Source organism: Oribacterium sp. oral taxon 078 str. F0263, assembly GCF_000469565.1.
GTDB lineage: Bacteria > Bacillota > Clostridia > Lachnospirales > Lachnospiraceae > Oribacterium.
In genome coordinates, this window is the sequence record NZ_KI273077.1 from 57,672 (window position 1) to 114,214 (window position 56,543).

General features: G+C 56.7%; 51 protein-coding genes and 1 riboswitch (2 of these 52 cut by a window edge). Of the genes, 43 read left to right on the forward strand and 8 right to left on the reverse strand.

The window, feature by feature from the left end:
• From HMPREF1986_RS00365 to HMPREF1986_RS00390, 8 genes are all read left to right on the forward strand, one after another.
• Positions 1-886: the 3' portion of a DUF2264 domain-containing protein gene (locus HMPREF1986_RS00365; RefSeq protein ID WP_242837336.1), read on the forward strand. It extends 1,241 nt beyond the left edge of the window; the window shows 886 of its 2,127 coding nt (coding positions 1,242-2,127); its start codon lies beyond the left edge, outside the window; the stop codon is at positions 884-886.
• Between the two features lie 35 nt (positions 887-921).
• Positions 922-1,056: a hypothetical protein gene (locus HMPREF1986_RS13625; protein WP_021772722.1), complete on the forward strand. Its 135-nt coding sequence runs from the start codon at positions 922-924 to the stop codon at positions 1,054-1,056.
• Entirely contained in the window at positions 1,053-1,157 is a 105-nt protein-coding gene (locus HMPREF1986_RS13440; RefSeq protein ID WP_242651625.1) for a DUF6219 family protein, read from the forward strand. Before HMPREF1986_RS13625 ends, HMPREF1986_RS13440 begins: the two co-directional genes overlap by 4 nt.
• A 42-nt stretch (positions 1,158-1,199) precedes the next feature.
• Positions 1,200-2,525, forward strand: a complete 1,326-nt coding sequence (locus HMPREF1986_RS00370) for an ABC transporter substrate-binding protein (protein WP_242837337.1) — start codon at positions 1,200-1,202, stop codon at positions 2,523-2,525.
• On the forward strand, positions 2,522-3,391 hold the full coding sequence (locus HMPREF1986_RS00375) for a carbohydrate ABC transporter permease (RefSeq protein WP_021772724.1): 870 nt from the start codon (positions 2,522-2,524) through the stop codon (positions 3,389-3,391). The genes HMPREF1986_RS00370 and HMPREF1986_RS00375 overlap by 4 nt, the downstream gene beginning before the upstream one ends.
• Positions 3,388-4,233 (forward strand): carbohydrate ABC transporter permease, encoded by an 846-nt coding sequence (locus HMPREF1986_RS00380; protein ID WP_021772725.1) that lies wholly within the window; start codon positions 3,388-3,390, stop codon positions 4,231-4,233. Before HMPREF1986_RS00375 ends, HMPREF1986_RS00380 begins: the two co-directional genes overlap by 4 nt.
• Positions 4,234-4,268: 35 nt before the next feature.
• Entirely contained in the window at positions 4,269-7,613 is a 3,345-nt protein-coding gene (locus tag HMPREF1986_RS00385; protein WP_021772726.1) for a glycoside hydrolase family 2 TIM barrel-domain containing protein, read from the forward strand.
• A 444-nt stretch (positions 7,614-8,057) separates the two neighbouring features.
• On the forward strand, positions 8,058-8,948 hold the full coding sequence (locus HMPREF1986_RS00390) for a hypothetical protein (protein WP_155978738.1): 891 nt from the start codon (positions 8,058-8,060) through the stop codon (positions 8,946-8,948).
• A 489-nt stretch (positions 8,949-9,437) separates the two neighbouring features.
• Here HMPREF1986_RS00390 and HMPREF1986_RS00400 read toward each other — a convergent pair whose 3' ends face one another.
• A complete protein-coding gene (locus HMPREF1986_RS00400; RefSeq protein WP_009214546.1) occupies positions 9,438-9,623 on the reverse strand; it encodes a hypothetical protein in 186 nt (61 codons plus the stop codon).
• A 220-nt stretch (positions 9,624-9,843) separates the two neighbouring features.
• Between HMPREF1986_RS00400 and HMPREF1986_RS00405 the strand changes: the two genes are divergently transcribed.
• Entirely contained in the window at positions 9,844-12,066 is a 2,223-nt protein-coding gene (locus tag HMPREF1986_RS00405) for a Y-family DNA polymerase (RefSeq protein ID WP_021772731.1), read from the forward strand.
• Positions 12,067-12,087: 21 nt separating this feature from the next.
• Here HMPREF1986_RS00405 and HMPREF1986_RS00410 read toward each other — a convergent pair whose 3' ends face one another.
• The gene (locus HMPREF1986_RS00410) at positions 12,088-13,422 is read right to left on the reverse strand and encodes an ATP-binding protein (protein WP_009214549.1); all 1,335 of its coding nucleotides are present in this window, start codon (positions 13,420-13,422) and stop codon (positions 12,088-12,090) included.
• A gap of 485 nt (positions 13,423-13,907) precedes the next feature.
• Here HMPREF1986_RS00410 and ilvB (HMPREF1986_RS00415) point away from each other — a divergent pair, with 485 nt between their 5' ends.
• The 17 genes from ilvB (HMPREF1986_RS00415) (at position 13,908) to HMPREF1986_RS00500 (ending at position 34,190) form a co-directional block, all read left to right on the forward strand.
• Positions 13,908-15,620: a biosynthetic-type acetolactate synthase large subunit gene (gene ilvB / locus HMPREF1986_RS00415; protein WP_051273828.1), complete on the forward strand. Its 1,713-nt coding sequence runs from the start codon at positions 13,908-13,910 to the stop codon at positions 15,618-15,620.
• Positions 15,617-15,868: an acetolactate synthase small subunit gene (ilvN, locus tag HMPREF1986_RS00420; protein ID WP_021772734.1), complete on the forward strand. Its 252-nt coding sequence runs from the start codon at positions 15,617-15,619 to the stop codon at positions 15,866-15,868. Before ilvB (HMPREF1986_RS00415) ends, ilvN (HMPREF1986_RS00420) begins: the two co-directional genes overlap by 4 nt.
• A gap of 335 nt (positions 15,869-16,203) precedes the next feature.
• On the forward strand, positions 16,204-17,217 hold the full coding sequence (gene ilvC / locus HMPREF1986_RS00425; RefSeq protein WP_021772736.1) for a ketol-acid reductoisomerase: 1,014 nt from the start codon (positions 16,204-16,206) through the stop codon (positions 17,215-17,217).
• Positions 17,218-17,236: 19 nt separating this feature from the next.
• The gene (gene ilvA, locus HMPREF1986_RS00430; RefSeq protein WP_021772737.1) at positions 17,237-18,463 is read left to right on the forward strand and encodes a threonine ammonia-lyase; all 1,227 of its coding nucleotides are present in this window, start codon (positions 17,237-17,239) and stop codon (positions 18,461-18,463) included.
• Between the two features lie 19 nt (positions 18,464-18,482).
• The gene (ilvB, locus tag HMPREF1986_RS00435; protein WP_021772738.1) at positions 18,483-20,120 is read left to right on the forward strand and encodes a biosynthetic-type acetolactate synthase large subunit; all 1,638 of its coding nucleotides are present in this window, start codon (positions 18,483-18,485) and stop codon (positions 20,118-20,120) included.
• Complete coding sequence (gene ilvN / locus HMPREF1986_RS00440; protein WP_009214557.1) at positions 20,117-20,605, forward strand: acetolactate synthase small subunit; 489 nt, start codon at positions 20,117-20,119, stop codon at positions 20,603-20,605. Before ilvB (HMPREF1986_RS00435) ends, ilvN (HMPREF1986_RS00440) begins: the two co-directional genes overlap by 4 nt.
• Before the next feature lie 123 nt (positions 20,606-20,728).
• Entirely contained in the window at positions 20,729-21,100 is a 372-nt protein-coding gene (locus HMPREF1986_RS00445; RefSeq protein ID WP_036598536.1) for a RidA family protein, read from the forward strand.
• A 29-nt stretch (positions 21,101-21,129) separates the two neighbouring features.
• A complete protein-coding gene (locus HMPREF1986_RS00450) occupies positions 21,130-21,573 on the forward strand; it encodes a DUF3290 family protein (RefSeq protein WP_021772740.1) in 444 nt (147 codons plus the stop codon).
• Positions 21,574-21,585: 12 nt separating this feature from the next.
• Entirely contained in the window at positions 21,586-22,218 is a 633-nt protein-coding gene (locus HMPREF1986_RS00455) for a DUF421 domain-containing protein (RefSeq protein WP_021772741.1), read from the forward strand.
• 171 nt (positions 22,219-22,389) lie between these two features.
• Positions 22,390-25,182, forward strand: coding sequence for a tetratricopeptide repeat protein (locus HMPREF1986_RS12425; protein ID WP_021772743.1), 2,793 nt, complete (start codon positions 22,390-22,392; stop codon positions 25,180-25,182).
• The gene (locus tag HMPREF1986_RS00465) at positions 25,182-25,406 is read left to right on the forward strand and encodes a hypothetical protein (RefSeq protein WP_021772744.1); all 225 of its coding nucleotides are present in this window, start codon (positions 25,182-25,184) and stop codon (positions 25,404-25,406) included. Before HMPREF1986_RS12425 ends, HMPREF1986_RS00465 begins: the two co-directional genes overlap by 1 nt.
• A gap of 89 nt (positions 25,407-25,495) precedes the next feature.
• The gene (locus HMPREF1986_RS00470; RefSeq protein ID WP_009214564.1) at positions 25,496-26,356 is read left to right on the forward strand and encodes a YitT family protein; all 861 of its coding nucleotides are present in this window, start codon (positions 25,496-25,498) and stop codon (positions 26,354-26,356) included.
• A 54-nt stretch (positions 26,357-26,410) separates the two neighbouring features.
• Positions 26,411-27,073 carry an HAD hydrolase-like protein gene (locus tag HMPREF1986_RS00475; protein ID WP_036598596.1) on the forward strand — a complete coding sequence of 221 codons (663 nt, stop codon included), beginning with the start codon at positions 26,411-26,413 and terminating at the stop codon, positions 27,071-27,073.
• A 45-nt stretch (positions 27,074-27,118) separates the two neighbouring features.
• A complete protein-coding gene (gene pheS, locus HMPREF1986_RS00480) occupies positions 27,119-28,141 on the forward strand; it encodes a phenylalanine--tRNA ligase subunit alpha (RefSeq protein ID WP_021772746.1) in 1,023 nt (340 codons plus the stop codon).
• 15 nt (positions 28,142-28,156) lie between these two features.
• The gene (pheT, locus tag HMPREF1986_RS00485) at positions 28,157-30,583 is read left to right on the forward strand and encodes a phenylalanine--tRNA ligase subunit beta (protein WP_021772747.1); all 2,427 of its coding nucleotides are present in this window, start codon (positions 28,157-28,159) and stop codon (positions 30,581-30,583) included.
• A 480-nt stretch (positions 30,584-31,063) separates the two neighbouring features.
• The gene (locus tag HMPREF1986_RS00495) at positions 31,064-31,975 is read left to right on the forward strand and encodes an ABC transporter ATP-binding protein (protein WP_021772750.1); all 912 of its coding nucleotides are present in this window, start codon (positions 31,064-31,066) and stop codon (positions 31,973-31,975) included.
• Complete coding sequence (locus HMPREF1986_RS00500; protein ID WP_036598539.1) at positions 31,941-34,190, forward strand: DUF6449 domain-containing protein; 2,250 nt, start codon at positions 31,941-31,943, stop codon at positions 34,188-34,190. The genes HMPREF1986_RS00495 and HMPREF1986_RS00500 overlap by 35 nt, the downstream gene beginning before the upstream one ends.
• A 13-nt stretch (positions 34,191-34,203) precedes the next feature.
• Here HMPREF1986_RS00500 and HMPREF1986_RS00505 read toward each other — a convergent pair whose 3' ends face one another.
• Both HMPREF1986_RS00505 and HMPREF1986_RS13050 read right to left on the reverse strand, forming a co-directional pair.
• Positions 34,204-34,785, reverse strand: coding sequence for a xanthine phosphoribosyltransferase (locus HMPREF1986_RS00505; protein WP_021772752.1), 582 nt, complete (start codon positions 34,783-34,785; stop codon positions 34,204-34,206).
• Positions 34,782-34,934, reverse strand: a complete 153-nt coding sequence (locus HMPREF1986_RS13050; protein ID WP_155978739.1) for a hypothetical protein — start codon at positions 34,932-34,934, stop codon at positions 34,782-34,784. The genes HMPREF1986_RS00505 and HMPREF1986_RS13050 overlap by 4 nt, the downstream gene beginning before the upstream one ends.
• Before the next feature lie 216 nt (positions 34,935-35,150).
• On the opposite strand from HMPREF1986_RS13050, the gene HMPREF1986_RS00510 reads away from it, so the two are divergent.
• Positions 35,151-35,708: a hypothetical protein gene (locus HMPREF1986_RS00510; protein ID WP_021772753.1), complete on the forward strand. Its 558-nt coding sequence runs from the start codon at positions 35,151-35,153 to the stop codon at positions 35,706-35,708.
• A gap of 28 nt (positions 35,709-35,736) precedes the next feature.
• On the opposite strand, the gene HMPREF1986_RS00515 is transcribed toward HMPREF1986_RS00510, so the two are convergent.
• Together HMPREF1986_RS00515 and HMPREF1986_RS00520 are read right to left on the reverse strand one after the other, a co-directional pair.
• Positions 35,737-37,092 (reverse strand): bifunctional folylpolyglutamate synthase/dihydrofolate synthase, encoded by a 1,356-nt coding sequence (locus HMPREF1986_RS00515; protein WP_021772754.1) that lies wholly within the window; start codon positions 37,090-37,092, stop codon positions 35,737-35,739.
• On the reverse strand, positions 37,089-37,619 hold the full coding sequence (locus tag HMPREF1986_RS00520) for a folate family ECF transporter S component (RefSeq protein WP_021772755.1): 531 nt from the start codon (positions 37,617-37,619) through the stop codon (positions 37,089-37,091). The genes HMPREF1986_RS00515 and HMPREF1986_RS00520 overlap by 4 nt, the downstream gene beginning before the upstream one ends.
• 66 nt (positions 37,620-37,685) lie before the next feature.
• A riboswitch (THF riboswitch) is annotated at positions 37,686-37,785 on the reverse strand.
• A gap of 150 nt (positions 37,786-37,935) precedes the next feature.
• Here HMPREF1986_RS00520 and HMPREF1986_RS13665 point away from each other — a divergent pair.
• The 7 genes from HMPREF1986_RS13665 (at position 37,936) to HMPREF1986_RS00555 (ending at position 45,080) form a co-directional block, all read left to right on the forward strand.
• Positions 37,936-38,550, forward strand: coding sequence for a CidA/LrgA family protein (locus HMPREF1986_RS13665; protein WP_081688401.1), 615 nt, complete (start codon positions 37,936-37,938; stop codon positions 38,548-38,550).
• The gene (locus HMPREF1986_RS00530) at positions 38,547-39,242 is read left to right on the forward strand and encodes an LrgB family protein (RefSeq protein WP_009214579.1); all 696 of its coding nucleotides are present in this window, start codon (positions 38,547-38,549) and stop codon (positions 39,240-39,242) included. The genes HMPREF1986_RS13665 and HMPREF1986_RS00530 overlap by 4 nt, the downstream gene beginning before the upstream one ends.
• 88 nt (positions 39,243-39,330) lie before the next feature.
• Entirely contained in the window at positions 39,331-40,485 is a 1,155-nt protein-coding gene (locus HMPREF1986_RS00535; protein WP_021772757.1) for a M14 family zinc carboxypeptidase, read from the forward strand.
• Positions 40,486-40,779: 294 nt separating this feature from the next.
• Positions 40,780-42,537: a glutamine--tRNA ligase/YqeY domain fusion protein gene (locus HMPREF1986_RS00540; RefSeq protein ID WP_051273827.1), complete on the forward strand. Its 1,758-nt coding sequence runs from the start codon at positions 40,780-40,782 to the stop codon at positions 42,535-42,537.
• Between the two features lie 102 nt (positions 42,538-42,639).
• Positions 42,640-43,401, forward strand: a complete 762-nt coding sequence (locus HMPREF1986_RS13235; protein WP_021772760.1) for a hypothetical protein — start codon at positions 42,640-42,642, stop codon at positions 43,399-43,401.
• A complete protein-coding gene (locus HMPREF1986_RS00550) occupies positions 43,401-43,880 on the forward strand; it encodes an S-ribosylhomocysteine lyase (RefSeq protein WP_021772761.1) in 480 nt (159 codons plus the stop codon). Before HMPREF1986_RS13235 ends, HMPREF1986_RS00550 begins: the two co-directional genes overlap by 1 nt.
• Before the next feature lie 9 nt (positions 43,881-43,889).
• Positions 43,890-45,080: an LL-diaminopimelate aminotransferase gene (locus HMPREF1986_RS00555; protein ID WP_021772762.1), complete on the forward strand. Its 1,191-nt coding sequence runs from the start codon at positions 43,890-43,892 to the stop codon at positions 45,078-45,080.
• A gap of 414 nt (positions 45,081-45,494) precedes the next feature.
• Here HMPREF1986_RS00555 and HMPREF1986_RS00560 read toward each other — a convergent pair whose 3' ends face one another.
• Both HMPREF1986_RS00560 and HMPREF1986_RS00565 read right to left on the reverse strand, forming a co-directional pair.
• A complete protein-coding gene (locus HMPREF1986_RS00560) occupies positions 45,495-46,016 on the reverse strand; it encodes a hypothetical protein (RefSeq protein WP_036598605.1) in 522 nt (173 codons plus the stop codon).
• Between the two features lie 301 nt (positions 46,017-46,317).
• Complete coding sequence (locus HMPREF1986_RS00565; protein ID WP_036598546.1) at positions 46,318-46,719, reverse strand: choline-binding protein; 402 nt, start codon at positions 46,717-46,719, stop codon at positions 46,318-46,320.
• 292 nt (positions 46,720-47,011) lie between these two features.
• Between HMPREF1986_RS00565 and HMPREF1986_RS00570 the strand changes: the two genes are divergently transcribed.
• From HMPREF1986_RS00570 to rpoD, 9 genes are all read left to right on the forward strand, one after another.
• Positions 47,012-47,299: a co-chaperone GroES gene (locus tag HMPREF1986_RS00570; protein WP_036598549.1), complete on the forward strand. Its 288-nt coding sequence runs from the start codon at positions 47,012-47,014 to the stop codon at positions 47,297-47,299.
• A gap of 140 nt (positions 47,300-47,439) precedes the next feature.
• On the forward strand, positions 47,440-49,065 hold the full coding sequence (gene groL, locus HMPREF1986_RS00575) for a chaperonin GroEL (RefSeq protein WP_021772765.1): 1,626 nt from the start codon (positions 47,440-47,442) through the stop codon (positions 49,063-49,065).
• A gap of 464 nt (positions 49,066-49,529) precedes the next feature.
• Positions 49,530-50,024, forward strand: a complete 495-nt coding sequence (locus tag HMPREF1986_RS00580) for a DUF6106 family protein (RefSeq protein ID WP_021772766.1) — start codon at positions 49,530-49,532, stop codon at positions 50,022-50,024.
• Between the two features lie 48 nt (positions 50,025-50,072).
• Positions 50,073-51,536: an IMP dehydrogenase gene (gene guaB, locus HMPREF1986_RS00585; RefSeq protein WP_009214592.1), complete on the forward strand. Its 1,464-nt coding sequence runs from the start codon at positions 50,073-50,075 to the stop codon at positions 51,534-51,536.
• A 213-nt stretch (positions 51,537-51,749) separates the two neighbouring features.
• Positions 51,750-53,750 carry an NAD(+) synthase gene (locus tag HMPREF1986_RS00595; RefSeq protein ID WP_021772768.1) on the forward strand — a complete coding sequence of 667 codons (2,001 nt, stop codon included), beginning with the start codon at positions 51,750-51,752 and terminating at the stop codon, positions 53,748-53,750.
• A 328-nt stretch (positions 53,751-54,078) separates the two neighbouring features.
• Positions 54,079-54,852 carry a TrmH family RNA methyltransferase gene (locus tag HMPREF1986_RS00600; RefSeq protein WP_036598553.1) on the forward strand — a complete coding sequence of 258 codons (774 nt, stop codon included), beginning with the start codon at positions 54,079-54,081 and terminating at the stop codon, positions 54,850-54,852.
• A gap of 18 nt (positions 54,853-54,870) precedes the next feature.
• Positions 54,871-55,884 (forward strand): ornithine carbamoyltransferase, encoded by a 1,014-nt coding sequence (argF, locus tag HMPREF1986_RS00605; RefSeq protein WP_009214597.1) that lies wholly within the window; start codon positions 54,871-54,873, stop codon positions 55,882-55,884.
• Positions 55,884-56,183 (forward strand): DUF6637 family protein, encoded by a 300-nt coding sequence (locus HMPREF1986_RS00610; protein ID WP_021772770.1) that lies wholly within the window; start codon positions 55,884-55,886, stop codon positions 56,181-56,183. Before argF ends, HMPREF1986_RS00610 begins: the two co-directional genes overlap by 1 nt.
• Before the next feature lie 317 nt (positions 56,184-56,500).
• A protein-coding gene (gene rpoD, locus HMPREF1986_RS00615) for an RNA polymerase sigma factor RpoD (RefSeq protein WP_036598608.1) crosses the window boundary here: on the forward strand, positions 56,501-56,543 show its 5' portion. 1,112 nt of this gene lie beyond the right edge of the window; the window shows 43 of its 1,155 coding nt (coding positions 1-43); its start codon is at positions 56,501-56,503; its stop codon lies off the right edge, out of view.

Below are 56,543 nucleotides of genomic sequence, written 5' to 3' on the forward strand. Positions count from 1 at the left end.
TGGAGGCTGGGAGAAGCTGAAAAGGGGAGAGAACCGGGAGTACTGCCTTTATGGTCCCGGACTTTGCTGTGTGAATCACGGCAGCAACGGCATGACAGAGCTTCGGACGGGGAAGGTCCTGAAGAAGGCAGGGGACCGGAGCGGGATCTGGAACTACGGGAAGCTTGCCTATAATACGAAGTATCCCTGGGAGGCCGGAAGCGATCCGAGGATCGAAAGCCAGCAGTACACACTGGAGGATCTCAGCTTTTCTTCGGTTTCCACGGCCAACGCCTGCTTCTTTTCGGGGCAGAGGGATGGCGTACTGTACCGGCGGCAGTTTTTTGATTTCTCATCGGAAAAGGAATATCACTGGCTTCAGGGGATCAATCTCGCGGATTTTCCGGTGGCAGAGGGGCTCTTTCGCGCGGATAAGCTCCGGCTTTTCCAAAGGCCGCTTCGGATCCGCCTTGGGGCCTATGGCTTTCCGGATAACGGAACAGAAATCCTGCGAAAGAAAGAGGGGGACTGGCAGGCCCTTATTCTTAAGGGAAGGGACAGCCGGGGAAGAGCAAAGCAGCTTGCCATGAGCATCTTTTTCGGATTTTCCCGACTGGACTATCTTCGGCAGAGGGATTGCAATCCGGATTCCGAGAACTCGATCCTCGTCTACGCGGAAGCGGACTGCCTGAAGCAGTACGGCTATGAGGACTACTTTTGTATTTCCCAGGTACTATGCCGGGACGCTCCGGAGGACTTCAGACCGGAGGAGCTTTTCCCGCTGGAGAGCATCCGCTTCTTTGACCCGGAGAAAAAGGGAGGTTATGGGCCGCTGCTTTTGTCCTTTAAGGACGGGAGGGAAAGGGAAATTGACTTTCTCGGAATAGAGGGACAGATGATGCTCTGAGACCTTATCCCTCCCCTTTTCCCGGAAAATGTTGTATGATAGGCGCGTTGGACCGCTCCGCTTTTCTCCGGGAGAAAGCGCCCGGGGGAGGGGAGCGGAAGGAAAAGGAAGCGCGGAGGACCGGCGTATTGATCTGCGGGGCCTTCGCCGGAAAGGCGGATGAGAGATGAAGAAGATGGAAAGTCACAAATTCTGGGCCATCGCGGCCACGTTTTGTATGCTGATGGCCATGCTGAGCGGCTATCGGCTGATCGGCGGCGGAAAGAAGTAAAGCGGCAGCATGGAACGGAAGCGGAGAAGAACGGAGGATAGGATGAAGACAATACGAAGGGCGGCTCTTTGCCTCTGTCTCGCCTCTTCGCTGCTTTATGCCTGCGGAGGAAAGACGCAGGAGGGAAGCGCGAAGGATGCGGAGCAGAAGAAGGGGAGCAGCGCGGCAGCGGAGGAAAAGGCGGAGTCTGAGAGCGAAAAGCAGGGAAAGGCCGCTTCCGAGATCTCCTTTATGATCCCGGACTGGGGAGTCCCGACGGAGGAGATGCTGAAGGACTTTGAGGAGCAGTCCGGCGTAAAGGTCAATGTGCTCACGACCGGCTGGGACGATATCCGAAACAAGATCTCCACCGCCGCGGCCGGGAAGACAGCGGCGGCGGATGTCTTCGAGGTGGACTGGTCCTGGGTCGGGGAGTTTCAGAAGGCGGGATGGATCGCCCCGATCTCCCTCTCCCAGGAGGATATGGACGATATGGTGAGCGCGAAGACCTTTTCCGTGGACGGGACGCTCTACGCCGTTCCCTATTCCAATGACTACCGGATCGCCTATTATAATAAAAGCATGTTCGACCAGGCAGGGATCAGCGAGCCCCCGAAGACCTGGAAGGAGGTCATCTCCGATGCGAAGCTTTTAAAGGAGAAGGGGATCTGTGAATACCCCGTCTCGAACCCCATGAGCGCGGATGAGAAGTCGACGACGACCTTCCTCTGGCTGGCCTATACCCTGGACGGGAAGGTCTTCAATGAGGACAATACCCTAAACCGCGAGGCGGCGCTGGATGCCCTTAGCATTCTGGATGAGATCAACCGGGAGGGACTGTCCGACCCGGCAAACCGCGCGGTGTCGGAGGCCTTCCCGCGGCTTCGGAACGGAGAGGCGGCATTTATGGTGGGCCCCTCCTCGAATGTGATGGCGGTCAATGATCCCAGAAAATCCAAGGTGGTGGGACAGGTGATCCCCATCCTTCTCCCCGGAAAGGAGGCCCAGGCGGAAGTCACGACGCCCTTTGCGGAGGCTGTGGGAATCTCCCCCTACAGCAAGAATCCGGAGGGGGCCAAAAAGTTCGTGGAATGGTACAGCTCGCCGGAGGTGCAGTATCAGCTCTATGAGGAGATCTCCAATCTGCCCACCAGAACCTCTGTCTTGGAGAAGCTCTTAAAGGATGGAAAGATTCAGAATCCGGGGGCAATGCTGGAGCTCGCGAAGAGGATAGAGAGCCCCTTCCCGAATGGCGTCCCGATCTACTATACGAGGATGAGCACGGAGATCTTCAATACCATAAACCAGATGGCAAATGAAAAGCTGAGCGCGGAGGAAGCTGCGGATCAGCTGGTGGAAAAGGTCAATAAAATTGTAAAAGAAGGATGAAAAAAGAGAATCTGACGCCCTGGCTTCTGCTTTCCCCCTGCCTCCTCATCATGGGAAGCACCGTATTCTACCCGGCGGTCCGCACCTTTCTCTTCAGTATGCAGAGGTACCGGCTGACGGAAAGCTATGACATTCATTTCATCGGACTCGATAATTACCGGAGCATCCTGAGCTCCTCGGAGTTCTGGACCGCGCTTTCAAACAGCGTGTTCGTGCTTTTCTTCGTGCTCCTGATCGCCTTCCCCGTCAGCATGCTGACGGGGCTTCTCCTGAACCGGAAATCTCCTCTGAATTCCGTCCTGACGGCAGCGGCAATCATCCCGTGGGCTCTGCCGCCGCTCGTGAACGGAATTCTTTGGAGATTCATCTTTTACCCCGGCTATGGTCTTGCGAACCGGATCCTCCTCGGGCTTGGCCTGATCTCAGCCCCCTTTCCATGGACGGAGAATCGTTTCTCGGCGCTCCTTCTCGCGGCCCTGGTCGTGGCCTGGCGGGTGATTCCCTTTGGCAGTATCCTGGTTCTTTCTTCTCTTCAGGCGATTCCGACAGAGCTCTATGAGGCGGCCAGGGTGGACGGCAGCAGCCGCTTTCAGGAGTACTGGGCGATCAGCTTTCCCCTGCTCCTCCCGACCTTCCCCATCCTTTTTCTTCAGATCAGCATGGCGGGCATCAATGTCTTCGACGAGCTCCTGGCGCTCTCCGGAGACCGCTATGAGCTCTCGACCCTTCTGGTCTACCATTACCGGATGAGCTTTCGCTTTCTGGATCTGGGGCTTGGCTCCGCCATCAGCTATCTCATCCTGCTTTCCTCCGGGCTTCTCGGCTATTTCTATATCAAAAGGATCGGAAAGGAGCGAAGCCGATGAAGGAGAAATGGAGTGAGCGGCTCTTCTATTATGTCTTTTCCCTTCTCTTCCTCCTCTTTTCGCTGGGCCCCATTCTCTGGTGCTTCCTTTTAAGCCTGACAGAGGAGTATGAGCTTTTTCACAGGGGAGGCGGACTGCTTCCGCCGTCCCTCTATCTCGGAAACTACCGAGAGCTTCTGGACCATTCTCAAAGGGCGGGACAAATCCTCCTTCAGGGCATCGGAAATTCGGTTTTTTTGTCCCTTCTTTGCATTTTTATCGGGATTTTCGCGGCTCTTCCCGCCTCCTATGCCTTCTCCCGCTATGAGTTTCGGGGCAGGATTTTCGTCCTGAGGCTTCTCGTGCTCACGACGGTCATCCCGGCCTTCGCCACATTGATCCCGCTCTATGCTGTCTTCTCCAAGCTGGGGCTTTTGGATAAAAGGATCTGGGCGGCCATCGTCTATGTCTCCTCCTTCCTGCCTTTGATCACCTGGATCATGATGAACTACTTCAGCGCGATACCGGATGAGCTCTACGACGCGGCGAGGGTGGACGGCTGTACGGAGAGGCAGCTCTTTTTCCGCGTGATTCTGCCTCTTTCCGGACCGATCCTTCTTACGGTGTCCCTTATGCTCTTTCTCATGAGCTGGGGCCAGTTTCAGATCCCCCTGATTCTCATATCCTCTCCGGAGAAGCGGGTGCTGACGCTTGTGCTGTCGGATTTCATGGGGAGGAATGATGTGAGCTACGGCCTGATCTGCGCCTCCGGAATCCTCTCTCTTCTGATCCCCGCGCTGCTCGCCGTTCTCTTTCGGAATTTCCTGCTCTCCGGTCTCATGCAGGGCTCGGTGAAGGGCTGAATGAGAGGGAGAGGGCAGAAAGGAGTGCACTTCCTATGAATGAGTTTGACTATTCCATCGTCCGGGACCCGGAGATCTTTGCAGAAAATCGCCTCCCGGCGCATTCGGATCACCTCTGTTTTTCCAATGCCGCGGAGAGGGAGAGCGGGATTTCCTCCTTTCGGGAGTCCCTGAACGGAATCTGGTATTTTCACTATGCGAGAAATTACGGGGAGACGGTGCCCGGCTTCTTTCGGATGGATTATGACGCAAGGCGCTGGGAGGAGATCCGGGTCCCGGGGCATATCCAGCTGGAGGGCTATGGCAGGCCCGGCTATGTGAATACGCAGTACCCCTGGGACGGGAGGGAGGAGATCGATCCGGGGATGATCCCGGAGGACTTTAATCCGGTGGGAAGCTATGTGAAATACTTTTCGGTCCCGGAGAGGATGCGGGGGAAGCGCCTCTATCTCTCCTTTCAAGGCGTGGAATCCGCCTTCTCGCTCTGGCTGAACGGGAGCTTTGTCGGCTATTCCGAGGACAGCTTTACGCCCTCTGAGTTCGAGCTCACGCCCTTCCTCCTTCCGGATCGGGAGAACAAGCTCTCCGTGCAGGTCTTTCAGTGGAGCGCGGGGAGCTGGCTGGAGGATCAGGACTTCTTCCGCTTCTCCGGGATCTTTCGAGATGTCTACCTCTTCATAGAGCCAAAGCTCCATGTCCGGGATCTTTCGATCACGGCGGAGCCGGAGGAAGACTTAGAGAGCGCTTCCTTAAAGGTCCGCCTTCTTCTGAACGAAAAGAAAGGGAGGATTCGCTGGGGGCTCCGCTTCCTGGGGGAGGAAATCCTAGGAGGAGAGCTCTGCCTCCCATTGGATTCTGCGGAGGAGAGCTTTGGAAACGGGAGCTCCTTTCCCCTTTCCTTTTCCGGGAGGATCGAGAAGCCGCATTTATGGAGCGCGGAGAAGCCGAATCTCTATGAGCTTCAGCTGGAGCTCTTTGATGAGGAGGGAGCGCTCTCCGAGCTGATTTCCGAGCATGTGGGGGTGAGGAGATTCAAGCTAAAGGACGGCCTTATGTGTCTTAACGGGAGGCGCATCGTCTTTTTCGGAGTAAACCGGCACGAGTTCTCCTCGGACAGGGGAAGGGCCGTGCGGGAGGAGGATGTGAGGAGGGATCTCCTTCTCATGAAGCGAAACAATATCAATGCGGTCCGGACCAGTCATTATCCGAATGCCTCCCTTCTCTACCGGCTCTGCGATGAGCTCGGACTCTATCTCATCGCGGAAAACAATATGGAGAGCCACGGGGTCTGGCTCATGGTGCAAAAGGGGCAGAAGAGGGCGGAGGATGCCATACCGGGGGACCGGATGGAGTACCTTCCGATGATGCTGGACCGGGTGAATTCCTGCTATCAGCGGGACAAGAATCATAGCTCCATCCTGATCTGGTCGATCGGAAATGAATCCTACGGAGGAGAGATCCCGAAGAGGATGACGGACTTTTTTCATGAAAAGGACAGGACTCGCCTCGTGCATTACGAGGGAGTTGCGCACGACCGGCGCTATCCGGATACGACGGACATGGAGTCGCAGATGTATATCCCGGTCTCAAGGATCGAGGACTTTCTGAAAGAGCACAGGGAGAAGCCGTTTTTGCTCTGTGAATATACGCATTCCATGGGAAATTCCAACGGGGGGATGCAGAAGTACACGGAGCTTTCGGACCGGGAGATGCGCTTTCAGGGGGGCTTTATCTGGGATTTCATCGACCAGTCTCTCCGCTCGAAAAACCGCTACGGGGAGGAGTACCAGGCCTATGGCGGGGACTTTCTGGAGCGCCCCACGGACTTTGACTTCAGCGGAAACGGAATTCTCGACGGAAACCGAAGGCCCTACGAAAAGATGCAGGAGGTGAAATTCTGCTATCAGGGCCTCTCGATCCGGATATGCCAAAGGGAGCGGAGCGTTTGGATCAAAAACCGCTTCCTCTTTACGGATGCCTCGGAATTTGACTGCCTTCTTATTCTGGAGCGAGAGGGGAGGAGAATCCGGGAGGAGAGTCTTTCTCTTTTTCTCCCCCCGCTCTCTGAGCGGAAGTATGCGCTCCCGGATCTCCCCGAGCTTCCGGCGGGAGAATATGCGATTACGCTCTCCTTTCGCCTCCGGGAGGACAGGTCCTATGCGAAAAGAGGATATGAGATTGCCTTCGGACAGACGGTCTTCCGGATAGAAAAAGCCAGCGCTCTTCCCCCGGCGGGAGGAGCGGGAGGGAGAGAAAAAAGCGGCGGGGAAGCATTCGATGCGGCAGCTGACCTTTCCTCCGGCTTCGGCCTTCGGTCCCGGCGGCTTTTTACGAGAGACGGGGAGGAAAGCCCGGGAGAAGCGGACTTTTGCGGGAGCTTTTCCTTTCCGGACAACTACAGCGCGGCAAAGAGCGGAGGACTCGGAAGGAGAGGGATTCGGCTGATCCGGGGCTCCTGCAATATCGGGATCCGGGGGGAGCACTTCGACCTCCTTTTCTCCCTCCTTAAGGGAGGACTTGTATCCTACCGCTATGCGGGGAGGGAGCTTCTGGAGCGCCTTCCCAGACCGAATTTCTGGAGAGCCCCGATCAGCAACGATCTCGGCAATCAGATGCCGCTTCGCTGCGGGATCTGGAAGCTCGCAAGCCTCTACCAGACGGCAAGACCCCTGGAGACGGATCCTCATTCCCCGGGATCAGAGGACTTTCTCCGCTACCCGATCCTCTCAGAGACCGAGGACTGTATCGAGCTGAAATGGAAGCATTACCTGCCCGGGACGCTGGGGACGCCGCTCTATCTTTCCTACCGGGTCTTTCCGGACGGGAGAGTCCGCGTCATCCTGGATTATCCGGGAAACGCGCTGCTCCCGCCCATGCCGGAGTTCGGCTACCTCCTTATCCTGAATGCGGACTTTAAGCGGCTCCGCTATTATGGGATGGGCCCCGGGGAAAACTACTGCGACAGGAGGAGCGGAGCGCGGCTTGGCATCTATGAGAGGGAAATCGCGCAGCTCAGGGAGCCCTACCTCGTTCCGCAGGAGAGCGGGAACCGATGCGCGGTCCGCTGGGCGGAGATCACGGATGAGAGAGGGAGAGGGCTCCGGCTCTCCGGGGCGGATTTCCGTCCCTGCGTGCCGGAGGATCCCTATATGGCGGAGCCGGGCAGCATGGAGCTCTCTGCATCGAACTATACGCCGGAGCAGCTGGAGGAGGCTCTTCACGCGCACGAGCTCCCGCGCCCTCAGTTCACGGTTCTCCGCGCGAATCTAAAGCAAATGGGAGTGGGAGGAGATGACAGCTGGGGGGCCCGCACCCACGAGGAGTATCTCCTTCCAAACGACCGGGCGCTTCAGTTCGCCTTTGACTTTAAGGGGATTTAAGCTTTCTTCCTCTTGGGGAAAGACGGATGGATTCATGACGCCTGTGCCATAGGCGTGTGCCTCAAAAGACACTCTCGTTCGGGGCTCCACGCAGCGGTACTAAATTCACACTTCGTTGCACTCGTGTTCATTAAGTGCCGGCGTTCCGCACGCTTTTGCGGCATCACGCCCGTTGGCACGGAATTGTCCCGATGGAATCCGCGTTTCCTTAGTTCACAGCACGCTGCTCCCTGTCGCCCTATATTCATATTCACACAGGGACTCCTGCTCCTTCCGGCAGAAGCTGTATTCGAATAAAATTGCTTGATCCGGAGGCGGGAAAAGGATAAAGTGACAGCAGATTTCATCGGGGCCGTAAATGAAAGAGCAGAGCAGTCGAAATTTGTCTGCCGTAAGATGGATTTAGACAGGAATACGGCAGACCTTCCGGAAGGAGAAAAGCAAATGAGGGGGAGAAAAAGCATCCTGTCCGTTGTCTTGTTCTCTGCACTGGCGGTACTTTTGTTTCCGATTTTTTCTATTTCGATTAACGACGCGGATGAACTCGACTTTTTATTATCGGAATGGGATAAGGTCTGTATGGGAGAGGCAGATGCAAAGGATTGGAAAGATTATGTCCATGTTGTCTTGGAAGAAACGACTGCTTCGGAGAAGAGAAGCGGAAAAACGGGGAAGAAGGCCGGGCTGAAATCTCGTTACTCCTGGGAAAAGCCTCTGATGAAGCAAAATGTAGAGAGGTTGTCCGAGAAAAATTACAAGAAGACAGGGGATGTGATAAATGATCTAAGTGAGCGGACTGTGACGATCCCGGAGGGAGAAAATCAGCTGATTGACCGGTTTACAAAGACCTGCCTGGACAGCTATCTGACCAAGGAAATGCCGGATCTGGGAGTATACTATGATCTCTCCAATGAAGTCCGGAAAGAGAACCGGCTTTTAATCGAAGCATTCGTCTATGATTATGCTCTGACCGAATCCCATGCTGTAAGTTCCTATGATCGAGACTTTTTTATCGGAAAGGTCACGCCGCGCGCCGAGGGAGTTGACGAAGTTATTTTTTATCTGGTGGATGTTCTTCACACAGATAACGGAGACGAGGACAGCGGAACATGGTTTGTGGCGGATATAGGGCTGACAGAGGAGGGCTATAAATTCCTGAATCTTTGGAGGGATGGCGGCGAATTTGAAATGATGCAGACCTGGCTGAAGGATGATTTCCTGAATAGGAAGATTCCATTAGAGCGGGAATCACTGAAAATCTATCTGCAAAATCGTGTTATGGAAGCAGAGAAGTCCTATCGGTCGACCCAGCCCTATGTTGATTCAGACAGATGAGCCTTCGGATAAGGCGGCCAATGATGGTTCTCTCAGTGCGGCAGAAAGCAGATAATACCGGGGATTCCAAAAAATTTGTGGTGTTTATACTTGGCATGATCCGAGATGCTTCGAAGGAATTGCGTGAAAACCAGAATAAAACTGACGGCCTAAATGTCGTAGTAAATGTCGTGATAAATGTCGCAATAAATGAGAATAAAGTGTTGTCAAGCAGCAGAAAAACATTGTGCACATCGTTTCTGCCTTTTTTCCAGAAGGCAATTCGGCAGCTGCGGCTTTCGAATTAGAGCTTCCGTCGAACGCAGCGCTTTTGCTTTCAGAAAAACGGCAGCCAACAGCTGCCGTTTTTCTCATGGATGTTCAAGGACGAGTATTTTCCGGATTTCATCAGTGTCCCGGACGGGGCACGGAAAATATAAGTTTTCTCGGGAAAGGATAAAAAAGTCCCTGCCGGGCCGCAGCTGGCGCAGGATAAAAATCAGAAAAAGCTCAGTCCTCGCGGGAGGAGGCGTTTCTTCTCTGCCGCTCTCTTCGATAGCCCTGGACCGCTCTTGGCATGGTGTCCATCAGTGTCAGGGCGGTGGCGTAGAGCATGATCAATGTGGCCAGAAGGCCCTTCTTCGAAAAAAGATAACAAAATAAAATCACAAAGAAAAAACTGTCGTCGTCTCTCACTTGAGCTGTCCTCCATTCTAATCTGAGCCGGAGCTTGTCATCGCTTTCTCAGGCGTTTCTCCATGGGCTTTAATGTCGTAATCATAGCATTATTCCTTTTTTCTGTCAAAAATCAAGAAATAACAGAAAATATGTTTACAGAATACATGTTCTGTGATACAGTGATTTCAGGAAGGAAAGGCGGAAAACATCCGGCGGTGGAGCCTGGGAGGTCAGGAGTATGGGGGAATCCTTTTGCCCGTGGGAGCGCTGCTATCTCGCGATCGATCTGAAATCTTTTTTTGCGTCGGTGGAGTGCGTGAGCCGGGGACTGGACCCGCTCAGGACCAATCTCGTCGTCGCGGATCGTTCCCGGACGGAGAAGACGATCTGCCTTGCGGTGACACCGGCCCTTAAGCAGCTGGGAATCCCCGGAAGGCCCCGTCTTTTCGAGGTGGCCGCCCGCGTGAAGGAGAAGAATTATGAGAGAAGGCGGAGGGCGCCGGGGGCAAAGCTTTGCGGCTCCTCCTGCTTTTTGGAGGAGCTTTCCGAAGATCCCGCGCTCTCTATCGATTATATCGTCGCAAGGCCCCGGATGTCTCTTTACATGAAGTACAGCACGGAGATCTACAAAATTTATCTTCGCTTTGTCTCGGAAAAGGATATCCATGTCTACTCGATCGATGAGGTTTTCATCGATATCACGGATTATCTTCCGACCTATCGGGTCGGAGCGCATGCGCTTGCGATCCGGATGATCCGGGAGGTGCTCAGAGAGAGCGGAATCACGGCGACCTGCGGCATCGGGCCGAATCTGTATCTTGCGAAGATTGCGATGGATATCGTCGCAAAGCACGCGGCAGCGGATCAGGACGGTGTGCGGATCGCGGAACTGGACCTTCGCTCCTATCGGGAAAAGCTCTGGAACCACCGCCCGCTCACGGATTTTTGGAGGCTTGGGAGGGGGATGCAGAGGCAGCTGGAGAAGCAGAACCTCCTCACGATGGGGGACATCGCCCGCTGCGCTCTCAGAGAGGAGGGCTGCCAGAGCGCGGAGCTTCTCTACCGCCTTTTCGGGGTCAATGCGGAGCTTCTCATCGATCATGCCTTCGGGGAGGAGAGCTGCACGATTTCGGAGATTCAGTCCTATCGTCCGGAAAAAAACAGCCTCGGAAACGGCCAGGTGCTGCATACGCCCTATCCCTTCGAAAAGGCGAGGCTTATCGTGCGGGAGATGACGGACCTTCTGGCCTTGGAGCTCCTGGAAAAGAGGCTGGTCACGGGCCTGATCTCTCTGAATATCGGCTTTGACATCGAAAACCTCCCAAGGGGGGTATCCGGAGGGAGCTACTGCGGGAGCGTCGAGCGGGATCACTATGGGAGAGCCGTCCCGAAGCCTGTGCACGGGAGCAGAAGGCTCCCCTTCCGGACCTCCTCAGCACGGCTGATCACGGAGGCCATGATGGAGCTCTACGACAGCATCGCGGATCCCCGCCTCCTTGTGCGGAGGATCTATCTCTGCGCTGAAGAGGCGGTGCCGGAGCAGGAGGCGGGAGGAGAGTGTGAGAGCTACGGGCAGCTTGACCTTTTCACGGACTATGAAAAGCTGGAGAAGGAGAAAAGAGAGCGGGAGGAAAGGCTCGGGAAGGAGAGAAGAGCGCAGGAGGCCATCCTTTCTCTGAAAAGGCGCTTTGGGAAGAACGCGGTTCTCCGCGGCATGAATCTCGAGGAGGGCGGAACCGCCAGAGAGAGAAATGCCGAAATCGGCGGACACAGGAGCGGAGAGGAGGAGATGAAGCAGCGCCCGGAGCTCGGCACTCTCGTGGGGAAAGACAGCATGCAAAGTGCGGCAGAGGGGAGGAGCATTTCTTCTCTCCGAAGAGGAGGGAAGGGGATTTTTCCGGACTTTCCTTTAGACAGGGGGGAAGAGAGAGAGGAGGATAAAGAGAATAGAAGGAATAGGGGAAATTCGGGGAATGCAGAGAATACAGAAGGAGCAGAGAATACAGAAGGAAGAGAGAAAAAAGCGGAAGGAGAGAGAAGAGAATGTATCGAAAAATACGGAGAAATCCTGGATGCAGATCGTCCTCTTCTTCCGGCTTATCCCAGGATGAGCCTCCATAAGCGCGCCTCTCAGTTCTCTCCCTTCGCTGCCCTCACGGGCTATGCCGCCGCGGTCTCGGAGAGCGCGAGGCGGACCGAGCAAAGGCCGGAGCTCTCCGAGGATCAGAAGGAGGAGCTCGATCGGGAATTTAGAAAGCTTTCGGCGGAGCTGGACAGGGGAGAAAGTCCGAGGATCGCGCTCCGCTTCTTCCTGCCGGATGAGCGGAAGGACGGGGGCAGCACGCAGTTTTACCGGGGGAGTCTTTCTAAGATCGACCGGCATAAGCGGCTTCTCCGCTTTTCGGACGGAATGGAGATTTCGATCCCGGAGATCACGGCACTCGGACTGGAGCAAGCTTGAATCGCCCCGTTGGAGTTAAACTCAGCCCAGAGAATGGATGAACTGTCTCGCTGTCCTCCCCGTGCGCCCGCCCCTTTGCACCGACCAGGCCCTCGCCTTTTGGAGAAGCTCCTCTCTTTCCATCTTAAGCCCCTCCCTCCCCGCGAGAAGGAGCACAATCCTCTGATAGTCTTCGAAGCTCGGCTCCTGAAAGAGGATATTCAGGCCGAAGCGGTCCGAGAGGGAGAGCTTTTCCTCCATGGTATCGGAGTGGTGCAGCTCCTCCTGATCCACCATATCCTTCCGGTCCGAGAGAAACTCCCGCACGAGATGTCTCCTGTTGGAGGTCGCATAGATCAGGATATTGTCGGGTCTCGCCTCGATTCCGCCCTCGATCAAAGACTTCAGGTACTTATATTCTGTCTCTGACTCCTCGAAGGAGAGATCATCCAGAAAGAGAAGGAAGCGGTAATTCCGATTCCGCAGGATTTCGTTCAGCCAGAGGAGCTCCCGGAGCTGCTGCTTATAGATCTCAATCAGCCGAAGCCCCTTTTCCTGAAAATGATGGAGCAGCGCCCGGATCATGGTGGATTTCCCGGTTCCGGCATCCCCGTAGAGGAGGACATTGTTGCAGGGCCTTCCCTGAAGGAAGGCCTCCGTGTTCTCACAGAGCAGCTTCTTCTGCGCCTCATAGCCCAGGAGTGAATCGAAATCCACCGGGTCCAGCGCCTTGATCGGGACGAGCTCCCTCTCCTTTTCCGTGCCCTCGATGCGGAAAGCTCGGTGGAGCGCGAAGCTCCCGCTTCCAAAGCGGCGGTAGAATTCCGAGATCGCACGCTGTATGCCCAGGGGATTTCCCGCTCTCATCAGGGAGCGCTCGAGCGCCGAGATCGTGAGGGATGCCTCCCGGAGGCTGTGAACAGTCCTTTTTCCCGCTGCCTGATAGTTTCGGAGGAGGGAGAAGGAGGTAGAGCCCAGAAACTGATCCAGCGGGGAGAGATCGTAATGCAGAAGCTCATAGAGCGCGGAGCAGTCCTGGAGCGAGAGAAGGGAGGCGGAGCCCTCCGGAATCCCGAGACCTTCGCTGAGGAGTGAGAGGGGATTTTCATCCGCTGCGATCAAATAGGCGATATAGGAGGCGTAAAGATCCCCCTCAAAGCCGTAGTCCGCCGAAAGACGGAGGATTTCGTGGAGAGTGACGTGAAGATCCTGCCGGATATCATCGTGGTCATAGCGGTCCACCGTTCCGTCCTCATTTTCCATCTCATAATCATAGCCCGGCTCCGAGAGCGCTTCTAAGGCTGCGGAAAGTCCCATGAGCACCGGATCGACGGAAAGTCTGCTGAAAAAGATCAGTCTGGATAAAAGAGCCTTCATAGTAATATAGTAATTCAGGGCGAAGCCCTGTCCTTTCTTTTTTGTCCTTTCTTTTTATTGAATTTTAGCGCGGGAGAGGCGGCTGTGTCAAAGGCTTCCATTTATAAAGCGGCTATGGCTTCCATAGCGGGAAGATATGGGAGAGCCGCCTTGACAAGGGCTTTTTGCTGTGGGATAATGCAGAAATCACGGAGGGAGAGTATGCGGGATATGAGGGATTCGACATATTTTTGGAGCGTCACGATGATTCTTTCCGGCATTATTGTAGCTTGCAATGATGCTGTTTCGCGTGACGCTATCCGGGGGAATTAAGATAAAGGGATCTTCGGCCCCGCAGCGAAACGCTGCGGGGCCGTTTTAGTGTTCAGACTGCTGAGACCTGCAAAGCAAGGGAAGTATTGCAAAGCGAAAAACCGCCCGCCTTGCGGGGAATGCAAATTGAAATTTTCAGAGTGTTCAGGGAGAAGTTTTCGGGAGAGGATAAGATGAGATTGAGCGGAGCCGGGATTTTGATTGAGGAGCTGATTTCACAGGGGGTCGATACGATTTTCGGATATCCGGGAGGCGCGGTCCTGACTATTTACGATGAGCTGTATCGCTCCAGGGATCGGATCCGCCATGTCATCACCGCCCACGAGCAGGGTGCCTGCCATGCGGCGGACGGCTATGCGAGAGCCAGCGGGAAGACGGGGGTTGTGCTCGCAACAAGCGGGCCGGGGGCGACGAATCTCGTGACAGGGATCGCAAATGCCTATCTGGATTCGGTTCCCCTTCTGGCGATCACGGGAAATGTCTCTGTGGATGCGCTCGGGCGGGACAGCTTCCAGGAGGTCGACATCGTGGGCATCACACAGCCGGTCGTGAAGCACAGCTTCATGGTGAGGGATGTGACAGAGCTGGAGCAGACGATCAAGGAAGCCTTTCTGATCGCGAATTCGGGGAGGAAGGGTCCGGTTCTGATCGACATCCCGAAGGATGTTCAGACGGGAAGCTGCGAGTATGGCATCGCGGTCGTCCCCAGAATGCCGGAAAAGCCGAAGCTTCCCTATGATAAAGAGGCGGTCCTCGCGGCGCTCTCCGGGGCGGAGAGGCCTTTCCTCTACTGCGGAGGCGGCGTGATCTCCTCCGGGGCAGAGGAGGAGATCCTCTCCCTCTCAAAGCGGATCGACGCTCCGATCGGCTTAAGCATGATGGGGCGAAGCGCGGTGCCGGACTCCTACAGCTATAATCTCGGCATGTGCGGCATGCATGGAAATTTCGCGGCCTCCAAGGCACAATCCGAGTGCGATCTCCTGCTCGCGGCCGGTGTTCGCTTCTCCGATCGGGCCACCGGAGATATCTCGGAATATACGAAGAACCGAACGATCATCCACATTGACATCGACAAGGCGGAGATCGGGAAGAATGTGCGCCCCGGTCTCTCCCTCCAGGGAGATGTGAAGGAGATCCTTCAGGACCTTCTCCGGGATCTCCCGGAGAAAAAGCATCCGGATTGGAGGAGGAGGGTCGAGGGCTTCCGGGAGTGGCATCCGCGGGAGAGGAAGGGGGAGTTCTGCCCGGAAAATATCATCCGGGCGCTTCGGAGGCACACAGAGGATGAGACCATCATCGCGACCGATGTGGGACAGCATCAGATCTGGACGATGCAGTACTATGCCTTCGAAAGGCCGAGGACACTGCTCAGCTCCGGGGGACTCGGGACGATGGGCTACGGACTCGGCGCGGCGGTCGGAGGCTGCATCGCCTCCGGGGGAAGGAGAACCGTTCTCATCACCTCGGAGGGGTCCTTTGGCATGAATCTGAACGAGCTGTGCACCGTCGTCTCCCAGAAGCTTCCGATCACGGTCCTCATCTTGGACAATCAGGTGCTCGGCATGGTGCGGCAGTGGCAGGGGATGTTCTACGGGAAGCGCTATTCCGAGACCACGCTGGATCAGAGGCGGACGGATTTCGCGGCTCTGGCCCGGGCCTTCGGAGCGAAGGGATACTCCGTATCCGATCTGGAGGGTCTGGAGGAGGCGCTTAAGGAGATGGACGGAAATGAGGAGGATGCGATCCTGATCGACTGCCATATCGACAGGGATGAGCAGGTCCTTCCCATGATTCCGCCGGGGAAGTCGATCCGGGATATCATCCTGCCTCTGCCCGCCGGGGAGGAGGAGCCCTTGGAAGAAGCTCTTTCGGAGGAGGAAAAATGAACCGTTTCACCATCGATCTCTGGGTCAACAACCGCTTTGGCGTCCTGAACCGGATCACCGGGCTCTATGCAAAGCGCGGCTACAATATCGAATCGATCCACGCGGGCCCCACCGAGGTGAGTGGAGTTACGAAGATCGAGATCGTATCCACGGGGGACGATTATATGAGGACGCAGGTCCTCTCTCAGCTGGAAAAGCTCTATGATGTCAGAAAGGTGGAGCTTTCCTTCGAGGAAGCGATCGGATAAGGCCCTGCCGCCGCGTTATCCCTGCCCGCTCCGGGGAGGAGCGGCCGGGAACGGCCCTTGTCCCGGCCTCGGATAGCAAGGAAGGCATGCGGATCGATGAAGGCATGCGGATCAAAGCATGCGGATCGCTTTCTGTGATGCGTAATTTTGCGGGCGCGGGAACACATTGCTGCCCGGGACAGCGGGAGAGCGGAGCGTTTCAGCCTGAGGAACGCCGCTCCCATAGAGGATAGATCGACGCTTTCCCGGACAGGTATCGGCTTTATGCCAAGAGCTCTGCCCCATGAAGGGGCAGAGGAATCCGCGATTTGGTTCGCGGGAGAAAGGAGAAGGAAATGGCTGTGATGTACTATGAGAAGGACTGTGATCTCAATCTTCTGAAGGGGAAGAAGGTGGCCGTTATCGGCTACGGCTCCCAGGGGCATGCGCATGCCCTGAATCTCAGAGACAGCGGCGTGGATGTTGTGATCGGACTTTATGAGGGCTCAAAAAGCGCGGTGAAGGCGAAGGAGGACGGCTTTTCCGTTCTCCCCGTGGCCGAGGCGGTCCGGCAGTCCGACATCATCATGATCCTTGTAAACGATGAGAAGCAGGCGGCCCTTTACCGCTCCGAGATTGCGCCGAATCTTTCGGCGGGGAAGACTCTGGCCTTTGCGCACGGCTTTAATATCCACTTTCACTGCATTCTTCCCCCGGAGGATGTCAATGTCATCATGATCGCGCCGAAGGGGCCGGGACATACGGTTCGGTCTCAATACGTGGACGGAAAGGGCGTTCCCTGCCTGGTTGCGGCGGAGCAGGACCCCTCCGGAAATTCCATGGATCTCGCGAAGGCCTATGCCGCGGCGATCGGCGGAGCGAGGGGAGGGCTTCTGGAGACCAGCTTCCGGGAGGAGACGGAGACGGATCTCTTCGGGGAGCAGGCGGTTCTTTGCGGCGGCGTCTGCGCTTTGATGGAGGCGGGCTTCCAGACTCTGGTGGAGGCGGGATATAAGCCGGAGAATGCCTACTTCGAATGCATCCATGAGATGAAGCTGATCGTGGACCTGATCTTCAACGCGGGCTTTGAGGGGATGCGCTATTCCATCTCCGATACGGCGGAGTACGGGGATTATACGGCGGGCCCGAAGATCATCGGGGAGGAGAGCAGGGCGGCTATGAAAAAGATCCTCTCCGATATCCAGGACGGCAGCTTCGCGAAGGACTGGATCCTGGAGAATCAGGCCGGGAGGCCGCATTTCTTTGCGATGCGGGAGGCCCATGCGGAGAGTCCCGCGTCAAAGACCGGGAGAGAGCTCCGCGCGAAGATGGGCTGGAAGCAGGTCCGGGATCTTGACAACGCAAGATAGGATTAGGAGAGAGGGCAGAATGGAGACGGGAGCCGGAGGGGAGAAGATGGAGCTGACACTGGACAGGGTATATCAGGCGGCGCATGTGCTGAAGCCGCTCGTAAAGAGGACAGAGCTGGTACGGGCGGCCGGGATCGAAACAGACTGCGAGCTCTATCTGAAGACGGAGAATCTGCAAAACACCGGCTCCTTTAAAATCCGCGGCGCCTGCTACCGGATCTCGACTCTGACGGAAGAGGAGAGAAGGAGGGGCGTCGTAGCCTGCTCGGCCGGAAATCACGCGCAGGGCGTCGCCCTCGCCGCTTCCCGCTCCGGCACGAAGTCGACCATCTTCCTCCCGGCGGTCGCCCCAATATCCAAGGTGGAGGCGACGAGAGCCTACGGGGCGGAGGTGAGGATGATCGACGGCGTCTACGATGACGCCTATGAGGCGGCGCTCCGCTATCAGAAGGAGAGCGGAGCCGTCTTTATTCACCCCTTCAACGATATCGATGTGATCGCGGGGCAGGGGACGATCGGGATGGAGATCTGTGAGCAGCTCATGGATGCGGAGGCCGTCGTCGTCCCGGTCGGTGGAGGCGGCCTCATCTCCGGTGTCTCCTTCGTCGTAAAGAAGCTGAATCCCGCCTGCAAAGTCTATGGAGTACAGGCCTCCGGTGCGGCCTCCATGCTGAAATCCCGGAGGGATCACGCGCTGGAGAGCCTCAGCGAGGTCCACACCTTTGCGGATGGGATCGCGGTGAAGAAGCCGGGCTCCGTGACCTTCGACATGGTGGAAGAATACGTGGATGAGCTGGTCACGGTGACGGATGATGAGACAGCGGCGGCGATCCTCACGCTCATGGAGCGGCAGAAGGTGGTCTCCGAGGGCGCGGGCGCGGTCTCCGTCGCGGCGGTGCTCTTTCATAAGGTCCCGGTGGAGGGGAAGAAGACGGTCTGCATCATCTCCGGCGGGAATATCGATGTGAATATCCTCTCCCGCGTCATCACAAGGGGACTGATGAAGACCGGGCGGAAGGCGAGCCTCACGCTGGAGCTTCTGGATAAGCCGGGGCAGCTCGAGGAGGTTTCCCGCATCATCGCGGAGAAGGGCGCCAATGTGACGAGGGTGGACCACAACAGCACGGCGGAGGACAGCGATATCAACGGCTGCTATCTGACCATGCAGATGGAGACGAGGGATTTCCGCCATGTGGAGGAGATCCGGAGAGAATTTTCGGAGAGGGGCTTTCGCCTCGTGCAGTAGGCAGCGGAGAGGAGAGTTTATGACGGGCGCTGATGCGATGGTGAAATGCCTGGAGCTCGAGAGAGTGGAATATGTCTTCGGCTATCCGGGGGTGGCGATCTGTCCCTTCTACGACAGTATCCTGAAGACAGAGATCCGGACGGTGCTGGTCCGAACGGAGCAGAGCGCGGCGCATGCGGCGAACGGCTATGCCAGAATCAGCGGGAGGGCCGGGGTCGCGGCGGTGACGAGCGGGCCGGGTGCGACCAATGTCATAACGGGGATCGCCACGGCATTTGCGGACAGCATCCCGATCGTCGTGATCACGGGACAGGTGGACAGCCAGCTCCTGGGCTCCGATGTCTTTCAGGAGGCCGACATCTCCGGGGCCTGCGAGTCCTTTGTGAAGTACAGCTATATCGTCCGGAATGCGGAGGAGATTCCGAGGATCATGAGGGAGGCCTTCTACCTCGCAAATTCCGGGCGGAAGGGGCCGGTCCTCATCGATGTCCCGGTCGATGTCCAGAAGGCGGAGCTAAAGAGCTTCTCCTATCCGAGAGAGCATAGGATGCGGACCTACCGCCCGACCGTCGAGGGAAACATGGTCCAGATCAAAAAGGTCTTCCATCGCCTCCGGGAGGCGAAGCGCCCGATCCTCTGTGTCGGCGGCGGGATCTTCCTCGCCGGGGCAGCTCAGAAGCTCCGGGCCTTTGCGAAGAAGCAGGGCTTGCCGGTGGTCTCTACGATGATGGGGATCGGCGCGATGGAGAGCTCGGATCCGCTCTATTTCGGCATGGTCGGGAACAATGGAAAAAGCTGCGGGAACCGCGCCATGAACGAGGCGGATATGATCATCATGGCAGGCGCCAGGGCGGCGGACCGCTCGATCAGCCAGCCGGACCTCATCACGGAGAATAAGACCTTCGTCCACATCGACGTGGATCCCGCGGAGATCGGGAAGAATGCCGGGCCGGAGATCCCTCTCGTCGGGGATCTCTCCAGTGTCTTCGATAAATTCCTGGAGCAGGAGGGAGGGGAGGGCTATGGAGACTGGCTCAGCCTGCTCTCGGATTACCGGAGGGAGGAAGAGGAGAGGGAGGAGGAGCGCCTTCAGGAAAGGCTCCGCCTCTCCGATCTCCCCTCTCCGGAGCTTCTTCTCCGGGAGCTCTCTCTGAAAATGCGGGAGGACGGGATCTATATCGCAGATGTCGGGCAGAACCAGCTTTGGTCCTGCGGAAGCTATAGGATGAGAGGGGGGAGGTTTCTGACCTCCGGCGGCATGGGGACGATGGGCTATTCCATCCCGGCCTCTATCGGCGCAAAGCTCGCAGCCCCGAAAAGACAGGTCGTCTCGGTGATCGGGGACGGGGGCTTTCAGATGTGCATGATGGAGCTTGCGACACTTCGACAGTACGGCATCGCGGTGAAGATTTTGGTCTTAAAGAATCAGACACTCGGACTTGTGCGGCAGTACCAGCATTTCGTCCTGGGAGACCGCTATTCCATGACGGAGCTCGGATCGGATCCGGAGCTTTCGAAGCTCTCGGAGGCCTATCATCTCCGCTACCTTTCTATTCGAAAAAACGAAGAGATTTCCGAGAAGCTCTCGGACTTTCTCAGGGGAGAGGACTCCGCTCTCCTGGAATGTGTGATTGATCCGGATGAGGTGGTCCGATGAAAAGGATATATTCTGTACTGGTGGAGAACCGCGCCGGAGTGCTCTCCAGAGTCGCGGGGCTCTTCTGGAGGCGCTGTTTCAACATTGATTCCCTCGCGGTCGGAGAGACGGAGGACCGCACGGTCTCCAACATGGTCATCGTCTCGAGCGGGGAGGAGCGGACGCTCGAGCAGATCGAGAAGCAGCTGAACAAAAAGATCGATATCATCAAGGTCCGGACCTTCTCGGAGAGCGAGGGGATCTGCCGGGAACTTCTCCTGGTAAAGATCCGATACAATCGGGAAAACCGGAAGGATATCATGGAAAACTGCGAGATCATGGGAGCCCGGATCGTGGATCTCGGGAAGCAGGCGATGACGATCCAGATCTGCGACACACCGGAGCGGATCGAGATGTTTCTCGACACTTTAAAGACCGTGAGCATCGTGGAGATCGCCCGCACCGGGACACTGGCCATGCTGAAGATCCGGGAGCAGCGCCGCTAGGGAGGATGCATCCGGCCTCCCCTGCGGTCTGCCGCGGTTTTTATGGGGGTCTTGCTTTCTCGCGGAATAGCTGTCATAATGGAAGGCGGCTCAGTGACATTTCAAGCAGTAAAGGAGAACAAGATGAAGCAAGTATCGACAGAGAAGGCGCCGGCGGCGATCGGCCCCTATTCCCAGGGCTTTGTGAGCGGAAATCTGGTTTTTTGTTCCGGACAGATTCCGGTCGTCCCGGAGAGCGGTGAAGTGGCGGGCCCCGACATCGCTTCTCAGGCGGAGCAGAGCTGCAAGAATGTGAAGGCTGTCATCGAGGCCGCGGGCTCCGATATCGGAAGGGTTTTAAAGACCACCTGCTTCCTCGCGGACATGAACGACTTCGCTGTCTTCAACGGAGTCTATGAGAAGTACTTCAGCTCGAAGCCTGCCCGTTCCTGCGTGGCGGTAAAGGCCCTCCCGAAGGGAGTGCTCTGCGAGATCGAGGCCATTGCCGAGCTCTAGGCCCGATTTGGCGGGTATGAAAGGGATAAATGAAGTTTTATTCTTATGAGTACCTCACCAGCAGGATCGCTGTCACCAACCGGCTGCAACTTATCCTTGCGGCAGCGGCAGCGGTCCTTTTGGTGTTCGCGCTATTTAAATACTACCGGGAGAGACGGGATACAAAGTATCGGGAGCTCTCCCTCATTGCCCTCTTCAGCGTGCTCGCTCTGATCTGCGCAAGGATCAGCAGCGAGCAGAGTCTCCATCGGATCGACGATCAGTACTCCTCTGCGGCGCATGCTGTGGAGACGGTCGCGGAGGAGCTGAAGCTGGACAAGGCAAAAATCTATATCAATACCCAGGCGGCGAGGGATGGCGCCGTCGTGAAGGCCGGGGACGATTTCTACCGCATTATCTCGGTGGACGGAGGCTATCTTCTGGAGAAGATGGAGGTCGTTGACCCGGAGATTCAGCTGGTGGATGCCGACTAGGATGAGGAAAATATGCAGCTGTCTTATTTAAATGTCGCGATTAAACTCGCAATCGGCCTTCTCTCCCTCGTCATGGTGATCAATCTGACGGGAAAGGGAAATCTGGCCCCTTCTTCCGCCGTGGATCAGATCCAGAACTTTGTCCTCGGAGGAATCATTGGAGGCATGATCTACAACGAATCGATCAGCATCCTGCAGTACATCACCATTCTGATGATCTGGTTCTGCCTGGTGCTTTCCCTCCGCTGGCTGAAGACGAATTTGCGTTTTTTTAAAAAATATGTGGACGGGGAGCCGGTGACGATCATCCGGAGAGGAGAGATCGATGTCGAGGCCTGCCGGAAGGCGGGGCTCACGGCACACGACATCATGTTCAAGCTTCGGAACAACAATATCTTCAGCATACGGGAGGTGAAGCAGGCGGTGCTCGAGCAAAACGGGCAGCTTCTCGTCGTGCAGTCCGGAGAGGAAAATCCGCGCTATCCGCTCATCACGGACGGGATGGTGCAGGAGAATACGCTGGAGGCAATCGGGAAAACGCAGGACTGGCTGGAAGGGCGTCTTCGGGAAATGGGCTTCGGGGAGATCTCGAATATATTCCTTGCGGAGTATGTGAGCGGTGAGATCCATGTCGTGAGCTATTGAGAGGGCCGTGAGCGCTTTAAAAGCCCAAATCAAACCAAATCAAAAGAGAAGTGATTCCCAAAGAGAGCTCGGGAAAGGCCGCCCGGACGAAGCGGGGAATCAGAAAGAGGAAGCGGAGCAGCGCGGGGAGACGGCGCGGAGCTTTGGCGGGAAAGGAGGATCTGAGAGACGATGAAGTGTAAGAGCTGCGGAACGGAAATCCCGGAGAATACCAGATTCTGTCCTAACTGCGGGCTTCTCGTGAGCGCGCAGATTTCCTTTGATGGGATTCGAAAGGCACTGAAGCCGGTGGAGTACAAAATGCCGGAGAAAAAGAAGCGGGAGGATGCTTCCCCTGCTTTTTCTCCGGGAGGGAAAGAGGAAGAGGTAGAAAAGACTGTGTCCTCCGCCTCCGCGGAGGAGAGAGCCGAAGAGGATCAGAAATTCTCTGAGGAGATGGACCAGCTGCACTTTGACTTCTCACTGGACCGCTCCCAGCTTGGACCGGTCCGGGAGGGAGAAGAGAGAGAATGGGAGCCGCCGGAGCTCTTTACCCGCCTTTCGGAGGATGGGGAGCCGGAGGAGAGCGCCTTCTCTTATGAAGAGCCCCGTGCGGAGGACTCCTTAGAAGGCGCAGAAAAATCGCCGGATACGGCTTTCTCGGACGAGGAGAGAGAGCCCGAAGGATCAGAAGAGAATGCTTCGGATACGGATAGGTACGCGGCTTCCCCGGACAAGGAGGGGGAGGCGCTTTCTTCCCGCGGAGAGACAGAACGAGAAGAAGCAGAGACGGAACGAGAAGAAGCGGAAACGGAACAGGCTGAAGCGGAAGCAGAGCGGGAAAGGATCCGAAGAGCGGAGGCGGAGCGCTCCGAGGAGGAAGCGCGTCTTCAGAGGATGGAGGCGGAGAGAGAAAAGATCCGAAGGGCGGAAGCCGAGCGAAGGGCGGAGGAGGCGGAGAGACATCGCCTCGCAGAGGAAGCCAGGAGAGAAGAGGAGGAGAGAATCCGCCGCGCCGAGGCGGAGAGGAAGGCCCTGGAGGAAGAGAGAGCCAGGTCCTCCGAGAATGCGAAGAGCGAGGAGCAGGAGCGGATCACCGCGGAGCTCAAGGCCTTTCTCGGGACGGAGGAAGAGTCCGATTCCGAGCCGGAGACGAAGAATCCCGAAGAGATCTCCGCCTCTTCTTCAGAGGGAGAAGCAGAGAGAGAATCCTCCGCTTCCCCTGAGGCGGAGCCCCAGAGCCTGATGGAGACAGAGATGGAGACAGACTCCCATCCCTTAGCGGAGGAGATCTCCGCTTCCAGGGAGGATGAGAAGTCGGATGAGAGAGAGCGCAGGGAGGAACAGGGCCCGGACGCCGAGATCCGCGAGAGCTCCTGGTGGGAGGAAGAGGAGAAGCGGGAGAATGTAAGCGCGGAGGTTTCCTCTTCTCTTCCCCCGCTTTCAGAGGAGGAGAAGGCCAGGATGGCCTCGGAGATGCTCGGAACGGGAAGGAAAAGCGAAGATGCCCCGTCCCTTTCGGAGGAGAGAGAGGATCCGACTCCCAAAGAGCATTCTTCAAAGAGCGGGGAGAGGGATCCCTTCATTTGGGGGGAGAGCAGGGCAGATCGGAGCGAGAAGGAAAAGCGGAGCGGGAGAGGAAAGAAAAAGGAGAGAGAGAGAAGGAGCGGCGGAGGAAGGAAAGCCGGGAGCGGAAAGGAAGGAAAGAAGAAGGGCGGAGCCCTGAAGCTTTTCCTCCCGGCTGCTGCCACGGCAGCGGCGATCGCAGCCGCTCTATGGTATATGAACCTTCCCGCGGTGAAGCGCTCCGGAGAGCTCAATATGGGCCGGGAAGCGGTGAAGAAGCAGCATTACGAGCAGGCGATTCCGATCCTCGAAAAGCTTCTTTCCGAGAAGGAAGGGGGAAGGGAAGCCTACCTTCTTCTCGTGGATGCCTATGAGAAGGCGGGGAAGCACGAGGAAGCGGTAAAGACATTAGTTGCCGCTGTCGAGAGCTTTCCGGAGGATTCGGAGCTAAAAAAGCAGCTGGAGCTTCTGAATCCGAAGCTCTCCTTCAGTGCCTCGGGCGGAAGCTACCAGGATCCGCAGGAGATCCGGATTTCAGGCCCGGAGGGGGCGGAGATCCGCTATTCCTTAAGCGGCGGCGGTTTAGAGGAGGTAAAGGATGCGGTCTATGAGAATCCGATCCATCTGGATACGAATGGAAGCTATCATCTGAGTGCCTTCGCCAAAGCCTCGGACGGCGCAGAGGGGGAGACGCTCAGCGCGGATTACGAGATCGCCCTGGACAGCGCGAAATATCATCTGAACGACTGGTCCGATACCGAAGCGGGGAGGATCTTTCTCGATGAGAACGGGCGGAGAAGGACGGGCTGGTTCCAAAAGGACGGAAGCTGGTACTACTTCAATGCGGACGGCATATTGCAGACGGGTCTTCAGGAGATCGACGGGGATCAATATTTTCTGAAGGAGGACGGCGCCTGCCTCCTCAGTGCCTGGCAGGAGATCGACGGAGAGCTCTACTATTTCGGGCCGGACGGACGGATGCAGAAGAATCAGTGGGTCGACGGAAACTACTATGTGGGAGAGGACGGCAAGAGGCAGAAGAACACGACGATCGACGGGAAGCATCTGAACGAGGAGGGGCAGGCCGCCTTCCACGCGGCGGAGGAGTACAAGGCACATCCGGACATGATCGTCGTCGCGCATTCCAAGCAGAGAGTGGATAAGGGGAATTATTATATCATCCCATCCACCGTCTACTACGAGAAGAAAAACGGCCGTCCGGTCGGAAAGCCCGCCTATCAGATCGATGTGAAGATTCTGAAGGAGGCCTATGTCCATTATCTGGATGAGGATTATATGACGATCATCGCGCAGGACTCCGTATCCTTCCTGCCGGAGCTCTATATGCAAAAGATCATCCAAAATGACAAGGGCTATATCAAGGATTACAGCTTTGTGCTGGGAGAGGACAAGGGCTGATGAGGGCGGAAGCTTTGAGACTCAGTCTCTCTCTTCCGGGCGTACTGCTCTTCCTTCTTTTCTCCCTCCTCTTCATCGGAGTACTCAGCCTCCTCCTCTACCGGATTATGTGGAGGAGGCTGCAGAGGATCATCGATGAAGCGAAGGAGCGGGAGGGAAAGTCATGGGAGAGCCCGAGGCCGGATCAGGCTGCCGGAAAATGTCGCGACCGTTCCGAGCTCTAAGGGATGCAGAGAGGAATTTTCAGCACAAAACGAAGGATTTTGAGTTTTGAAGGGGCAGATTTTACAGCTCCGAAGAAGGCGGAAGTGGAATGAGCTTTAATTGGAAAAATGACAGTCGGCGCATCTTTTTGGTGGTGCTCGCCGCCTTTGTGATGGCGATGAACATCAATACCTTTGTCACGGCAGGGGGACTTTACCCGGGAGGCGTGAGCGGACTCACCATCCTGATTCAGCGGATCAGCCTGAACTACTTTCACGTGAAGCTTCCCTACTCCCTCGTGAACATCGCTCTGAATGCGGCTCCGGTCTATGTAGGCTTTCGCTTCGTCGGAAAGAAGTTCACCCTTTACTCCCTGGTCATGATTCTGTGCTGCAGCTTTTTCACGGACAGCCTTCCGGTCTATGAGATCACGCAGGATACCCTTCTCATCGCGATCTTCGGGGGAATCATAAACGGGCTCTCGATCAGCCTGAGCCTTTTTGCGGACGCCACCTCGGGGGGGACGGATTTCCTCGCGATCTACCTCTCGGATAAAAAGGGGATCGAGTCCTGGAATCTGGTGCTCGGCTTTAACGCGGTCATCCTGGGGATAGCGGGCTATTTCTTCGGCTGGGACAAGGCGCTCTACTCGATCATTTTCCAGTACGCCTCGACGCAGACTCTCTATGCGCTCTACCGGAATTATCAGAAGCAGACCCTCTTTATCGTGACGGATCATCCGCAGGAGATCGCAAAGGGCATCCACGAGGTCTGCAATCACGGCGCTTCGATCATGAAGGCGGAGGGATCCTATGAGCATAAGGAGCACGGCATGGTGTATTCCGTCGTCTCCTCCACCGACGCGAAGAGGGTGAGGATGAAGATCAAGGAGATCGATCCGAAGGCCTTTGTGAATATGATACGGAGTAAGGAGATCTTCGGCCGCTTCGTCATGAAGCCGAGAGACTGAGCGCGGCGGGAAATGACGGAGGGACAGTGAAAAATGACGGGGAGACAGCAGAAAATGACAGAGAAGCGGAAACATTACGAGGCGGTGCTCTTTGACCTTGACGGCACGCTGACCGATTCCGGCCCCGGAATCATGAAGTCGGTGCAGTACGCGCTCGACCACTTCGGGATCCGGGACGAGCCTGTCGAGAGACTTCGCCGCTTCGTGGGTCCCTCCCTCGTGGATTCCTTTATGGGCTTTTACGGGATGAGTCTCCTGGAGGCGGAGAAGGCGGTCTCCTACTATCGGGAGGTCTATCCGACGAAGGGGATCTTTGACGCCGAGCTCTATCCGGGGATGCGGGAGCTTCTTTCCTCCCTGAAGGAGGAGGGCAGAAAGCTTGTGCTTGTGACCTCGAAGCCGCTCGTCTTCGCGGAGCGGATCCTCGATCACTTTTCCCTCACCGGCTTTTTTGATGCTAAGACCGGGACGGAGCTAAGTGAGAAGAGCTCCCGGAAGGCGGGACTCATCGAGCGGGCGATCGAGCTTTGTTCCCTCAAAAGGGAGAGCGCGGTCATGGTGGGGGATACCCGCTTCGACATCGACGCGGCGCGGGAGACCGGCCTGGATTCGATCGGGGTCTGCTATGGATACGGGGGGAGGGAGGAGCTCATCCAGGCCGGAGCCACCTACCTCTCGGAGGATGTAGAAGGGCTCAGAAGCCTGCTTCTGTCGTAAACGGCATCCGGCTTTCAAAGAGTATCGTTTGGGAGGGAGAGGAAAATGGATCATACGCAGCTGGAAGAGCTTCGGAAGCTCGCAGAGGACGCAATCCGCAGGGCGGCCGACATTGACGCCTTAAATCAGGTGAGAGTGAGTTTTCTCGGGAAGAAGGGGGAGATCACCAATCTCATGAAGGCGCTCAGGGAGCTTCCGCCCGATCAGAAAAAGATCTTCGGGCAGAAGATCAATGAGGTGAGGGCGCTGATCGAGAGCGAGCTTCAGACGCAGCTTCCGATTCTCCACCGCCGCATGAGAGAGGCCAGGATCCAGTCGGAGACTCTCGATGTGACGCTCCCTGCGAAGAAGCGCCGCTTTGGTCATATGCACCCGAACACGAGGGCGCTGGAGGAGGTCGAGAGGATCTTTATCGGCATGGGATATGAGGTCGTGGAAGGACCGGAGATCGAGTATGATCTCTATAACTTCGAGAAGCTGAACATCCCAAAGGGGCATCCGGCGAGAGATGAGCAGGACACCTTCTACATCAATGAGAGCATCCTCCTCCGCACACAGACCTCCTCCGTACAGGCGAGGGTCATGGAGAAGGGGAAGCTCCCGATCCGGATGATCTGCCCGGGGAGAGTTTTCCGATCCGACGAGGTGGATGCGACGCATTCCCCCTCCTTTCATCAGATCGAGGGCCTGGTGATCGACCGCCATGTGAGCTTTTCGGATCTCAAGGGCACGCTCGACACCTTCGCGAAGGAGCTCTTCGGTCCGGAGACCAGGACGAAACTCCGCCCGCATCATTTCCCCTTCACAGAGCCCTCCGCCGAGGTCGATGTGAGCTGCTTTAAGTGCGGCGGAAAGGGCTGCCGCTTCTGCAAGGGAGAGGGCTGGATCGAGATTCTGGGCTGCGGCATGGTGCATCCCCATGTGCTGGAGATGTGCGGCATCGATCCGGAAAAATACAGCGGCTTTGCCTTCGGCGTGGGCTTGGAGAGGATCGCGCTTTTAAAGTATGAGATCGATGATATGCGTCTTCTCTATGAGAATGACAGTCGGTTCCTGGAGCAGTTTTAGGAGAGGGGAGAGAAGATGAACAGCTCGATGAATTGGTTGAAGGAATACGTGCCGGAGCTGGACTGCACGCCGGAGGAATTCTCCGATGCGATGACCCTGTCCGGAACGAAGGTCGAGACCTGCAGGATATTGAATCGAAATCTGAGAAAGATCGTCACCGGGAAAATCCTCTCCATAGAACCGCACCCGGACGCGGACCGGCTTGTAATCTGTCAGCTTGACATCGGAACAGGGGATGCAGTGCAGATCGTGACCGGAGCCCATAATATGAAGCCCGGAGATATCGTCCCGGTCGTTCTGGACGGCGGGAAGGTCGCGGGAGGACATGAGGGAGGAGCTCTGCCGGAGGATGGGATCGAGATCCACGCGGGAAAGCTCCGCGGTGTGCCCTCCTATGGGATGATGTGTTCCATCGAGGAGCTCGGGGCAGACAGGGCTTTCTATCCGGAGGCTCCGGAATCCGGCATCTATATCTTTCCGGAGGGGACCCCTGTCGGAGAGGATGCGCCTTCTCTTCTCGGCTTAAACGATGCGCTCCACGAGTATGAGATCACCTCGAACCGGGTGGACTGCTACAGTGTGCTCGGCATCGCGCGGGAGGCGGCGGCGACCTTCCGAAAGCGCTTTTTTCCGCCGAAGGAGGATGCTTCGGAGGGAAGCGGGGATGTGCATGAACTTTTGAGGGTCACGGTGGAGGATCCGGAGCTCTGCCCTCGCTATACCGCGCGCATGGTGAAAAATCTGCGTCTTGCGCCCTCTCCGAAGTGGATGCAGCTTCGCCTTGCGTCCGCCGGGATCCGCCCGATCAACAATCTGGTGGACATCACAAATTACGTGATGCTCGAATACGGCCAGCCCATGCATGCCTACGACTATGACAAGATCCGCGGGCATGAGATTATCGTAAGGCGCGCGGAGGACGGGGAGAGCTTTCAGACCCTCGACCAGAAGGAGAGGAGCCTGGACCATACGGTGCTCACGATCCGGGACAGAGACGGCGCGATTGGCATCGCGGGCATCATGGGGGGACAGAACTCAAAGATCGAGGACAGCGTAAAGACCATGGTGCTGGAGGCGGCCTGCTTCAACGGTGCCAATATCCGTCTCTCCGCGAGAAAGGTCGGAGAGAGGACGGATGCCTCTGCCTTCTTTGAGAAGGGACTCGATCCGAATCTCGCCTCTCAGGCGATGAACCGGGCCTGCGAGCTGGTGGAAAAGCTTGGCGCCGGGGAGCCGGTCGGAGGCATGATCGACATCTACGAAAGGAGGAGGGAGCCCTCCGTCGTGCACTGCACATCATCCGAGATCAATGCTCTCCTGGGAACCTCTCTCTCTCCGGAGGAGATGAAGGCCATCCTGGAGAGGGAGGAGCTCTCGACAGAGCTCGATGGGGAAAATCTCACCGTCACGGCCCCGACCTTTCGCCAGGATATCCACAGGATGTGCGATATCGCGGAGGAGGTCGCCCGCTTCTACGGCTATGCCTCGATCCCGATGAGCCTCCCCTCCGGAGCCGCGATCGGGGGACTTTCGACGGAGCTCTCGATCGACGAGAGATGCCGGCACAGCGCGGAGGCGCTCGGCTACTCCCAGGCTTATCTCTATTCCTTTGAGTCTCCGAAGGCCTGCGACAGACTTTTGCTTCCGGAGGATGCCCCGGAGCGGCAGCAGATCCGGATTCAAAACCCGCTGGGAGAGGATTTCTCCGTCCTCAGGACGAGCTCCGCGAATGGGATGCTGGCTTCTCTTTCCACGAATTTCAAGCGGAAGAACCGGGATGTCCGCCTCTATGAGATGGCAAATGTCTATCTCCCGAAGTCTCTGCCGCTCACAGAGCTTCCGGACGAGCGCATGCAGCTTACGCTCGGCGCCTACGGCGACTGCGATTTCTTCTCCGTAAAGGGAGATATCGAGCTCATCCTGAACCGCCTCGGCCTGAAAAAGCGCTTTCACTATGATGCCGCCTGTCCGCAGTCCTTTCTGCATCCCGGCAGGAGAGCAGATATCCTGTATGAGGAGAGGAGGCTCGGCTATCTTGGGGAGCTCCACCCCGAGGTGCTGGAAAATTACGGGATCGGAGAGAGAGCCTATCTCGCGGTCCTGGACATGAAGGAGGTCTATCCCTTCGTTCGGGACGAGATCCGCTATCTGCCTCTTGCGAAGTTCCCGTCGGTATCCCGGGACTTCTCCATGCTGGTCCCGCTCTCCGTTACGGCGGGGGAGATCGAGGACGTTTTGATACAGAGGTCCGGGAAGCTCCTGGAGGAGCTTAAGCTCTTTGATATCTATATCGGGGCGCAAGTCCTGTCGGGATATAAGTCCATGGCCTATACGCTCACACTCCGCGCGAAGGATCATACCCTCACGGAGGAGGAGATCAATGCGGTGGTGAGGAAGGTCCTGGACGGCCTTAATAGACTCGGAATCCGGCTTCGGGACTGAGCGATGCCTTCGGCCCGGCCGAAATCTCGGGCTATTTCTCTAAATTCATATGGATTTTCATCGGGGGCCTTAAGGAAAGATTTCCTTTTGGCTCTCTTTTTTGTCTTTTCGGAGGGACAGATCTTCGGCTATAATGGGGAGGATAAGTTCTTTGTTTTCCTTCCGCCCTGTGTGCCCAAAACAGCATGCCTTCGCTTTGGGCTCATGTCCGGTGCAGTGTCGTCCGGTTTAGAGCGGGGCAAGCGTCGGCATAAAACCATTATCCTATATTCCTCTGCCGGGAGCCTTGCGCCGGAGTAGGGGGAGAAAGCTTCGAAAGAGGCGTGGGGCTTGACGGAAGTCATGAGAGCGGCGGAAGCGAAGTGACGCATAGGACCGAGTCCTCTTCCTTGATCTTTACGGATATTGCCGCCGGAGGAGGGAGAGGGAGGATGGATTCCGGGGAGGCTCGCCTCTCCGGGGAATCGAGAGGAAAGTGGAATGATTGAAGCGATAGGGCTTAAAAAAAGCTTCGGCCCGGTCCCGGCGCTTTGTGAGATCAGCATGGAGATCCGGGAGGATCAGGTATTCGGACTGATCGGAAGCAATGGGGCGGGAAAGAGCACGCTGCTTCGCCTGATTGCAGGTGTCCTGAGACCGGACAAGGGAGAGATCCGGGTGGACGGCGAGGCGGTTTATGACAGGCCGGCGATCAAGGAGAGGATCTTTTTCATCTCGGATGAGGGCTGGTTTTTCCGAAATGCGGTGCCGAGGGATGTCATCGGCTTTTACGCCGGAGTCTATCCGGGCTTTGAGAGAGAAAAGTGCCTCTCCCTTCTCTCCGATTTCGGTCTCGATCCGGATCGGAGAATCTCGAATTTTTCGAAGGGAATGAAGAAGCAGCTCTCCGTTCTGCTCGGCATCTCCTCCGGAACGAAGTATCTCCTCTGCGATGAGACCTTCGATGGACTGGATCCTGTGATGAAGGAGGGAGTCAAGTCACTTTTCTCCCGGGAGATGAAGGAGCGCCCGCTGACACCGGTCATCGCGAGCCACAATCTCCGGGAGCTTCAGGATATTTGCCAGCATGTGGGGATTCTCCACCGGGGCGGAGTGCTCCTCTCAGAGGAGATTTCCGCCTTAAATCCCGAGATCCAGAGAGTACAGCTGGTCCTCGAGGATGAGGAAGCTTCGAAAGAAAAGCTTTCCGAACTTCCGATCCTCCGCCAGAGCCGAAACGGGAGCGTGCTGACACTTGTCATCCGCGGGAAGAGGGAGGAAGTCGAGGAGAAGATCCGGGCGCTCTCTCCCCGCTTTTTCGAGCTGCTTCCTCTCGGACTGGAGGAGCTTTTTATCAGTGAAACGGAGGATGCAGGATATGAACTTAAGAAAATCCTTTCTGACGGAGCTTAAGCTGGAGCTCGGCGCGAGAGTTCCGCAGCTTGCGCTCTGTCTTCTTGCCTTTTCCCTCTACCATGTGCTTGCCCTCTTTCTCGCCCTGAATTCGGTCGGAGGGAGAGGCTTCACAGGGCTTGAGCAGACGGATCTGATCGCGGAGCGGCTTTTGCGGAGCAGCGTTTTCTTCGGCCTCCGGAGCCCCGCTGTCTTCCTGAGCGGATTTTTCGCGGTCTTTCTCAGTATGCAGGGCTTCTCCTATCTGAACAGCAGGAAGAAGCTGGATTTCTATGAGGCGCTCCCGATTTCCCGCCGGAGGAGATTCTTCGGGATTCTGCTCTCCGGACTTTTGATCTATCTCCTGAGCTATTTCGGAACAAAGCTGATCGGCTTTTTGATCGCGCTGGCCTTTCACGCTCTGAACCGGGCTGTCGTGATCGAGGCCCTGCAGCAGTCTGTCCGGGAGCTCGTGCTCTTTCTGGCGCTCTCCGGGGTCGCTCTCCTGGCGAGGATGCTCTCCGGCAATACCTTGATCTCCGTCTTTCTTCTTTTCTTCTTCCTGGTCTATGAATTCTTTGTCCGGGCGCTGCAGCTCGGCTTTCGCGTTGCCTTCTACAGGACCATGGTGACAGAGGGATACCCCATCTGGCTTCAGACTCCGAGGAGCTCTCCCTTTTTCTACTACAGCAATGCGGCGGCGGGATTTCCCTATCTGTCCTCCGAGACGGTTCCGGCGTCTGAGATGCTCCGTTTTCTTCAGAAGTCTTTGCTCCCGGATCTCTTCGGAGTTCTCCTCTTTCTCTTCTATTTGCTTTTATCCTATCTCGCCTACCGAAGGAGAAGGGCGGAGGACGCGGGAAAGGCGCTGGTCTTCCCGCCGATTTACCTTCTTTTAAAGTTTCTCATCGCAGTGCCGCTCGCTCTCTCCGCGGGCGGGCTTGCCTATGCGATCCGGGGAGGGGGACTGGAGTTTCCGATGGAGCTCTTTATGCTCTTTCTGATCAGCCTTCTCTCCTGCTGCATCCTGGAAATCGTTTACCATCTTCGTTTCCGCTCGCTTTTTTCCAGGCCCTGGGATATTTTTCTCGTCTTCCTCCTCTCCGGACTCTGCTTCTTCTGGTATCGCTTTGACCTCGGGGGCTTCGACCGCTATGTTCCGAAAAAGGAGACGGTAGAGAGCGCCTCCCTCTATCTGAGCGACAATTTCGGGAGCAGGGTGGATGAGTACGGGGATACGGACTATGGAAACGACAGCTTTAAAAGGATGAAGCTAAAGGATATCGATGCCGTCCGGGAGCTCGCGCGGCAGGGACAGAAATATACGCGTTCTGTGGAAACGGATATCGACGACCGCTACTCCGCAGAGAGCGCGGCGGACTCCTATGATTTCATTGTCAACTATCAGCTCAAAAACGGGAGGACGGCGAGCCGGCGCTTCCGCCTTCCGGAAACGGTCGATCCGGAGCTGATGGATCGGGTCATCGGCTCCCCCGAATATAAGGAGGTTCTCTTTGATTTAAATTGCTATCCCTTCCGAAAGGGAAGGGGGGAAGGCACGGAGCTTTGCTATATAAGCCCTTCTGCCACGAGATCTGTTCCGGTCAATGAGGAGGTTCTCCGGGAGTTCAAGGAGGTCTATCAAAAGGACCTTGCCCTCTATAACTACAGCTTTTCGCACAGTCATTTCCGCGTGGGCAGCGTTCAGATCAACGGCTCCCAGCGGATGGAGGACGCCTACGAGAGCTGGCTCTCCCATGGCTATACTACCGGGGGCTCCTTTGAAAAATTCCAGAAGGTGCATGACTATATTTCAGACTATTCCGTGCAGTATCCGATCTATACGGAATACAGGAATACGATCGCCTTTTTAAAGGAAAAGGCAATCTGGTCGGAGATGATCCCGGAGGAAAGCAGGGTGGAAGGGATTGAGCTGAACTACAGGACGGTTTATCAAGATCAATACTTTTTGGAGAGAGTGCTGAAGCTCCTGGAAAAGGCGGTTCCGGAGGACAGCATAAGAGGAGATTTCCATACTGTGAATCAGCTGGATGATATGACCATCGGTCTGCGGCTTAAGGAATTGGTGAGCGATCCCGATCGCGGTTCCGGCGGCGGCAGCGCGAGGTATCTCTTTTTAAAGGACCAGACTCCGGAGGAAATCCGGAATCTGGAGGAATGGATTCCCATGCCCTATGCGGAAGACGGTATGGATTCGGAGACTTCCGCCTCTTAAGAGAAGGGGGAGCTCAGCCTTGAGCGCGGAAGCGGAGCTCCCCGTCCTCCCGCATCTCATCGATGATCGCGAGACTGGTCACTCGATATCCCTTTTCCCGCAGCTCGCGGCCGCCGGACTGGAAGCCTTTTTCGATCGCGATTCCAATGCCGGCGACCTCGGCTCCCGCCTGAGAGCAGATATCGAGAAGTCCCCGCATCGCTTTTCCGACGGCAAGAAAATCATCGACCAAAAGCACCCGGTCTCCCTCGTGCAGAAACTTTTTTGAGAGCGTGACGGTATAGTCTTTCCCGTAGGTATAGGAGCTCACGGTGCTCATGTAGAGCTCCCCGTCCAGATTTTTGCTCTTCGCCTTCTTGGCGAAGAGCGCGGGGACATGGAACTGGAGGGCGGTAAGACAGGCAATCGCGATGCCGGAGGCCTCTATGGTGAGGATTTTCGTGATCCCATCATCCCGATAGCTCCTGTAAAATTCCTTTCCGATCTCCGACAGAAGCTCCACATCCAGCTGATGATTCAAAAAGCTGTCGACCTTCAGGATCTCCCCCGGGCGCACCTGCCCGTCCCTTCGAATGCGTTCTTCCAGTAATTTCATACCCACGTCCCTTCCTGAAATTTCATCCTGAAAAAGATCTGACCGCAGAAAATGATTCTGCCTATCTCCGCGGTTTTTCTTATGCTGTACATGATAACAAGGAATGAAAGGACTGTCAAAACAGATTTTCGGGGATTCCTTCTTCTCATCTGAGCTCTCCTGTAGTAAACTAATATTCGTCTCTAAAGCCGCCTGTTCTGCCCCCTGCTTCGGCTCTGTATCCGGCAGCGCATCAACGAATTTAAAGACCGAAGCGCTGTATGCCGGGCGAGGGCGGTTTATGATTTGCCGGAGGCAGGAGAGAGGCGCAGAGCCGGTATTTATCGCGGCCTCTTCCTGCGGGGTATGAAGATTAGGAGTTGAGTATGGAAATCCCCGAGCTTTTTGAAACGGTTCTCTCTGACTATGCAAAGAGAGAGGATGTGACGCCTGAGACGGCGCTTTCGAATCTGATGGATTTCATCCAGCTGAAGGAGGAATCCTTTGCCAATGTCACGGTGGCGGTCGAGTCTCCGGCTCTCTATCTGAGCGATGAGGATGAGATAGCGGATGGTGAGCTGCTTCAGTATTATATGGATCTTTTCGGGGAGGACGGGCCCGGCGCGAGGGTGAACGGCTATTACCGGAGGGAGAAGGCGGACATCCTGATCCTGGAGATCGAGTATGATGATCTCATGCCGCTTTGGGATATTCTCTCCCTCTTTCGGATTAAAATCCCCTCCATGGATCTGGACGAAGGGATCGATGAGGAGGGAAATGAGGTTCAGGTGCTCCGGCTCTCCTATCTCCGGGACAATTACGGGGGGATGATGGAGCTTTCGGACAGACTTTTCGATGAGCTGGATGATCCGAAGCGGGAGGAGGACGGATATGAAAAGACCGGCTACTATGAGCCGGCCTATGAGGATCTGGAGGAGGACTGAGTTAAGGTGCAGAGCGCTTAACGGCGGATCAGCAGGCGGGGGATCCGTGAAGGAGGGGGAGCTTCATATTTTTTTCTTTCGAAAGCAGCTCCCGGACCGTGCTTCGGATCTCCGAAACCTGATAAAGAGAGCCGAAGCAAAGGAGCGTCGGCTCTTCTTCTTTTTCCTCCTCGAGGCGGGAGAGTGCGAGGGAGAGGCCGGAGCGGATATCTTTTCCGATTTCCACGGGACCGTCGAAATATTTTCGGATCTCCGCGGCGAGCCTCTCCGCCGGAAGCGCTCTCTCATATTCTCCCTCCGGAATGACCGCCGTATAGCGGCGGGCGATGGGGGCGGTGAGGAGGAGCATCTCCCGGTAGTCCTTGTCCCGCATGACGCCCATCAGAAAATCGATCTTTCGCCCGGGGAGAAGGGAGCGGAGGCTTTCCGTCATAGCGGCCGCTCCGTCCGGATTGTGTGCTCCGTCCAAAAGGATGAGGGGGGATCGGGACAGAAGCTCAAAGCGGCCCGGCCAGCGGACCTTCGAGAGCCCGCTTTGGACAGCGTCCTCCGGGATCGCGACACCCTCCTCCTTCAGGATGTCGACGGCGTCCAGGACGGCGGAGGCATTTCGGAGCTGATAATCGCCGAGGAGGGAAAGCCTTAGCCCCGTTCTCCTTCGATAGGAAAAGCACTGGAAGGCCCCCTCCTCCGAGAGGCCGAGACTTTCTCTTTTGAGGAGAGAGGGCTCTGTGAGTGTAAGCTCTGCGCCCTGCTCCTCCGCGATTTTCGAGATGAGGGATGTGACCTCCTCGCTCTGCCGAAGGAGGACCGCCCTTCCTCCTCTTTTCAGGATTCCGGCTTTTTCCCACGCGATTTCCGCGATACTGTTTCCGAGGAGCTCTGTGTGATCCAGCCCGATGGAGAGGATCAGAGCGCAGAGGGGGGGCGGGATGACATTGGTCGCGTCATAGCGGCCGCCGAGCCCGACCTCCAGGACGACATAGTCGCAGGCCTCCTCATAGAAGTAGAGGAAGGCGAGGAGGGTGAGAAGCTCAAAGGCCCCCGCCTCCTCCCCGCTTTTTTTCAGTGCGGCGAGGAGCTTCTCCGAAAGCTCCGAAAGACGGGCATCGCTGATCTTTTCTCCATCTATGGACCAGCGCTCATTGACCGTCAGGAGGTGAGGGGAGATATAGAGGCCGCAGCGGTATCCGCTCTCTGTCAGGATGCTTTGCAGCATCGCGGCGCTGGAGCCCTTTCCGTTCGTCCCCGCGACATGCAGGGCTCTGAGCTTCTCCTCGGGATGCCCGAGCAGGGAGAGGATATGCCGCATTACCCGGAAATCGGGCCGCTTCGGGGCGTTCCGGTCTCCCTGCAAAAGCCCCGTGATTTCCTCCCAGTTCATGTTGTGAGCTGGCGCTTCAGGAAGTGGAGATGCTTCACCCCGCCAAGGCTCATGATGATGAAGAAGTGGAAGGGGACGAGTATCGCGACCTGCCAGATTCTGGTGAAAAGAACTCCCCGGTAGGGACTCCCGTAGAGGATAGAGATCCAGAGCGTATTCACGAAAAGAGTGATGAGGATCCGATTGATGAAGATTGCGGCGAGGGCGCGGAGAAGGAGAGGCCCCTTCTTGCAGTCATGCAAAAAGAAGCCGAGACTCGCGCCGCAGAGCGCACTGCTCAGCGTAAAGCCCGGGAAATAGGTTCCGCTTGGCTGCAGCATGAAGCCGAGGAGATCGGAAGCCGTCGCGAGAGCCACAGTGGGAAGCGTCCCGTAGAGGAGAGCACATACCGCGGAGGGAATGATGGCGAAGCCGATTCGGACATTCCATGCGTTAAAGGCGAAAAAGCGGCTCAGTATAATGTGAAGAGCCGTGAGTAGGGATAGAATGGTGAGCATCTGAATCGATTTTCGCCTGTCCTGAAACATAAAAAAACCTCCTTCACTTAAGTGGAAATCCCGCCGCAAAGAAGGCATCTGACATACAGAGACCAACGCAGCGGGATGCGGGATCCGAACCGCGCTGAGGTTCTCAGCTTCGTTCCTCGTCAACTCCCCGTTCGAGGACACTTACCGCTCGGATCTCTACTCTGCGTTTTACCAGTTCATAATAGCGCAGAAACAGGACTTTGTAAAGAGAATATCCAAAGGGAAATGCGGAGGGAGCTGGCGGGCATAATTTCGGAAACATGCCTTGCAATGCCGAAAAAAGCGCGCTATGCTTCTCGGAAGGAGAGAACGCGGGATGAAATATGTCAGGGAAATTCTTTGGATTATTGCCTTTACTCTTTTGGGAGAGGTATTGAACCGGCTTTTGAAGCTGCCGGTTCCCGCCGGGGTATACGGCCTTTTTCTGATGCTCCTTGCCCTTCTTTCCGGGCTCATCCGCTTGGAGGATGTAGAGGGCGCGGGGAATTTTCTTTTGGATACGATGACGATCATGTTTTTGCCGGCGGCGGTGGGGATCATGACGGTTACAGAGCTTTTGCGTCCGGTGCTCCTTCCCTATCTTATCATCATCGTGCTTTCCACAGTGCTTGTGATGTCAGTGACCGGCCTGATCGCGGAGAAAATCCTGCATTATACGGAGAATCGAAGAGACAGGCAGCTGGAGGATGCGGAGATCTCCCTTGATCCGAGCGAAACCTTCGGGATCGGCCGCCGCGCCCTGAGTCCGCACGGGGAGATGGACGGCGCGAACGGCTACCGGGATATCATCAGCCAAAAAAAGCAGAGGGCAGCGGAGAGCCCTATGGCAGAAAAAGCCGGGAAAGAGGAGAAGGAGGAGGGGATGAGGGAAGAGAAGATGGAGGGTGAGGAAGGGGCGAAGGAAGAGAAGATCGAGGAGGGGAGAGAATGAGAGAGGTCCTTTCGGGTTCGGAGCATTTCGGGCTGCTTCTGAGCATTTTTTTCTTTCTTGCGGCGGTACAGCTCAAGGCGCGCTTCCGTCTTTCCATTCTGAATCCTCTCCTGATTTCGACGATATGCATTATCCTCACGCTCCTCGCGCTCCATATCCCCTATGAGGAGTACAAGAAGAGCGCGGACCTTCTCTCCTATCTGCTCACTCCGGCGACGGTCTGTCTCGCGATTCCGATGTATCGGCAGCTCTCCCTCTTAAGGAGAAATATCGCCGCGATCATGATCAGCATCGTGTGCGGAAGCCTCTCCTCCGTGCTGAGCGTCCTCTTTCTCGGGAAGCTTTTTCGGCTTCCGGCGGAGCATATCCTCACTCTCATGCCGAAATCCATCACGACAGCGATCGGCATGGGAGTCTCGAAGGAGGCCGGGGGCTTCGTCACGCTCACGGTCGCGGCGATCATCCTGACCGGCATCCTGGGGAACATGCTCGCAGAGCAGGTCTTTCGGATCTTTTCCATAAGGCATCCCATCGCGAAGGGGCTGGCGCTCGGGACCTCCGCCCATGCCGTCGGCACCGCGAAGGCCCTGGAGCTCGGGGAGATCGAGGGCGCCATGAGCTCTCTGGCCATCGTCACGGCCGGAGTTACTACGGTGATTCTCGTCCCCCTGGTCACGGCGATCGCCTTCTGAGGGAAACGAAAACTTTTTATAAATTTGAAAGAAGATGCTTCCGATTTTTTGTGCTATGATTCAGGCAGCAAGGAGGACTTAAGTCAAGATGAAAAGAAAGAGAAAACTCTGGCTGCTTTCGCTTCTGATCGGAAGCCTGGCCCTGATTCCCGCGGGGGGCTGTGCCTACGCGGATGGTCTGGAGGCGGAGACCGGCCCCGGCATCGACCTTGGGCAAAAGCACAGGATGAATCTGCACGCGGCGGATGAGAATGACTTTTCCGATCTCTTTACCGGTGTGAAGAACGGGGAGGATGTGCCGCTTCCGCAGGGCTATACCTTCAGCGAGGTCGGAACCTACAGCTACGATGATCTCTCCGCGGATCTGAACAAGCTGAAGACAGATTATCCCGAGATGGCGCTCGACTCCCTCGGAAAGACCGCGGACGGCAGAGAGCTCTACCACGTCGTGGTGGGGAATCCGAACGCAAAGCACAAGATTTTGGTTCACGCCGGGATCCACGCGAGGGAATATATCGTCTCCCAGGTCGCCATGCGGGAGATCGGAAGTCTTCTGAAGATGCAGAGGGAGGACTCGAAATACGGGGGGAAGAGCATGAAGAGCATGCTCCAAAACTGTGCCGTTCATTTCGTCCCGATGGCGGATCCGGATGGAATCGCCATCGTCCAGGGCGGACTGGGCTGTATCGGCTCCGAGGCTCTGAGAACTTCGATCCAGCAGATGATGGAGAAGGATAAGGTGACGGACCGGGAGAAGTACTATAAGACCTGGAAGAGCAATGCCCGCGGCGTAAATCTCAATAAAAATTTTGACGCGAACTGGCAGGATACCAACGATCGGAAGGGCTATCCGTCCAAGGACGAGTACAAGGGAGAGGCCGCGGAATCCGAGATCGAGTCGAAGGCACTCGCGGATCTGACGAGGAAGGAGCACTTCGATCAGACGATCAGCTATCACACGCAGGGGAAGGTGATCTACTGGTACTTTGGAGAGGGAAGCTATGTGAAGTCCGCCCGCAGACTCGCGGAGGTCGTGAAGAGAAATTCCGACTATGCAGTCAGCGATTACTATGTCCCGAACGAGGCGGGAGGCTTCAAGGACTGGGCGGAGCAGAAGCTGAATATCCCCTCTGTTACGATAGAGTGCGGGATCGGAACCAGCCCGGTCCCGGAGGAACAGATCAAAGAGATCTGGGACGGGCAGAAGGGCATCCTCCCCGACCTTTTATACAGCTACAGCTAGAAAAAGGATTCGCGGAGGCAGTGCTCCCGGCGCTTGCTTCTGCCTTTGGATCTCACGGTTTGAACGCCCGTCCTTCGGCATTCAGCGGCTCAAAGAAAGGATCGCGGTATAAGACGGACTGCCTCGGAAGCAGCGGATCGGCAGAAGGGGCGGAGGAGGCTATCTCGGGCCAGCTTGCTTTTAAGAGGGCGCTTTCTGAGAGGAAAGCGCCCTTTATCGCGCTTCGAATGTGGATTTCCGCCCGGAATGCTTGCGCTATCCGGCGTTTCGTTTTATGATAGACAAAATTTCCACATGTCCTGGCCGCCCTGCTGCGGCGGAAGAGATCATGAATCGGGAGGAGCGAAAGTGGCGGATACAGAAGAGAAAAGGCCCGCGGAGAGCGCGGCGGAATCCAGAAATTTTATCGAGCAGGAGATCGACAGGGATCTGAGGGAGGGAAGATGCCATGAGGTGAGGACCCGCTTCCCCCCGGAGCCAAACGGCTACCTCCATATCGGACACGCGAAGTCCATCCTTTTGAACTACGGGATCGCGGAAAAATACGGGGGGAGCTTCAATCTCCGCTTTGACGACACCAATCCGACGAAGGAAAAGACGGAGTTTGTGGATTCCATCCGCCGGGATGTCGAGTGGCTGGGGGCGGATTTCGGAGACCGCCTCTTCTTTGCCTCCGATTATTTTGACATTATGTATGAGAAGGCGCTCCTTCTGATCCGAAAGGGGAAGGCCTTTGTCGATGAACTCAGCGCGGAGGAGATCCGGGAGTACCGCGGGGATCTCCACCATCCCGGCCGAGAGAGCCCCTTCCGGGACCGCCCGGCGGAGGAGAGCCTCCGCCTCTTTGAGGCGATGCGGGACGGAAGCTTCCGGGACGGGGAGCGCACGCTCCGCGCAAGAATCGATATGGCGAGCTCCAATATCAATATGAGGGATCCGGTTCTCTACCGGGTGGCGCATAAAAGCCATCACAATACCGGGGACAAATGGTGCATCTATCCGATGTACGACTTCGCGCATCCGATCGAGGATGCCGTGGAGGGGATCACGCATTCGCTCTGCACCCTGGAATTTGAGGACCACCGGCCGCTCTACGACTGGGTCGTGAGAGAGTGTGAATTCGCGGAGCCGCCGCGGCAGATCGAATTCGCGAAGCTCTACCTCACCAATGTCGTCACGGGGAAGCGCTACATCAAAAAGCTGGTGGAGGACGGAGTGGTGGATGGCTGGGATGATCCCCGGCTTGTGACCATCGCGGCGCTCAGGAGGAGGGGCTATACACCGGAGAGCCTGAAGCGCTTCATAGAGCTCTCCGGCATTTCCAAGGCGAACTCCTCCTGCGACTTCTCTCTCCTCGAGTACTGCATCCGGGAGGATCTGAAGGAGAAGCGCCCGAGACTCATGGCGGTGCTGGATCCCGTAAAACTTGTGATCGATAACTATCCGAAGGGGCAGAGCGAGCTTCTTACGATTCCGAACAATCTGGAGAATGAAGCGCTCGGGAGCCGGGAGCTCAGCTTTTCCGGGGAGCTTTGGATCGAGAGAGAGGATTTCATGATCGAGCCTCCGAAGAAGTACAAAAGGCTCTATCCGGGCAATGAGGTCCGCCTCATGGGGGCTTACTTCGTGTGCTGCACCGGCTATGAGACCGATGCCTCGGGGAAGGTCACGCTCATCCACGCAAGCTATGATCCAAAGACCAAGTCCGGCAGCGGCTTCGAGGGGCGGAAGGTCAAGGGCACGATCCATTGGCTGGACGCAAAGAGCGCGGAGAGAGCGGAGGTCCGTCTCTATGAGCAGCTGATCGATGAGGAGAAGGGAAAGCTCAACGAGGACGGAAGTCTGAATTTCAACAGGAACTCCCTGACGGTGCTGAAGGATTCTTATGTGGAACCCGCTCTCAAAAGAGCGAAGCCCTCTGAGAGCTTCCAGTTTGTGCGAAACGGCTATTTCTGCGTGGACTGCAGGGATTCCTCGGAGGGAAATCCCGTATTTAACCGGATCGTCTCCCTGAAGTCGAGCTTCCGGCTTCCAAAGGGCGAAGAGAGATAAATTGGACGCCGCAATATCGCGGCGTCTACAGCGATGGACAGGAACCGCTTTTTCGGATTCTGAAGAGCGGTTCGAGGATTGGATTCATACGGAGGAGAACAGATGGGAAAGAAAAGAGGCCTGGGGGGACTTTTGAGCGCGGCGGCGCTGCTTGGCGCCGGAGCGGCGATCGCATCGTATTTTTATAAATATCAGAAATTTTCCGATGAGGTCGATCAGGATTTCACGGATGTCGTGGGCTCCGCCTCGGAGGTGAAGGAATCCGCAAAGCGCTCCTACACCGTACTCAAAAATTCAAAGAATTCCGAGGATCTGAAGGCGGCGGCGCGGGACCTTGGCTATGCGGCGAAGAATCTCGCCATTGATACGAAAAACCTCGCGGTGGACGCCGGAAAGGACGCTTACCGACAGGTGAGAGAGGCGCTGGACAGCCGTTTCTCCGGTGCCAAGAAGGAGGCGGAGGATGTGGAATCCGATGATTCTCCGCTGGAGGAGCCCGAGATAGAGGTGGAATTCTATCATGCGGGAGGACCGGCTGAGACCGCGCTTTCTGCCCCTTCTCATCAGGCCGCGGAGCGTCCTGACGCGCTTTCCGCCTCTTCCCATCAGACAGCGGGCGTCTCCGTTCCTTCCCATCAGGCGGAGGGCGTCTCCGCCGGGGCTTTTGCTTCGGCAAATCCTTCGGACAGCGTTCCCGCAAGAGCAGCTGTTTCGACGGATCCTGCGGTCGGCGTTTCCACCGGCATTTCATCTCCCGCAAATCCTGCGGATCGGGTAAATCCCGCAGCGGGGCTTTCCCCGGCATCCTCGGCTCCTTCGGATGGGGCAGAGAGAAGCGACAGAGAAAAGGAGAGTGCGGATTGATGGAGAAGATCACGAGCTTTACGGTGAATCACCTGCTCCTTGAGCCGGGAGTCTATGTCTCCAGGATAGACCGCGTGGGGACAGAGAGCGTCACGAGCTTTGATCTTCGCTTCACTTCTCCGAATCGGGAGCCGGTCATGAATACCGCCCCGGTGCACGCGATCGAGCATCTCGCAGCGACCTTTCTCCGAAATGATCCGGAGTGGAAGGATCGGGTGCTCTATTTCGGCCCGATGGGCTGCCGGACCGGCTTCTACCTCCTTCTTCTGGGAGAGCATCACCCTGAGGAGATCCTTCCCCTTTTGAAGCGCTGCTGCCGTTTCATCCTGGACTTTTCGGGGGAGATCCCCGGTGCGAGACCGAGAGACTGCGGAAACTACAGCGATATGAATCTCGATATGGCGAAGTGGTGGGCGGGGCGTTACCTCAGAGAGACGCTGGAGCGGATCGATGAGGCGCACATGAATTACCCGGATTAGGAGGAAAGAATGGCGGCAGAGATCAACAAACACTACCTGGAGCTGAAGGAGAGCTATCTTTTCTCGGAGATCGCAAGGCGCATCCGGGAATGGCAGGCGGAAAACCCGGACAGAGCGGGAGAACTCATCCGCATGGGGATCGGGGATGTCACCCGCCCTCTTCCCGGGGCCGTTGTGGATGCGATGATTCACGCTGCCTCCGAGATGGGAAGGGCGGAGAGCTTCCGCGGCTACGGACCGGAACAGGGCTATGACTTTCTGCGGGAAAAGATCCGGGGATATTATGAGAGCTTCGGCGTAAGCCTCAAGGAGCAGGAGATCTTCATCTCCGACGGGGCGAAATCGGATCTTGGAAACATCCTGGACATCATGGGGGAGAAGAGCAGTGTCCTCGTGACGGATCCGGTCTATCCGGTCTATGTCGATACCAATGTCATGGCGGGACACAGCATCCGCTATGCCCTGTCCGGAGAGGAGAACGACTTCCTGCCGATGCCGAGGGAGGACTATGCCGCGGACCTCATCTATCTCTGCTCTCCCAACAATCCCACCGGCGCGGTCTACGACAGGGCGCAGCTTTCCGCCTGGGTGGACTTCGCGCGAGAGAGAGGCTCCATCATCCTCTTTGACTCTGCCTACGAGTGCTTCGTCACGGGGGATCTTCCCCACTCTGTCTATGAGATCGAGGGTGCGAAGGAGGCCGCGATCGAATTTTGCAGCTTCTCGAAGAAGGCGGGCTTTACGGGCACAAGATGCGGCTATACCGTCGTCCCCGAGGAGCTCAAGCGGGATAATGTGATGCTGAACCGGCTTTGGCTCAGGAGGCAGACGACGAAATTCAACGGCGTGTGCTACATCGTGCAAAGGGGCGCAGAGGCGGTCTTCAGCGAGGAGGGAAAGAAGCAGATCGAGGAGAATATTTCCTACTACCGGGAGAATGCCAGGATCATAACGGAGACCCTGGACCGGCTCGGAATCTATTATACCGGAGGGAAAAACTCCCCCTATGTCTGGATGAAAGCTCCCTTTGGCCTCTCCTCCTGGGATTTCTTCGACAGACTCTTAAATGAGTGCCGCGTCGTCGGGACGCCGGGGGAGGGATTCGGGAAAAGCGGAGAAGGATATTTCCGCCTGACGGCCTTCTCCACGAAGGAAAATACCAAAGAGGCGATGCGGCGGATGGAGACGCTTTTCCGCTGAGACGACTTCTGTGCTTACTAAAGACTTGGCCTTGGATAGGGAAATGGGGCGATCTTCCGTTTGTCCGTCCAACGCCGGGCGGACAAACGGAAGAAAAGGCGGCATAGAAGGCGTCAGAAAACAGCCTCTAACCGAACTTGGCTGCAGAGGGGAAGCATCCCCTCAGTTTTTTCCGCATCCGTTTTTGGAAGAAAGCTGCCGCTTTGGGCTCAGACAATGCCATAAGGCATTGAGGATTTTTTACTTTATACCATAAGCGATAAGCAATAAAAAGAATAATAAAGGGAAGACGCCTGCTTTTCCTCGACCCTGAACATTTTCCTGAGCGTTGTTCTATAAAAAGAGATTCTTCCAAAACGGGATGGGACGGAAGATATGAGATGAAACAGATCGATAAAGGAAGGGAGGGGGAGCTCAGTCCGGGAGCTCGAATTCCATCTTAACCGTCGTATTCACAAGGTCAAGAGCGGTCTGAATCTTTCTCAGCTCGTCGGAAATCCTCCTGTAGTCCTCCTTCGCCTTTTCTACGGAATAGTTCGTATAGGAATAGTCGATGACGGTGCTGCTGCCGATGCCGCCGATCGAGCTTCTCTGCTTCGGAAGGCGGTTCTGCATGGGATACAGTCTGTTTCGCATTTCCGTGAGCTGCGGGATATAAACCAGCACCTGGTCAATCGTCATCCCGCTGTCCCCGACCATGTGAGAGCTGTTAAAGCAGTTGACGGCGTGCTTTAGGATCCGGATCTTCCGGTCATAGCTTTCCAGGATGCTCTGCGTTTCCCCGTAGTTATATGCGGGGCGGACGGATTCGATGTCTTCTCCGAGAGAAGCATTGAATATCGAGCTCTGCCGCTCATTGGAGAGGACGAGATTCTTTTCCTCCAGAAGCTTTTTCAGAATCTTCGACGCTTCCGCCGATGTGACAAGGTATTTCATGCTGTCTCCTTCCTTTATCCTCTGAAGCGGTCCGCCCGAAATCCTTCCTCTGTTCAAAGCGGCCGGAACGAGAATTCCTCCCCGTTTTTCGCCTGTTCGGAAGATTCGGAATGCGAAAGCTTTCGCACAGTCTTTCGGGGATTCTCCCGGGAAAAACAGAGCAGCGTGGGCTTTCCCGCGCTGCTCCTCCCCCCATTCGATCAACCCGTCCTATCCCGGGATCCGTTTTCCTTATGGAAGCTGCCTGAAGCTGCGCTTCAGAACTGCGAACTGCGCAGCTTCCCCGCCTTTTTCCCTGAGCTTAGCCTACCCAAACGCCGTTTCCGTCGACGTGGTAGTTGTCCGGAGTGAGCTTATTCATATAGAGAGAGCCGACAGGCTGAGAGGAAGCGCGCTGCACGGCAAAATAGTACCACTCATAGTTGATTCTCTGCCAGCCGGTCAGCATCACACCGTTTGCGCCGATGTAGTACCACTGATGCTGGCTCACGACCCAGCCCTTCCACAGTCCTCCGGACTCGTCGTTCGCGAAGGACCAGGATCCGTCTCTGTTCTGAATCCAGTGTCCGTTCGTCTCAGCGGTCATCGTCGAGGAGCCGCCGAAGCCCTGAGCGAGCCCCTTGGGACTTTCAGCGAAGGCCGGAACTACACTGGCCGCCGTCATCATTGCCGCAAGCATCATCACAAGGATCTTTTTTTTCATAATAGGATAGCCTCCATTTCTCGTGGTCTCTGAATGCCGTAATTCCGCATCAGGGCGGAATCCTGCCTTCTGCAACAATTTCATTATACCCGATTTTCTCAGATAGACAATATGCGATTCGTTTACGAAAGATTACAAAAACACAGAAAGTTCATACTTTGTTAGCACTCAGAGCTTGACACTGCTAATAGAAGAGGCTATAATAGCGCTTGTTCTGAAAAAGATTCCAAGCAATGCGGCTTTCGACTACGCATTGTGAGAAGGGATGCTGGAATATAAGAGGAGGTTTGTTATGAAGCTGGTTCCGTTGTTTGACAGGGTTGTGCTGGAGAAGGAGAAGATGGAGGAGACCACGAAGAGCGGGATCGTGCTCCCCGGTCAGGACGATAAGGAGAAGCCGGGCCAGGCGGTGGTCATCGCGGTCGGCCCGGGCGGAGTGATCGACGGGAAGGAAGTAAAGATGCAGGTCAAGGAAGGACAGCATGTCATCTTTTCCAAGTACGCGGGCTCCGAGGTGGAGATCGAGGGCAGGAAGTATACCGTCGTGAAGCAGAGCGATATTCTTGCGGTAGTGGAATAAGCTTTGCACGGCGCTGCGTTTAGCTGCCGGGAGCACTTCCTTTAAGAATAAATCAGCATTTTCGAAGAGAAAATCCCCGGAAAAGACAGTCAGGGACAGAAAAATATAGAAGAAGAGACAGAAGACAGGAGGATATCAATATGGCTAAGGAACTCAAGTACGGCGTAGAGGCTCGCAAGGCTTTGGAAGCCGGAGTCGATGCGGTTGCAGATACCGTGAAGGTCACGCTGGGACCCAAGGGCAGAAATGTAGTTTTGGATAAGAGCTACGGCTCCCCGCTCATCACAAACGACGGCGTTTCCATCGCGAAGGAGATCGACCTGAAGGATCCCTATGAGAACATGGGCGCACAGCTTGTGCGGGAGGTCGCGTCGAAGACCAATGATGTGGCGGGCGACGGAACCACGACGGCGACGGTGCTTGCGCAGGCGATCGTCTCCGAGGGCATGAAGAATATCGAAGCCGGCGCGAATCCGATCATCCTCAGAAAGGGCATCCGGAAAGCCGTAGATGCTGCGGTGGAGTCCATCAAGAAGCAGTCCTCCAAGGTGAAGGGCAAGGACCAGATCGCGAAGGTCGCCGGGATTTCCGCCGGAGATCCGGAGGTCGGAGAGATGGTCGCGGACGCGATGGAGAAGGTCTCGAAGGACGGTGTCATCACGGTGGAGGAATCCAAGACCATGCAGACCGAGCTCGACCTCGTGGAGGGCATGGAGTTTGACAGAGGCTATGTCAGCGCCTACATGTCCACCGATATGGAGAAGATGGAGGCGGTCCTCGAGGATCCGTACATCCTTATCACGGATAAGAAGATCTCGAACATCCAGGATATCCTTCCGCTTCTCGAGCAGGTCGTGAAGAGCGGCGCGAGACTTCTGCTCATCGCGGAGGACATTGAGGGAGAGGCTCTCACGACGCTCATCGTGAACAAGCTCAGAGGCACCTTCAATGTCGTAGCGGTCAAGGCGCCGGGCTACGGTGACAGAAGGAAGGAAATGCTCAAGGATATCGCGGTTCTGACCGGCGGACAGGTGATCTCCGAGGAGCTCGGACTGGAGTTAAAGGACGCTTCGATCGAGCAGTGCGGTCGTGCGAAGTCCGTGAAGGTGACGAAGGAGAAGACCACGATCATCGAGGGACTCGGAAAGAAGAAGGAGATCAGCGACAGAATCGCTCAGATCAGAGCGCAGATCGATAGCACGAGCTCTGACTTCGACAAGGAAAAGCTCCAGGAGAGGCTCGCGAAGCTCGCGGGCGGCGTCGCGGTGATCCGTGTCGGCGCGGCGACGGAGACCGAGATGAAGGAAGCGAAGCTTCGGATGGAGGATGCCCTGAACGCGACGAGAGCCGCGGTGGAGGAGGGCGTCATCGCGGGAGGCGGATCCGCCTACATTCACGCACAGCCCTCCGTCGAGAAGCTGGTCAATACTCTGGATGGCGATGAGAAGACCGGAGCCAGGATCGTGCTCCGCGCTCTGGAGTCCCCGCTGTTCACGATCGCGGACAATGCCGGAGTGGAAGGCGCTGTCGTCGTGAATAAGGTGAAGGAGGCGAAGGAGGGCATCGGCTATGATGCCTATCGAGAGGAGTATGTGGATATGATGGAGGCCGGCATCCTGGATCCGGCGAAAGTCGCAAGGACGGCCCTCCAGAATGCGGCGTCTGTCGCGGCCTCTCTCCTCACGACAGAGGCTGTCGTCGCCGACATCAAGGAGCCCGCGGCGGCTCCCGCCATGCCGGCCGGAGGAATGGGCGGCATGATGTAAGGCCTGCCTTTTAGGCCGCCGGGTACAGCGAAAGCGTTCCAAAGAGAAGAAGGGCCTCCCGAACGGGAGGCCGGCGGAAGTCTCAGGCTCAGGCAGGAAACTTCGCCAAACGCTGCATCCATCAGTCAGGGCTTAAAAAAAGAGGGAGAGCGGGCAGTCGAAAAGGACGGCTGTCTGCTCCCCTTCTTTTTGCCGTATACCGGGGGAAGACGCTTTGTATCAGATAAGTATTAAAGCCATGGAGGATTCCGCTTTGTTCCGTTCCGTTTCGTGTCTTTCCAGGCTTTGACTTTTGCGCTTTGAGATTTTTAATGGGGGGATGGGTGCCGGGCCGGGACTTCAAGGGGGCTTCCCTTTGTAAAGAAAAGCAGGACGCGGAGGATGCGGGGAAGGGGATTGCTTCTTGCGCGTGCTCCGGCAAAAGGGTATACTGATAGCTGTATCGGAGAGGAGAGAAAAGGGCGATGGATAATTATGTGGAGCATCTGGTAAAGCGGAGAGATCCGGGCTATTTTGCGATCCTGAAGGTCTTTCTGATCGCCTTGGATCTTCTTTTTTTTCTTCTCTTTTTCCGCTTTCCGCCGGTCTTTCTCCTCCTTCTTTTGTCAGCTGCCGCGACCTATTTCGTCTTTCTCCACGCCCACGTGGAGTATGAGTACCTTTATATCGGCGGAAGTCTCACGGTGGACAAGATCCTGAACAAAAGCAGCAGGAAGAAGATTCTGGAGACCGGTGCGCCGGAGCTTTTGCTCATTGCGCCGAAGCATTCGGACGCCGCAAGGGAGGCGCTGCCCTCCGGGGAGAGGGCGGTGGATCTGTCCGGAGACGGAGAAGAGGAGAGGAAGTATCTCTACCTCTATCAGAAGGAGGGGAAAAAACGGGCTGTCTATCTCGATATGACGGAGGAGCTTCTCCGGGAGATGAGGATGCACAGCCCGTCAAAGCTCAGGAGGGAATAGCTGCCGACCTTCGGGAAAGGCGGGCGATGGAGAAGGGAGAAGGAAAAGATGGCGAAAATCATCGGGGATGGCATCACGTTTGACGACGTTTTACTGGTTCCGCAATACTCTGAGATCGTTCCGTACGAGGCGGATCTTTCCACAAGGCTCACGGACACGATCCGCCTGAATATTCCCTTTCTTTCCGCGGGGATGGACACGGTGACGGAGCACCAGATGGCGATCGCCATGGCGCGCTGCGGGGGGATCGGCATCATCCATAAAAACATGACGATCGAAGAGCAGGCGGAGGAGGTCGACATGGTGAAGCGCTCGGAGAACGGCGTCATCACGGACCCCTTCTTTCTGAGCCCGGAGCACAGCCTTAAGGATGCCAATGAACTCATGGCGAAGTTCAGGATCTCCGGCGTGCCGATCACGGTGGGGCACAGGCTCGTCGGAATCATCACAAACCGGGATCTCGTCTTCGAGGAGGATTACAGCAGACCGATCCGGGACTGCATGACCTCGGAGAATCTGGTCACGGCGAGGGAAGGGACGACGCTGGAGGAGGCGAAGGCGATCCTCGCGAAGGCAAAGGTGGAGAAGCTCCCGATCGTGGACGCGGAGGGAAACCTGAAGGGCCTCATCACGATCAAGGACATCGAAAAGCAGATGAAGTACCCGGATGCGGCGAAGGATTCCCAGGGGAGACTGCTCTGCGGCGCGGCGCTCGGCATCACGGAGGATATCCTGGAGAGAGCGGCGGAGCTTGTGAAGGCCCATGTCGATGTCGTGGTTCTGGACTCCGCCCACGGTCATTCCGCAAATGTCATAAGGTGCATCGGACTTTTGAAGGAGAAATTCCCGGATCTTCCCCTTATTGCGGGCAATGTGGCCACCGGAGAGGGGACGGAGGCTTTGATCCGGGCCGGTGCGGACTGCGTGAAGGTGGGGATTGGCCCCGGCTCCATCTGCACAACGAGAGTGGTGGCGGGGATCGGAGTTCCGCAGATCACTGCGATCATGGACTCCTTCGAGGTCGCGGAGCGCTACGGCATCCCGCTGATTGCGGACGGCGGCATCCAGTATTCCGGAGACGTGGTGAAGGCACTCGCAGCCGGTGGCTCCACCGTCATGATGGGCTCGGTATTTGCGGGCTGCGATGAGGCGCCGGGAGAGTTCGAGCTCTACCAGGGAAGAAAATACAAGGTCTACCGCGGCATGGGCTCCATGGGCGCGATGAGACAGAAAAACGGTTCCTCGGACCGCTATTTCCAGGCCGGAGCGAGAAAGCTCGTACCGGAGGGGGTCGAGGGAAGAGTCGCCTATAAGGGGAAGGCGGAGGACACCATCTTCCAGTTCCTGGGGGGACTGAGAGCCGGCATGGGCTACTGCGGAGCGGAAAATATCCGGGCACTGCAGACGGAGTCCCACTTCATAAGGATCTCCGCCGCTTCCCTGAAGGAATCCCATCCCCACGACATTCAGATCACGAAGGAGGCGCCGAACTACTCCTCGGATGGAATCTAGGCTCTCGGAGAAGAATAGACCCTCTTTTGCCCCGGGATCCGGAGAACGGAGCGATTTTTCCGGATCCCTTATGCGCCTGGGGGCGGGAGAGGACAGGGCAAAGGAGATCAACCGGCGGAGAGGGCGGAGAGGACTGCGGCGGAGAGAAGCGCGCATCAAGGGACGCCGCCGTCCGCGGGCCAGGGAAGTGCAGCGGGGAAAGGAGCCTGAGCAGTGATCGAAGGATTTTTCAGGGCGGCTGTCGGTACGCCGGAGGTCCGGGTGGCAGATCCCGACTGGAATCGGGAGAGAATCGCGGAGCTTTGCCGCGAGGCGGCGGAGAAGGGGGCGGGCCTTCTGGTGCTCCCGGAGCTTTGCCTCACGGGCTATACGGCGGGAGACCTCTTTTTGCAGTCAGAGCTTCAGGAGGGCGCTCTTCGGGCGCTCTCCTGGCTTCTTTCTAAGACGAGAGAGCTTCCGCTTCTCATCGTCCTGGGACTGCCTCTATCCTTCTCGGGAAAGCTCTACAACAGCGCCGCCGTTCTCTATCGGGGGCGTGTGCTCGGGCTTGTCCCGAAGAAGAACCTTCCGAATTATTCGGAGTTTTATGAAAGACGATGGTTCAGCCCTGCGGAAGACGAGATTTTCGAGTATCTCTACCGGGATCCTCTGACGAAGGACCGCTGCTCCCTTCCCTTTGGCATGAGGCTTCTCTTCCAGGCGGAGGACCTTCCGGATTTCTGCCTCGCCCTTGAGCTCTGCGAGGACCTTTGGGTCCCGAATCCCCCGTCGACGGAGCACACCGCTGCGGGAGCCTATCTCATCGCAAACTGCTCCGCCTCCGATGAGACGGTCGGGAAGGCGGATTACCGGAGAGAGCTGCTCCGCTCTGCGAGCGCGAGGATCTGCGCGGCCTATCTCTATGCCAATGCGGGAGAGGGGGAGTCCACGCAGGATCTTGTCTTCGGCGGGCAGAGCATGATCGCAGAGAATGGAAGCATCCTTGCGGAGAGCCGAAGATTTACGACGGGGCTCACGATCTCGGAGATCGACCTCGAGAGGATCCGGCAGGAAAGGACGAGGCTTGGAACCTATCCGGCGCCGCGCGCGGAGGGCTACCGGAGGATTCCCTTCCGCTTCTTCGAGGGAGGACGTCCCTCCTTCCTTTCGGGGAGCTCCTTTTCCGGGGACTCCGGGGAAGAGGGAAGTCTTTTCCGCCGGATCGATCCTCACCCCTTCGTCCCCTCCTCCGGGGAGGAGAGAGCGAGGCGCTGCGAGGAGATCCTGAGCATCCAGGCCCTCGGCCTTAAGAAAAGACTTTCTCATATCGGGACGAAGCAGGCCGTGCTCGGAATCAGCGGCGGTCTCGATTCCACTCTGGCCCTCCTCGTCACGGCCCGCGCCTTCGACCTTTTGAAAATCCCGAGAGAGAACATTCTCTCTGTCACAATGCCCGCCTTTGGCACGACGAAACGCACGCTGGACAATGCGAGAAGGCTCACAGAGGCGATCGGCGCCACTCTTCGGGAGATCGACATCCGCCTCTCTGTGGAGCAGCATTTCCGGGATATCGGGCACGATGCAAAGAAGCGGGATGTCGTCTATGAAAATGCGCAGGCGAGGGAGCGGACGCAGGTCCTCATGGATCTTTCGAATGCCTGCGGCGGCATTGTCGTAGGCACGGGGGATTTAAGCGAGCTGGCGCTCGGCTATGCGACCTACAACGGCGACCATATGTCGATGTACGCGGTCAATGCGGGGGTTCCGAAGACCCTGGTCCGGCACCTCGTCCGCTATATCGCCGATACAGAGAAGAGGGGGGCGCTTTCCGAAACGCTCCTGGATATCCTGGATACTCCGGTCTCCCCGGAGCTCCTTCCGCCCTCCGGGGAAACGATCTCCCAGAAAACGGAGGAGCTGGTAGGTCCCTATGAGCTCCATGACTTCTTCCTCTATCAGATCCTTCGCTTCGGCTTCCGCCCGAAAAAGGTCTATGAGCTCGCCCTCTCGGCCTTTCATGCGGGAGACAGCGGAGCAAAGCCGCAGTATGAGAGGGAGGAGATCCTTTTTTGGCTGAAAAGCTTTTACCGCCGCTTCTTCTCCCAGCAGTTTAAGAGAAGCTGCCTCCCGGACGGGCCGAAGGTCGGCTCCGTCTCTGTCTCTCCGAGAGGGGATCTCAGGATGCCGAGCGACGCGAGCGCTGCCCTCTGGCTCTCAGAGCTCGAAAAGCTTTGATTCCGGCTGTCTTCTTCCTCGTACTTTTGGATCAGTCCCGTTAAGCGGTCCGGGGCGAAGGAGCCCGCCTATGTGAAATCGCGGAACACCGGGCCCTGTCCGGGAAATACTCCTCCGGATAAGTGCATCTTCATCTTAATTTATTAGAGGTGGAAAAAGCGGCGGGGCGAAAGAGCGGCAGAGCCACTTTTTACGCTCTGCCTGCGGAATTCGAATCCCATCGGCGCAGCGAGAGCATCTTGCTAAAAATAGTAATCTTTGTTATAATTAGTTGCTCCCCGCGGATTTTTCGGGGAGATTTCGGCTGTTTCCGCATTATGGAGAGTGGATGAGAATTACATCTTTTTCAAACCGGATGATCCGGGAGGTCCGAGAGCTTATGCAGAAGCCGAGAGCGCGGCAGAAAGCCGGACTCTTTGTCTCGGAGGGAGAGAGGCTCTGCCGGGAGATCCCGAAAGATTTGGTCGAGAGAGTCTTCCTCTCCGATTCCTACCGGGGATCCCTTCCGGCGGGATTTCGCCCGAAGGACCATACTCTGATCCGCGTGCCGGATGAGCTCATGGCCCATATCTCCGATACGAAGCACAGCCAGGGGATCCTTGTCCTGGTCCGCATGCTGCCGGAGCGGGTCCTCTCCGGGGATTTTTTCCTGCTTCTGGAATCCCTGCAGGATCCCGGGAATCTCGGCACTATTTTCCGCCTCGCGGAGGCGGCGGGGGTGAACGGGATCTACATGAGCTCGGACTGCGCGGACATCTACTCTCCGAAGCTTGTCCGCTCCACGATGGGATCTCTATACCGCCTTCCCTTTCGGATCGTTCCGGATCTCAAGGAGACGATAGCGGAGCTGAAAAAGAAGGGCGTCCGCTGCTTTGCGGCGCATCTCCTCGGAGAGAAGGCGCACTATGACTGTGATTTTCGTTCACCGACGGCCTTTCTCATCGGAAATGAGGGCAGGGGGCTGAGTCCGGAGCTTTCGGAGGCCGCGGATATTCGTCTCCGGATCCCCATGAAGGGAGGAGTGGAGTCCCTGAACGCGGCCGCGGCTGCGGCGATCCTGTCCTATGAGACTCTCAGACAGCGGGAGAAACAGGAGAACTAGGCGGAAAAAGGAGGGTACATGCTTAAGCTATCCGGCAGAGATTTTCTGAAGCTTTTGGATTTCACGGCGGAGGAGATCCGCTATCTTCTGGACCTCGCAAAGAGGCTGAAGGCGGAGAAAAAGGCCGCCCGCAGCGATGGAAGGCCCATACACGGGGTCAGCTTTCAGGGAAAGAATATCGCCCTCATTTTCGAAAAGAACTCCACCAGGACCCGCTGCGCCTTCGAGGTTGCGGCGCGGGATCTGAACCTCGGGACTACCTTCCTGAGTCCGGAGGGCTCTCAGATCGGAAAAAAGGAGAGCATCGAAGATACGGCGCGGGTTCTGAGCCGCATGTATGACGGCATAGAGTACCGGGGATTCGAACAGGCGAAGGTAGAAGAGCTCGCCCGCTTCTCCTCGGTCCCGGTATGGAACGGACTGAGCAATGAATTTCATCCCACGCAGCTTCTGGCGGATCTCCTCACCATCGAGGAGCATATCGGGAGGCTCAAGGGGCTCAGGCTCTCTTATCTCGGGGATGCCCGCTATAACATGGGGAATTCCTATATGGTTGCCTGCGCGAAGATGGGGATGCACTACACGGCCTGCTGCCCGGAGGAGTATTTCCCGGATATCGAGCTTGTGAAGCAATGCCAGAGTATCGCGGAGGAGAGCGGGGGCTCGATCTCTCTCTCGGAATCCGTCGAGAAGGGCTGCCGGAATGCGGATGTGATCGCGACCGATGTCTGGGTATCCATGGGAGAGCCTGCGGAGCTTTGGCAGAAGAGAATCTACGACCTCATGCCCTACCAGGTCAATGAGAAGGCCTTCTCCTATGCGAAGCCGGAGGCGATCTTTCTCCACTGCCTGCCCTCCTTCCACAATACCAGGACGGAAATCGGCGCGGAGATCTATGAAAAGTACGGGATTTCGGAGATGGAGGTGACGGACCGGATCTTTGAATCGGAGCGCTCCGTGGTCTTTGACGAAGCGGAGAACCGCATGCATACCATTAAAGCGGTCGTTTACGCGACGCTCGGAGGAATCTGATGCAGCAGCTTCACAGCGGCTCGAGAGGAAGCGGAAGAAAGCTGGACATCATCCACATCGTACTGGGGATCCTGATCCTCGTCATGGCGGCGCTGGCATTTCTCGACCCCGAACAGAACATGATGCTCTTCCCGCTCATCTTCCTGACAGCGGCGCTTCTCCGACTGATCAGCGCGGGCTATACCATCATACAGCTTCCCCACGAAAAAAAACGAAGAGCCCGCACCGCATTCGACATCATCACCGGAATACTGCTGCTTCTCCTCACCGCCATATCCGCTGTGGAGATATGGCGATAAAAGCCGCAAGTGCAGAAATCCCCCCTCTCTCCCGCGCGGGGCGCACAGCGGACCGAAGCGGGAGAGAGGGGGGATTTCTATAGGGCGGCCGCCCGACAGCGAGGCGAAGCGTCGAAGACGCGAAGCGGAGCTGGCGCACTTGCGGCTTTGAGGAAATACCCTTCCGCGCGGGGAACGGCCGCCCGGCAGCGAGGCGAAGCGTCGAAGACGCGAAGCGGAGCTGGCGCACTTGCGGCTTTGAGGAAATACCCTCCTATGCGGGGGAAGCGGCCATATCATAAATTACTTTTTCGAAAGAGAGAGGAGTGGGGGAAATCTTGGAGAGGGAAGAATTACTGAAAAAAATAGAGAAGATCTGCG

What these genes read in the sequence shown, in the direction of transcription:
- HMPREF1986_RS13625 (WP_021772722.1), top strand. Translation starts at nt 922, where the DNA reads ATGATAGGCGCGTTGGACCGCTCCGCTTTTCTCCGGGAGAAAGCGCCC.
- HMPREF1986_RS13440 (WP_242651625.1), top strand. Translation starts at nt 1,053, where the DNA reads ATGAAGAAGATGGAAAGTCACAAATTCTGGGCCATCGCGGCCACGTTT.
- HMPREF1986_RS00370 (WP_242837337.1), top strand. Translation starts at nt 1,200, where the DNA reads ATGAAGACAATACGAAGGGCGGCTCTTTGCCTCTGTCTCGCCTCTTCG.
- HMPREF1986_RS00375 (WP_021772724.1), top strand. Translation starts at nt 2,522, where the DNA reads ATGAAAAAAGAGAATCTGACGCCCTGGCTTCTGCTTTCCCCCTGCCTC.
- HMPREF1986_RS00380 (WP_021772725.1), top strand. Translation starts at nt 3,388, where the DNA reads ATGAAGGAGAAATGGAGTGAGCGGCTCTTCTATTATGTCTTTTCCCTT.
- HMPREF1986_RS00385 (WP_021772726.1), top strand. Translation starts at nt 4,269, where the DNA reads ATGAATGAGTTTGACTATTCCATCGTCCGGGACCCGGAGATCTTTGCA.
- HMPREF1986_RS00390 (WP_155978738.1), top strand. Translation starts at nt 8,058, where the DNA reads ATGAGGGGGAGAAAAAGCATCCTGTCCGTTGTCTTGTTCTCTGCACTG.
- HMPREF1986_RS00405 (WP_021772731.1), top strand. Translation starts at nt 9,844, where the DNA reads ATGGGGGAATCCTTTTGCCCGTGGGAGCGCTGCTATCTCGCGATCGAT.
- HMPREF1986_RS00410 (WP_009214549.1), bottom strand. Translation starts at nt 13,422, where the DNA reads ATGAAGGCTCTTTTATCCAGACTGATCTTTTTCAGCAGACTTTCCGTC.
- ilvB (WP_051273828.1), top strand. Translation starts at nt 13,908, where the DNA reads ATGAGATTGAGCGGAGCCGGGATTTTGATTGAGGAGCTGATTTCACAG.
- ilvN (WP_021772734.1), top strand. Translation starts at nt 15,617, where the DNA reads ATGAACCGTTTCACCATCGATCTCTGGGTCAACAACCGCTTTGGCGTC.
- ilvC (WP_021772736.1), top strand. Translation starts at nt 16,204, where the DNA reads ATGGCTGTGATGTACTATGAGAAGGACTGTGATCTCAATCTTCTGAAG.
- ilvA (WP_021772737.1), top strand. Translation starts at nt 17,237, where the DNA reads ATGGAGACGGGAGCCGGAGGGGAGAAGATGGAGCTGACACTGGACAGG.
- ilvB (WP_021772738.1), top strand. Translation starts at nt 18,483, where the DNA reads ATGACGGGCGCTGATGCGATGGTGAAATGCCTGGAGCTCGAGAGAGTG.
- ilvN (WP_009214557.1), top strand. Translation starts at nt 20,117, where the DNA reads ATGAAAAGGATATATTCTGTACTGGTGGAGAACCGCGCCGGAGTGCTC.
- HMPREF1986_RS00445 (WP_036598536.1), top strand. Translation starts at nt 20,729, where the DNA reads ATGAAGCAAGTATCGACAGAGAAGGCGCCGGCGGCGATCGGCCCCTAT.
- HMPREF1986_RS00450 (WP_021772740.1), top strand. Translation starts at nt 21,130, where the DNA reads ATGAAGTTTTATTCTTATGAGTACCTCACCAGCAGGATCGCTGTCACC.
- HMPREF1986_RS00455 (WP_021772741.1), top strand. Translation starts at nt 21,586, where the DNA reads ATGCAGCTGTCTTATTTAAATGTCGCGATTAAACTCGCAATCGGCCTT.
- HMPREF1986_RS12425 (WP_021772743.1), top strand. Translation starts at nt 22,390, where the DNA reads ATGAAGTGTAAGAGCTGCGGAACGGAAATCCCGGAGAATACCAGATTC.
- HMPREF1986_RS00465 (WP_021772744.1), top strand. Translation starts at nt 25,182, where the DNA reads ATGAGGGCGGAAGCTTTGAGACTCAGTCTCTCTCTTCCGGGCGTACTG.
- HMPREF1986_RS00470 (WP_009214564.1), top strand. Translation starts at nt 25,496, where the DNA reads ATGAGCTTTAATTGGAAAAATGACAGTCGGCGCATCTTTTTGGTGGTG.
- HMPREF1986_RS00475 (WP_036598596.1), top strand. Translation starts at nt 26,411, where the DNA reads ATGACAGAGAAGCGGAAACATTACGAGGCGGTGCTCTTTGACCTTGAC.
- pheS (WP_021772746.1), top strand. Translation starts at nt 27,119, where the DNA reads ATGGATCATACGCAGCTGGAAGAGCTTCGGAAGCTCGCAGAGGACGCA.
- pheT (WP_021772747.1), top strand. Translation starts at nt 28,157, where the DNA reads ATGAACAGCTCGATGAATTGGTTGAAGGAATACGTGCCGGAGCTGGAC.
- HMPREF1986_RS00495 (WP_021772750.1), top strand. Translation starts at nt 31,064, where the DNA reads ATGATTGAAGCGATAGGGCTTAAAAAAAGCTTCGGCCCGGTCCCGGCG.
- HMPREF1986_RS00500 (WP_036598539.1), top strand. Translation starts at nt 31,941, where the DNA reads ATGAACTTAAGAAAATCCTTTCTGACGGAGCTTAAGCTGGAGCTCGGC.
- HMPREF1986_RS00505 (WP_021772752.1), bottom strand. Translation starts at nt 34,785, where the DNA reads ATGAAATTACTGGAAGAACGCATTCGAAGGGACGGGCAGGTGCGCCCG.
- HMPREF1986_RS13050 (WP_155978739.1), bottom strand. Translation starts at nt 34,934, where the DNA reads ATGAGAAGAAGGAATCCCCGAAAATCTGTTTTGACAGTCCTTTCATTC.
- HMPREF1986_RS00510 (WP_021772753.1), top strand. Translation starts at nt 35,151, where the DNA reads ATGGAAATCCCCGAGCTTTTTGAAACGGTTCTCTCTGACTATGCAAAG.
- HMPREF1986_RS00515 (WP_021772754.1), bottom strand. Translation starts at nt 37,092, where the DNA reads ATGAACTGGGAGGAAATCACGGGGCTTTTGCAGGGAGACCGGAACGCC.
- HMPREF1986_RS00520 (WP_021772755.1), bottom strand. Translation starts at nt 37,619, where the DNA reads ATGTTTCAGGACAGGCGAAAATCGATTCAGATGCTCACCATTCTATCC.
- HMPREF1986_RS13665 (WP_081688401.1), top strand. Translation starts at nt 37,936, where the DNA reads ATGAAATATGTCAGGGAAATTCTTTGGATTATTGCCTTTACTCTTTTG.
- HMPREF1986_RS00530 (WP_009214579.1), top strand. Translation starts at nt 38,547, where the DNA reads ATGAGAGAGGTCCTTTCGGGTTCGGAGCATTTCGGGCTGCTTCTGAGC.
- HMPREF1986_RS00535 (WP_021772757.1), top strand. Translation starts at nt 39,331, where the DNA reads ATGAAAAGAAAGAGAAAACTCTGGCTGCTTTCGCTTCTGATCGGAAGC.
- HMPREF1986_RS00540 (WP_051273827.1), top strand. Translation starts at nt 40,780, where the DNA reads ATGTCCTGGCCGCCCTGCTGCGGCGGAAGAGATCATGAATCGGGAGGA.
- HMPREF1986_RS13235 (WP_021772760.1), top strand. Translation starts at nt 42,640, where the DNA reads ATGGGAAAGAAAAGAGGCCTGGGGGGACTTTTGAGCGCGGCGGCGCTG.
- HMPREF1986_RS00550 (WP_021772761.1), top strand. Translation starts at nt 43,401, where the DNA reads ATGGAGAAGATCACGAGCTTTACGGTGAATCACCTGCTCCTTGAGCCG.
- HMPREF1986_RS00555 (WP_021772762.1), top strand. Translation starts at nt 43,890, where the DNA reads ATGGCGGCAGAGATCAACAAACACTACCTGGAGCTGAAGGAGAGCTAT.
- HMPREF1986_RS00560 (WP_036598605.1), bottom strand. Translation starts at nt 46,016, where the DNA reads ATGAAATACCTTGTCACATCGGCGGAAGCGTCGAAGATTCTGAAAAAG.
- HMPREF1986_RS00565 (WP_036598546.1), bottom strand. Translation starts at nt 46,719, where the DNA reads ATGAAAAAAAAGATCCTTGTGATGATGCTTGCGGCAATGATGACGGCG.
- HMPREF1986_RS00570 (WP_036598549.1), top strand. Translation starts at nt 47,012, where the DNA reads ATGAAGCTGGTTCCGTTGTTTGACAGGGTTGTGCTGGAGAAGGAGAAG.
- groL (WP_021772765.1), top strand. Translation starts at nt 47,440, where the DNA reads ATGGCTAAGGAACTCAAGTACGGCGTAGAGGCTCGCAAGGCTTTGGAA.
- HMPREF1986_RS00580 (WP_021772766.1), top strand. Translation starts at nt 49,530, where the DNA reads ATGGATAATTATGTGGAGCATCTGGTAAAGCGGAGAGATCCGGGCTAT.
- guaB (WP_009214592.1), top strand. Translation starts at nt 50,073, where the DNA reads ATGGCGAAAATCATCGGGGATGGCATCACGTTTGACGACGTTTTACTG.
- HMPREF1986_RS00600 (WP_036598553.1), top strand. Translation starts at nt 54,079, where the DNA reads ATGAGAATTACATCTTTTTCAAACCGGATGATCCGGGAGGTCCGAGAG.
- argF (WP_009214597.1), top strand. Translation starts at nt 54,871, where the DNA reads ATGCTTAAGCTATCCGGCAGAGATTTTCTGAAGCTTTTGGATTTCACG.
- HMPREF1986_RS00610 (WP_021772770.1), top strand. Translation starts at nt 55,884, where the DNA reads ATGCAGCAGCTTCACAGCGGCTCGAGAGGAAGCGGAAGAAAGCTGGAC.